This window comes from Microvirga sp. HBU67558 (genome assembly GCF_018069605.1).
GTDB classification, from domain to species: Bacteria; Pseudomonadota; Alphaproteobacteria; order Rhizobiales; family Beijerinckiaceae; genus Microvirga; species Microvirga terrae.
In genome coordinates this window covers 1-53,624 of sequence record NZ_JAGPUP010000545.1, presented here as the reverse complement: position 1 = coordinate 53,624, position 53,624 = coordinate 1, and the positions used below count along the sequence as shown (strand labels likewise).

General features: G+C 66.0%; 61 protein-coding genes and 2 pseudogenes (1 of these 63 running past the window's edge). 38 read left to right on the top strand and 25 right to left on the bottom strand.

The genetic code is table 11. From position 1 onward, the window contains the following. The 4 genes from KBI52_RS22115 to KBI52_RS22100 form a co-directional block, all read left to right on the top strand. Window positions 1–245: the end of a 3-oxoacid CoA-transferase subunit B gene (locus KBI52_RS22115; RefSeq protein ID WP_210811752.1), read on the top strand. The gene continues 457 nt to the left of window position 1, outside the view; 245 of the gene's 702 nt are visible here — the last part of the coding sequence; the start codon falls outside the window, past its left edge; it ends in the stop codon at window positions 243–245. After that, on the top strand, window positions 242–772 hold the full coding sequence (locus KBI52_RS22110) for a hypothetical protein (RefSeq protein WP_210811751.1): 531 nt from the start codon (window positions 242–244) through the stop codon (window positions 770–772). The genes KBI52_RS22115 and KBI52_RS22110 overlap by 4 nt, the downstream gene beginning before the upstream one ends. Window positions 773–775: 3 nt before the next feature. After that, window positions 776–2,011 (top strand): HlyD family secretion protein, encoded by a 1,236-nt coding sequence (locus tag KBI52_RS22105; protein ID WP_210811750.1) that lies wholly within the window; start codon window positions 776–778, stop codon window positions 2,009–2,011. Between the two features lie 88 nt (window positions 2,012–2,099). Beyond that, complete coding sequence (locus KBI52_RS22100) at window positions 2,100–2,441, top strand: phasin family protein (RefSeq protein WP_210811749.1); 342 nt, start codon at window positions 2,100–2,102, stop codon at window positions 2,439–2,441. A 97-nt stretch (window positions 2,442–2,538) separates the two neighbouring features. Here the strand turns inward: KBI52_RS22100 and KBI52_RS22095 are convergent, their stop codons facing one another. Next, on the bottom strand, window positions 2,539–2,865 hold the full coding sequence (locus tag KBI52_RS22095) for a DUF1476 domain-containing protein (RefSeq protein WP_210811748.1): 327 nt from the start codon (window positions 2,863–2,865) through the stop codon (window positions 2,539–2,541). A 516-nt stretch (window positions 2,866–3,381) separates the two neighbouring features. On the opposite strand from KBI52_RS22095, the gene KBI52_RS22090 reads away from it, so the two are divergent. The 4 genes from KBI52_RS22090 to KBI52_RS22075 all read left to right on the top strand — a co-directional run bounded on the left by KBI52_RS22090 (window position 3,382) and on the right by KBI52_RS22075 (window position 5,749). Next, window positions 3,382–3,789 carry a transposase gene (locus tag KBI52_RS22090; protein WP_210811747.1) on the top strand — a complete coding sequence of 136 codons (408 nt, stop codon included), beginning with the start codon at window positions 3,382–3,384 and terminating at the stop codon, window positions 3,787–3,789. Window positions 3,790–4,171: 382 nt separating this feature from the next. Beyond that, window positions 4,172–4,516 (top strand): transposase, encoded by a 345-nt coding sequence (locus KBI52_RS34270; protein ID WP_210811788.1) that lies wholly within the window; start codon window positions 4,172–4,174, stop codon window positions 4,514–4,516. Window positions 4,517–4,811: 295 nt separating this feature from the next. Next, the gene (locus KBI52_RS33685) at window positions 4,812–5,348 is read left to right on the top strand and encodes a hypothetical protein (protein WP_210811746.1); all 537 of its coding nucleotides are present in this window, start codon (window positions 4,812–4,814) and stop codon (window positions 5,346–5,348) included. Between the two features lie 95 nt (window positions 5,349–5,443). Next, window positions 5,444–5,749 (top strand): GlsB/YeaQ/YmgE family stress response membrane protein, encoded by a 306-nt coding sequence (locus KBI52_RS22075; RefSeq protein ID WP_247654566.1) that lies wholly within the window; start codon window positions 5,444–5,446, stop codon window positions 5,747–5,749. Window positions 5,750–5,996: 247 nt separating this feature from the next. Here KBI52_RS22075 and KBI52_RS22070 read toward each other — a convergent pair whose 3' ends face one another. From KBI52_RS22070 to KBI52_RS22055, 4 genes are all read right to left on the bottom strand, one after another. After that, window positions 5,997–6,515 (bottom strand): GNAT family N-acetyltransferase, encoded by a 519-nt coding sequence (locus KBI52_RS22070; protein ID WP_210811745.1) that lies wholly within the window; start codon window positions 6,513–6,515, stop codon window positions 5,997–5,999. A 113-nt stretch (window positions 6,516–6,628) separates the two neighbouring features. Next, window positions 6,629–7,072: a hypothetical protein gene (locus KBI52_RS22065; RefSeq protein WP_210811744.1), complete on the bottom strand. Its 444-nt coding sequence runs from the start codon at window positions 7,070–7,072 to the stop codon at window positions 6,629–6,631. 72 nt (window positions 7,073–7,144) lie between these two features. Beyond that, window positions 7,145–7,603, bottom strand: a complete 459-nt coding sequence (locus tag KBI52_RS22060; RefSeq protein ID WP_210811743.1) for a MaoC family dehydratase — start codon at window positions 7,601–7,603, stop codon at window positions 7,145–7,147. Between the two features lie 171 nt (window positions 7,604–7,774). Further along, window positions 7,775–8,053, bottom strand: coding sequence for a hypothetical protein (locus tag KBI52_RS22055; RefSeq protein ID WP_210811742.1), 279 nt, complete (start codon window positions 8,051–8,053; stop codon window positions 7,775–7,777). Between the two features lie 354 nt (window positions 8,054–8,407). Here KBI52_RS22055 and KBI52_RS22050 point away from each other — a divergent pair, with 354 nt between their 5' ends. Continuing rightward, on the top strand, window positions 8,408–9,007 hold the full coding sequence (locus KBI52_RS22050; protein WP_210811741.1) for a M15 family metallopeptidase: 600 nt from the start codon (window positions 8,408–8,410) through the stop codon (window positions 9,005–9,007). 49 nt (window positions 9,008–9,056) lie between these two features. Here KBI52_RS22050 and KBI52_RS22045 read toward each other — a convergent pair whose 3' ends face one another. Beyond that, a complete protein-coding gene (locus KBI52_RS22045) occupies window positions 9,057–9,557 on the bottom strand; it encodes a hypothetical protein (protein ID WP_210811740.1) in 501 nt (166 codons plus the stop codon). 263 nt (window positions 9,558–9,820) lie between these two features. On the opposite strand from KBI52_RS22045, the gene KBI52_RS22040 reads away from it, so the two are divergent. From KBI52_RS22040 to KBI52_RS22030, 3 genes are all read left to right on the top strand, one after another. Next, window positions 9,821–10,291: a hypothetical protein gene (locus KBI52_RS22040; RefSeq protein WP_210811739.1), complete on the top strand. Its 471-nt coding sequence runs from the start codon at window positions 9,821–9,823 to the stop codon at window positions 10,289–10,291. Further along, entirely contained in the window at window positions 10,282–10,425 is a 144-nt protein-coding gene (locus KBI52_RS22035) for a hypothetical protein (protein ID WP_210811738.1), read from the top strand. Before KBI52_RS22040 ends, KBI52_RS22035 begins: the two co-directional genes overlap by 10 nt. 290 nt (window positions 10,426–10,715) lie before the next feature. Continuing rightward, complete coding sequence (locus KBI52_RS22030) at window positions 10,716–10,982, top strand: hypothetical protein (RefSeq protein WP_210811737.1); 267 nt, start codon at window positions 10,716–10,718, stop codon at window positions 10,980–10,982. Between the two features lie 96 nt (window positions 10,983–11,078). On the opposite strand, the gene KBI52_RS22025 is transcribed toward KBI52_RS22030, so the two are convergent. Beyond that, a complete protein-coding gene (locus KBI52_RS22025; RefSeq protein WP_210811736.1) occupies window positions 11,079–12,215 on the bottom strand; it encodes a DUF3616 domain-containing protein in 1,137 nt (378 codons plus the stop codon). A gap of 513 nt (window positions 12,216–12,728) precedes the next feature. Here KBI52_RS22025 and KBI52_RS22020 point away from each other — a divergent pair. The 3 genes from KBI52_RS22020 (at window position 12,729) to KBI52_RS22010 (ending at window position 13,955) form a co-directional block, all read left to right on the top strand. Further along, the gene (locus KBI52_RS22020; protein WP_210811735.1) at window positions 12,729–13,013 is read left to right on the top strand and encodes a hypothetical protein; all 285 of its coding nucleotides are present in this window, start codon (window positions 12,729–12,731) and stop codon (window positions 13,011–13,013) included. Window positions 13,014–13,200: 187 nt separating this feature from the next. Next, window positions 13,201–13,548, top strand: a complete 348-nt coding sequence (locus KBI52_RS22015; RefSeq protein ID WP_210811734.1) for a DUF2853 family protein — start codon at window positions 13,201–13,203, stop codon at window positions 13,546–13,548. A gap of 80 nt (window positions 13,549–13,628) precedes the next feature. Continuing rightward, window positions 13,629–13,955: an ATPase inhibitor subunit zeta gene (locus KBI52_RS22010; RefSeq protein WP_210811733.1), complete on the top strand. Its 327-nt coding sequence runs from the start codon at window positions 13,629–13,631 to the stop codon at window positions 13,953–13,955. Window positions 13,956–14,452: 497 nt separating this feature from the next. Here KBI52_RS22010 and KBI52_RS22005 read toward each other — a convergent pair whose 3' ends face one another. Then, window positions 14,453–14,806, bottom strand: coding sequence for a LysR substrate-binding domain-containing protein (locus KBI52_RS22005; RefSeq protein ID WP_210811732.1), 354 nt, complete (start codon window positions 14,804–14,806; stop codon window positions 14,453–14,455). Between the two features lie 211 nt (window positions 14,807–15,017). Here KBI52_RS22005 and KBI52_RS22000 point away from each other — a divergent pair, with 211 nt between their 5' ends. Then, entirely contained in the window at window positions 15,018–15,230 is a 213-nt protein-coding gene (locus KBI52_RS22000) for a hypothetical protein (RefSeq protein ID WP_210811731.1), read from the top strand. A gap of 138 nt (window positions 15,231–15,368) precedes the next feature. On the opposite strand, the gene KBI52_RS21995 is transcribed toward KBI52_RS22000, so the two are convergent. Beyond that, entirely contained in the window at window positions 15,369–16,130 is a 762-nt protein-coding gene (locus KBI52_RS21995; RefSeq protein ID WP_210811730.1) for a Crp/Fnr family transcriptional regulator, read from the bottom strand. 416 nt (window positions 16,131–16,546) lie between these two features. Between KBI52_RS21995 and KBI52_RS21990 the strand changes: the two genes are divergently transcribed. The 3 genes from KBI52_RS21990 to KBI52_RS33135 all read left to right on the top strand — a co-directional run bounded on the left by KBI52_RS21990 (window position 16,547) and on the right by KBI52_RS33135 (window position 19,083). Continuing rightward, window positions 16,547–17,131 (top strand): Hsp20/alpha crystallin family protein, encoded by a 585-nt coding sequence (locus tag KBI52_RS21990; protein WP_210811729.1) that lies wholly within the window; start codon window positions 16,547–16,549, stop codon window positions 17,129–17,131. A 243-nt stretch (window positions 17,132–17,374) separates the two neighbouring features. Then, on the top strand, window positions 17,375–17,962 hold the full coding sequence (locus KBI52_RS21985) for a PAS domain-containing protein (protein WP_210811728.1): 588 nt from the start codon (window positions 17,375–17,377) through the stop codon (window positions 17,960–17,962). Between the two features lie 299 nt (window positions 17,963–18,261). Beyond that, the gene (locus tag KBI52_RS33135; protein WP_247654564.1) at window positions 18,262–19,083 is read left to right on the top strand and encodes a response regulator; all 822 of its coding nucleotides are present in this window, start codon (window positions 18,262–18,264) and stop codon (window positions 19,081–19,083) included. 57 nt (window positions 19,084–19,140) lie between these two features. On the opposite strand, the gene KBI52_RS21975 is transcribed toward KBI52_RS33135, so the two are convergent. Together KBI52_RS21975 and KBI52_RS21970 are read right to left on the bottom strand one after the other, a co-directional pair. Then, window positions 19,141–19,920, bottom strand: a complete 780-nt coding sequence (locus KBI52_RS21975; RefSeq protein ID WP_210811727.1) for a Crp/Fnr family transcriptional regulator — start codon at window positions 19,918–19,920, stop codon at window positions 19,141–19,143. A 96-nt stretch (window positions 19,921–20,016) separates the two neighbouring features. Further along, the gene (locus tag KBI52_RS21970; protein WP_210811726.1) at window positions 20,017–20,469 is read right to left on the bottom strand and encodes a hypothetical protein; all 453 of its coding nucleotides are present in this window, start codon (window positions 20,467–20,469) and stop codon (window positions 20,017–20,019) included. A 191-nt stretch (window positions 20,470–20,660) separates the two neighbouring features. Between KBI52_RS21970 and KBI52_RS21965 the strand changes: the two genes are divergently transcribed. Continuing rightward, the gene (locus KBI52_RS21965) at window positions 20,661–20,966 is read left to right on the top strand and encodes a hypothetical protein (RefSeq protein WP_210811725.1); all 306 of its coding nucleotides are present in this window, start codon (window positions 20,661–20,663) and stop codon (window positions 20,964–20,966) included. A 55-nt stretch (window positions 20,967–21,021) separates the two neighbouring features. On the opposite strand, the gene KBI52_RS21960 is transcribed toward KBI52_RS21965, so the two are convergent. Next, a complete protein-coding gene (locus tag KBI52_RS21960) occupies window positions 21,022–22,317 on the bottom strand; it encodes a polyhydroxyalkanoate depolymerase (protein WP_210811724.1) in 1,296 nt (431 codons plus the stop codon). A 786-nt stretch (window positions 22,318–23,103) separates the two neighbouring features. Here KBI52_RS21960 and KBI52_RS21955 point away from each other — a divergent pair. Next, complete coding sequence (locus KBI52_RS21955) at window positions 23,104–24,501, top strand: PAS domain S-box protein (protein WP_210811723.1); 1,398 nt, start codon at window positions 23,104–23,106, stop codon at window positions 24,499–24,501. Window positions 24,502–24,534: 33 nt separating this feature from the next. Here KBI52_RS21955 and KBI52_RS21950 read toward each other — a convergent pair whose 3' ends face one another. Further along, window positions 24,535–26,115, bottom strand: coding sequence for a PAS domain-containing sensor histidine kinase (locus KBI52_RS21950; RefSeq protein WP_210811722.1), 1,581 nt, complete (start codon window positions 26,113–26,115; stop codon window positions 24,535–24,537). A 396-nt stretch (window positions 26,116–26,511) separates the two neighbouring features. Here KBI52_RS21950 and KBI52_RS21945 point away from each other — a divergent pair, with 396 nt between their 5' ends. Beyond that, window positions 26,512–27,585 carry an NAD(P)-dependent alcohol dehydrogenase gene (locus tag KBI52_RS21945; protein ID WP_210811721.1) on the top strand — a complete coding sequence of 358 codons (1,074 nt, stop codon included), beginning with the start codon at window positions 26,512–26,514 and terminating at the stop codon, window positions 27,583–27,585. Between the two features lie 24 nt (window positions 27,586–27,609). Here KBI52_RS21945 and KBI52_RS21940 read toward each other — a convergent pair whose 3' ends face one another. After that, window positions 27,610–29,481 (bottom strand): alpha/beta hydrolase, encoded by a 1,872-nt coding sequence (locus tag KBI52_RS21940; RefSeq protein WP_247654563.1) that lies wholly within the window; start codon window positions 29,479–29,481, stop codon window positions 27,610–27,612. A gap of 174 nt (window positions 29,482–29,655) precedes the next feature. Between KBI52_RS21940 and KBI52_RS21935 the strand changes: the two genes are divergently transcribed. The 3 genes from KBI52_RS21935 (at window position 29,656) to KBI52_RS21925 (ending at window position 35,142) form a co-directional block, all read left to right on the top strand. Further along, a complete protein-coding gene (locus KBI52_RS21935; protein ID WP_210811720.1) occupies window positions 29,656–30,489 on the top strand; it encodes a universal stress protein in 834 nt (277 codons plus the stop codon). Between the two features lie 33 nt (window positions 30,490–30,522). Then, window positions 30,523–33,120, top strand: a complete 2,598-nt coding sequence (locus KBI52_RS21930; RefSeq protein ID WP_247654562.1) for a cation-translocating P-type ATPase — start codon at window positions 30,523–30,525, stop codon at window positions 33,118–33,120. A 93-nt stretch (window positions 33,121–33,213) separates the two neighbouring features. Next, window positions 33,214–35,142 carry a heavy metal translocating P-type ATPase gene (locus KBI52_RS21925; protein ID WP_210811719.1) on the top strand — a complete coding sequence of 643 codons (1,929 nt, stop codon included), beginning with the start codon at window positions 33,214–33,216 and terminating at the stop codon, window positions 35,140–35,142. A 108-nt stretch (window positions 35,143–35,250) separates the two neighbouring features. Here KBI52_RS21925 and KBI52_RS21920 read toward each other — a convergent pair whose 3' ends face one another. Both KBI52_RS21920 and KBI52_RS33505 read right to left on the bottom strand, forming a co-directional pair. Next, window positions 35,251–35,433 carry a hypothetical protein gene (locus tag KBI52_RS21920; RefSeq protein ID WP_210811718.1) on the bottom strand — a complete coding sequence of 61 codons (183 nt, stop codon included), beginning with the start codon at window positions 35,431–35,433 and terminating at the stop codon, window positions 35,251–35,253. Between the two features lie 8 nt (window positions 35,434–35,441). Further along, window positions 35,442–35,576 (bottom strand): hypothetical protein, encoded by a 135-nt coding sequence (locus KBI52_RS33505; protein ID WP_256439508.1) that lies wholly within the window; start codon window positions 35,574–35,576, stop codon window positions 35,442–35,444. 250 nt (window positions 35,577–35,826) lie between these two features. On the opposite strand from KBI52_RS33505, the gene KBI52_RS21915 reads away from it, so the two are divergent. Then, window positions 35,827–36,138, top strand: a complete 312-nt coding sequence (locus tag KBI52_RS21915) for a cytochrome c (RefSeq protein WP_210811717.1) — start codon at window positions 35,827–35,829, stop codon at window positions 36,136–36,138. A 220-nt stretch (window positions 36,139–36,358) separates the two neighbouring features. Here the strand turns inward: KBI52_RS21915 and KBI52_RS21910 are convergent, their stop codons facing one another. From KBI52_RS21910 to KBI52_RS21875, 8 genes and pseudogenes are all read right to left on the bottom strand, one after another. Further along, entirely contained in the window at window positions 36,359–36,622 is a 264-nt protein-coding gene (locus KBI52_RS21910; RefSeq protein ID WP_210811716.1) for a hypothetical protein, read from the bottom strand. A 309-nt stretch (window positions 36,623–36,931) separates the two neighbouring features. Further along, complete coding sequence (locus KBI52_RS21905) at window positions 36,932–38,842, bottom strand: potassium transporter Kup (RefSeq protein ID WP_210811715.1); 1,911 nt, start codon at window positions 38,840–38,842, stop codon at window positions 36,932–36,934. Between the two features lie 334 nt (window positions 38,843–39,176). Beyond that, window positions 39,177–41,111, bottom strand: coding sequence for a DUF3604 domain-containing protein (locus tag KBI52_RS21900; RefSeq protein WP_210811714.1), 1,935 nt, complete (start codon window positions 41,109–41,111; stop codon window positions 39,177–39,179). Window positions 41,112–41,169: 58 nt separating this feature from the next. Continuing rightward, a complete protein-coding gene (locus KBI52_RS21895) occupies window positions 41,170–42,153 on the bottom strand; it encodes a HupE/UreJ family protein (protein WP_210811713.1) in 984 nt (327 codons plus the stop codon). Beyond that, entirely contained in the window at window positions 42,150–43,016 is an 867-nt protein-coding gene (locus KBI52_RS21890) for a peptidyl-prolyl cis-trans isomerase (protein ID WP_210811712.1), read from the bottom strand. Before KBI52_RS21890 ends, KBI52_RS21895 begins: the two co-directional genes overlap by 4 nt. Window positions 43,017–43,276: 260 nt before the next feature. Beyond that, entirely contained in the window at window positions 43,277–43,714 is a 438-nt protein-coding gene (locus KBI52_RS21885) for a universal stress protein (protein WP_210811711.1), read from the bottom strand. 55 nt (window positions 43,715–43,769) lie between these two features. Next, entirely contained in the window at window positions 43,770–44,612 is an 843-nt protein-coding gene (locus tag KBI52_RS21880) for a universal stress protein (protein WP_210811710.1), read from the bottom strand. Window positions 44,613–44,692: 80 nt separating this feature from the next. Then, a pseudogene (locus tag KBI52_RS21875) lies at window positions 44,693–45,673 on the bottom strand (zinc-dependent alcohol dehydrogenase family protein); the annotation flags it as partial. A gap of 336 nt (window positions 45,674–46,009) precedes the next feature. Between KBI52_RS21875 and KBI52_RS21870 the strand changes: the two are divergent. From KBI52_RS21870 to KBI52_RS21845, 6 genes and pseudogenes are all read left to right on the top strand, one after another. Continuing rightward, entirely contained in the window at window positions 46,010–46,558 is a 549-nt protein-coding gene (locus KBI52_RS21870; RefSeq protein WP_210811708.1) for a pyridoxamine 5'-phosphate oxidase family protein, read from the top strand. Between the two features lie 101 nt (window positions 46,559–46,659). Beyond that, window positions 46,660–47,166, top strand: coding sequence for a hypothetical protein (locus KBI52_RS21865; RefSeq protein WP_210811707.1), 507 nt, complete (start codon window positions 46,660–46,662; stop codon window positions 47,164–47,166). A 427-nt stretch (window positions 47,167–47,593) separates the two neighbouring features. Then, window positions 47,594–47,713 (top strand): annotated as a pseudogene (locus KBI52_RS33130) (NAD(P)-dependent alcohol dehydrogenase); the annotation flags it as partial. A 124-nt stretch (window positions 47,714–47,837) separates the two neighbouring features. Continuing rightward, complete coding sequence (locus tag KBI52_RS21855; RefSeq protein WP_210811701.1) at window positions 47,838–48,071, top strand: hypothetical protein; 234 nt, start codon at window positions 47,838–47,840, stop codon at window positions 48,069–48,071. Window positions 48,072–48,167: 96 nt separating this feature from the next. Then, a complete protein-coding gene (locus tag KBI52_RS21850; RefSeq protein WP_210811699.1) occupies window positions 48,168–48,416 on the top strand; it encodes a lipoyl domain-containing protein in 249 nt (82 codons plus the stop codon). 163 nt (window positions 48,417–48,579) lie between these two features. After that, the gene (locus tag KBI52_RS21845; RefSeq protein ID WP_210811781.1) at window positions 48,580–49,089 is read left to right on the top strand and encodes a potassium channel family protein; all 510 of its coding nucleotides are present in this window, start codon (window positions 48,580–48,582) and stop codon (window positions 49,087–49,089) included. 44 nt (window positions 49,090–49,133) lie between these two features. On the opposite strand, the gene KBI52_RS21840 is transcribed toward KBI52_RS21845, so the two are convergent. Continuing rightward, window positions 49,134–49,382, bottom strand: a complete 249-nt coding sequence (locus KBI52_RS21840; RefSeq protein WP_210811697.1) for a hypothetical protein — start codon at window positions 49,380–49,382, stop codon at window positions 49,134–49,136. Window positions 49,383–49,875: 493 nt separating this feature from the next. Between KBI52_RS21840 and KBI52_RS21835 the strand changes: the two genes are divergently transcribed. The 6 genes from KBI52_RS21835 to KBI52_RS21810 all read left to right on the top strand — a co-directional run. Further along, window positions 49,876–50,139, top strand: a complete 264-nt coding sequence (locus tag KBI52_RS21835) for a hypothetical protein (protein WP_210811694.1) — start codon at window positions 49,876–49,878, stop codon at window positions 50,137–50,139. Window positions 50,140–50,240: 101 nt separating this feature from the next. After that, window positions 50,241–50,822, top strand: coding sequence for an NAD(P)H-dependent oxidoreductase (locus KBI52_RS21830; RefSeq protein WP_210811690.1), 582 nt, complete (start codon window positions 50,241–50,243; stop codon window positions 50,820–50,822). Between the two features lie 231 nt (window positions 50,823–51,053). After that, window positions 51,054–51,506 carry a pyridoxamine 5'-phosphate oxidase family protein gene (locus KBI52_RS21825; RefSeq protein WP_247654561.1) on the top strand — a complete coding sequence of 151 codons (453 nt, stop codon included), beginning with the start codon at window positions 51,054–51,056 and terminating at the stop codon, window positions 51,504–51,506. Between the two features lie 181 nt (window positions 51,507–51,687). Continuing rightward, the gene (locus tag KBI52_RS21820; RefSeq protein WP_210811687.1) at window positions 51,688–52,383 is read left to right on the top strand and encodes a phosphoribosyltransferase; all 696 of its coding nucleotides are present in this window, start codon (window positions 51,688–51,690) and stop codon (window positions 52,381–52,383) included. A gap of 114 nt (window positions 52,384–52,497) precedes the next feature. Further along, window positions 52,498–52,959, top strand: coding sequence for a YbhB/YbcL family Raf kinase inhibitor-like protein (locus KBI52_RS21815; protein ID WP_210811683.1), 462 nt, complete (start codon window positions 52,498–52,500; stop codon window positions 52,957–52,959). Between the two features lie 188 nt (window positions 52,960–53,147). After that, a partial coding sequence (locus KBI52_RS21810; RefSeq protein ID WP_210811680.1) for a L,D-transpeptidase family protein occupies window positions 53,148–53,624 on the top strand: 477 nt, incomplete at its 3' end.

Here is a 53,624-nt window from a genome sequence, read left to right as displayed (position 1 = left end):
TCCGGGAGTGCTCGCTGCCGCTCACGTCGGACCGGCCGGTGGACCTCGTCGTCACGGAGCTCGCGGTGATCGGCTTCCCGGGCGGCCGCGCGACTCTTCTGGAGACGCAGGATGGCGTTACGGTCGAGGAGGTCGTCAGCGCCACCGAGGCCGACCTGGTCATTTCCTCTGAACTGTCCAATCCAACACTCTCGAAGGCTGAGTCCAAAGCCACCGCCACACCGTCCATGGGAGAGACCGTATGACCGCATCACTCAACCCGGTCGCCCCCCACCATCTGCCGATCTTCATCACCGCACCCGGCGGGACCGACGTCCTCATGGTGGTCGTGGCGGTGTTTCTGGTGCTCGCGGTGCTGGCGGTGGGGCTCCTGTTCCTGCGGCTGCACACCTTGCCCGAACGCATGGCGCACAAATCCCACAAGCTGCAGTTCGAGATCGTCGCCGTGCTGGGCCTGCTGGCCCTGTTCACTCATATGCACATCTTCTGGGTCGCCGGCCTGCTGCTCGCCCTGATCGACATTCCCGACTTTGGAAGCCCATTGCGAAGGATGGCCGGAGCCCTGGAAAAGATCGCCGGCCTAAGGCCCGGGGAGGGCGCAGCCCAGGAGCCGGACGAGATTGGCGCCCACGGCCCGCCGGCCGAGCGGGCGAGGGAAGCGGCCGACGAAGCGGCCGCTGAAGCAACAATCGATGTGCCGAAGACCATCACCCCCGCCCGGATGCCATCCCGTCCCAAACCGCAGATCTCTCCGGTCAACACAGGGAGCTGATCCATGCTTGAGCTTCTTCTCTGCTCCATGCTGACGATTTTGCCGGATTATCTCTACCGCCGCTATGGCCAGGGCAAACGGATCGGCAAGGAGATCACCCTCTACTCGGTCTGGTTCGAGCTGCGTTGGGGCATCGTCACCTGCCTCATGCTCACCATCGGGCTGATCACGGTGGTCTTCTACAACCACCCGGCGACCACGAACGCCACGGCGTATTTCCGCACCGTCCCGATCCTGCCCGAGACCAACGGGCGCGTCGCGGAAGTCTATGTCGACGGCGTGAGCGGCCCGGTCAAGCAGGGCGCGCCGATCTTCCGCCTCGACAACTCGAAGCAGGAGGCGGCCGCGGAGACCGCCCGCCGTAAGATCGCCGAAACCGATGCCGCCATGGTGGTGGCGCGCACCGACATCCAGGCGGCCGAGGGCAGGATCGTGGAGGCGCGGAGCGCCCACCAGCAGGCGGTGGATGAGCTGGAGACCAAGCAGGAGATCTACCGCCGCAATCCGGGCGCCGTGGCCACGCGGGATATCGAGAAGCTGCAGGTCGCCGTGCAGGGCCGCCAGGGCACCATCGATGCCGCCACCGCCGCCAAGCAGCAGGCCGAGGCGCAGCTCTCCACGCTGCTCCCCGCCCAGAAGGCCAGCGCCGAGGCCGAGTTGGCCCAGGCCGAGGTGGACCTGTCCAAGACCGTCGTCCGGGCCGGCGTGGATGGGCGGGTCGAGCAGTTCACGCTGCGGGTGGGCGATGTCGTCAACCCGCTCATGCGCCCGGCCGGGGTCCTGATTCCCGAGGGTGCAGGACGGGGACGCCTGCAGGCCGGCTTCGGGCAGGTTGAGTCCCAGGCACTGACGGTCGGGATGGTGGCCGAAGCCACCTGCGCGTCGAAGCCGTGGACGATCATTCCGATGGTGGTCACCGGGGTGCAGGACTACATCGCCGCCGGTCAGTTCCGCGGCGGCGAGCAGTTGCTCGAAGCCCAGCAGGTGACGCGGCCCGGAACCGTCATGGCCTTTCTTGAGCCGCTCTACGAGGGCGGCTTCGACGGCGTCACCCCTGGCAGCAGCTGCATCGTCAATGCCTATACCAGCCATCACGACGAAATCATCGCCCCGGAGACCGGCACGATGCGGGGGATCGTTCTCCACGCGGTGGATGCCGTCGGGCTCGTGCATGCCCTGATCCTGCGCATCCAGGCGCTGGTGTACCCGATCCAGACCCTCGTGCTCGGCGGGCACTGAGATCGATAGAAGCGGTCTTTGCCCGCCCGGAGCAGGCGAGGGGGCATCGTTCAGGGTGAAGAAGGATTTTGTTCAAGGAGGACGGTCCATGGCCACCATGCCGAAGAGTTCAGGAACATCGGACACGCTGCGAAGCGGGGCCGTATTTTCCATGTCAGGCGACAGCGGTCGCGCCCTGGCGAACGCCGCGGAAACCTGGTTCACCGCGGCCGCCGAATGCCAGCGCGAAATGATGAGCTTCGTGTCGATGCGCCTGGAGAAGGACGCGGAGACCACCCGCGAGATGATGGGCTGCCGGAACCCCGCGGACGTGACGGCCATCCAGTCGCGCTGGATGGAGGAAACCCTCCACGACTACAATTCCGAGATGACCAAGCTGATGACCATCTGCACCAGGTCCGTGAACGGCGGCGGCGGGACCGGACGCTGACAGCCTCCCGCAAGACGGTGGTCCAAGAGGTGTCAGCTGACTGAGACCAAGCGGTTCGGCACTGGCGGCTCGCGGCAGGCAGATCGCGCTGAAAACCTTACCAGGCGCTTGAGCGGACCTGGGTGACCGCCGCCGCCATCAGCTCCGCCATCTTCTGCCGGATCTGGTCTGCGGACTGGCTGACGCCATGGGCTGCGAAATCGGCCTGGAGCGTCTCGACGACATTCTCGTCGACGACTCGCGCCACCACGCTCCTGGCAATCTCGGCGACGTACTCGTCGGCCTTGGCGCCGGTGAGGCCGAGTTGGGTGGCGGCCCACTGCCCCAGCAGCTTGTTGCGCCGCGCCAGCGCCCTGAAGCGCGCCTCCTCGTCATGCACGAATATCTGCTCGAAGGCTTGCTCGCGGTCCTGGAACAGGGTCATGGGGCACCTCCGGGGCATGGGGCCAGCAGGTTGTCGCCAATGTCATCATACACGAAATCGATGTTCGCCTGACCAGGATCGCTACCTGACGGCATCACATCTGCGGGCGTGGAGGACGGTGACTGCCGGAGAGGGAATGGGAACGGATGCGAGATCATCACGTGGTTCGTACGTCACAAAGTGCCAAGCGCTTGTCCCAGACGATCAAGCATGTCTCCCCAACAGGATCACAATGGACGGTATGACAGCCTGCCTTGTGCCATGCCGTGCACCTGGCGGCGAAAGTTCCTATGAGGCGACGGACAGCGGAACTCGGGTAGGGTTTCGGGGTCCGACATCCGAACCCTGGAGACGCCCCATGGACCTCTCATCCGTTGCTCCGCCGCCCGTCAGCGAGAAGCCTGCCACACTTTTCGTGGCCCTGGAATTGAGCAAGGCGACCTGGCTGGCGCGCTGCACTCGCCTGCGGCTGACAAGGTCAGCCTGCATCGCCTGGCCAGTGGCGACGTGCAGGAGTTGCTCACGCTGATCGCACGCAAGCGCGATCAGGCGCAAACCGCCCTGGCGTGTTCGGTGCGCGTGATGTCCTGTTACGAGGCCGGCTATGATGGGTTCTGGCTGCACCGCCTCTTGTGTGCGTCGGGCATCGACAACCGGGTCTTGGATGCAGCCAGTATCCTGGTCGACCGCCGGTCACGCCGCGCCAAAACAGACCGGCTCGATGCTGCGGCGCTGCTGCGGACGCTGATAGCCCTCGAGCGTGGGGAGCCGCGGGTTTGCCGCGTGGTACGGGTCCCTAGCCCGGAACACGAGGATGAGCGCCGCCGCAGCCGGGAACGGGCCCGGCTCGTCAACGAGCGGGGTCAGCATGCGAGCCGGATCAAGGGATTGCTGATGACCCTGGGTGTGTCAAAACGCGAATAGGTCCGAGCTCGACGAACTATTTGTACAACAGTCGCCCCATAAGCCGTGGAATCTCCGGCCTACGCGGTCTTCCAAGACATAAACTTGCTTCAGCGAGCGACACGTCAGCGTTTTTACACAACCAAGACCCAAGGCATCCGCGACTTTGCGCCCGCGCGGCGCGATTGGCGCGAGCGGCTGGCCGAACTGCGAACGGCCGACGGGCGGGCTCTCACGCCCTGCCTGACAGCCGAGATCGAGCGGGAGTGCCGTCGCCTGTGGCAAGTGATCGCCATGATTGCGGAGGTTGAGGCCGAACAGGTTCAAGCCGCTGAGACAGCGGCCACCGGTGCCACCCAGCTGAGCCGGCTGCGCGGCATCGGCCTGACCAGCGCCAGCATTCCTGGCCGACGAGGTCTTCTTTCGCCGCTTTCAGAACCGGCGCGAGATCGCCGGCTATCTCGGCCTGGCCTCCAGCCTCTGGAACAGTGGCTCGGTCAGCCGCGATCAAGGCCTTCAGCGATCGGGCAACCCCCGTGCCCGCCGCACCGCGATTGAGCTGGCCTGGCTGTGGCTGCGGCACCAACCGGAGAGCGGTCTGGCGCGCTGGTTTCAAGAGCGCGTCGACGCCGGCAAGGGGCGCATCCGCCGCACGATGATCGTGGCGCTCGCCCGTAAGTTGATGGTCACCCTGTGGCGCTATGTGACCCAGGGGCTGGTGCCGGAGGGAGCGGTCATCAAGAGTTAGCCCAGAGTTCGACGCGAAGCGGCTCCTGCCGCTTGCGACGAAGCAGGATGGATGTGGACCGTATGCCCCCCAGGGCTGTGATGCCGTCCAAAAGATGGGTTCCATCCCTCCTGGCCTCGTAGACTGACCCGTGCATGCGGGATATGGGTGCAGGCTCCTGGCGAGCCGACCGGATATGAGGTGATGTGGACTTGTTCCGCAGCTGACCGCGAGGCCGATCCTGACATCGTCTGCAAGCGATCCAGTCGCTGCGCACCACTCTTGACACCACACGCCTCATATGAGGGGGATGGCGATGAAAAGGCTTCTCCTGGCTCTCGGCGCTCTCGCAGCGAGCGCTCTTCTGATTCCGGATGTGGCCGAGGCCCAACGCGGCGGCCGTGGCGGCGGTGGCGCCCGCATCGGCGGGGGCGGATTCGGCGGAGGCGCAGGCCTCCGGGGCGGCGGCTTTGGTGGAGGCTCCAGGATGTACATCCCACGCGGTGGCGTGGGTGGCTCCCGAGGGCGGGCGGTTGCCGCCAGGCCCGGCTTTCGTCGGGCTGCGATCAACACTTCAGGTGGCCGCTCCGGCTACCGCACGGCTGGCTATTACGGCGGGCGCACTCCGTGCTACCGCGGCTACTATGGCGGACGCTATCCCTACTATGGCCGGTATCCGTATTACAATTATCCGTACTCCGCCTATCAAACGCCGGTCGCGTCGGCCGCTGGTGGATACTGTGCCACCTCGGTTCTGACCTGCGCCCTGACCAATGCGGCGCCGGTTGGAGCCGGATGCTCGTGCCGCACGCCGGGGGGATGGGCGCGTAGCACCGTGGTGGAGAGCTACTGAATAATCCCGCTCCGGGGCGAGGAACCGTCGGCCCAGGTCACCGGCGTCACGCCGCCGGCGCCGGCCGAGTGAGAGGCCATTCCGAGGAGGGATCCATGATGCCGTCCCTTGCGCAGGTCATCGTCTGGATGATCGTGGGACTGATCGGCGGAAGCATCGCCGGGCTCATCGTCACGTGGAAGCGCCGGGGCTTCGGCTTCTTGCAGAACCTCGGCATGGGGCTGGTCGGGGCTTTCGTCGGCCGTCTCCTCTTCCGCCTTTTGGGCCTCTTCCCAGAGCTCGATGCGGTCACGATCTCGCTGCGGGACATCGTCGCCGCCTGTGCGGGAACATTGCTGATCCTGGTGGTGCTCTGGATCGCGCGCTGGTCCCGGGCTGGTGGCGCTGCCCCCGCCGAATAAGACGCCAAACCACCGGCTCGTCAGCGTCGGCCGACGTTGGGCACTCGGGCCGCCATGGTTCATGGGGATGCCGGGGTGGATTCCCGACGCCCGCGACCCCGACACTGGGTGTACCACGGCACGGCGGGCCGCCAACCTACGGCCCACATCGACAGCGCACTTGATGGCTTGGGACAAGCGTTTGCCACTTTGGGGACGGCCACCATGGGGGCCAAGGACGATGGGCGCCGCAATGGGCCGGTCCGGGTCACGCCAGTTGAAGCACGACATGGGTGGCGTCCGGCTCCCGCCGCGTCCCGATCCCGAGCCCGCTGGTCTCGAACACCTTCAGCATCGCGGTGTTCTCCGGCAGGACTTCGGCGACCAGCTCCGTGAGCCCGGCGTCACGGGCAAGGGTCGCGAGGTGACGCATGAGGGCTGTGCCAATGCCCTTGCCCTGGTGGGCATCATCCACGGCGAAGGCCACCTCGGCCTGGCCCGGTTGCGCCACGACGTAGCGGCTCCCGCCGACGATCACCGGCTGGCCGTCCTCCTCCAGCAGCGCGACCAGGGCGACGTGGCCCACGAAGTCGACATTGAGGTAGAAGTCGATCTCCTGATCCGTGAAGCCGCGTTTGAATCCGAAGAAGCGGCGGTAGAGGGACTGGTCGCTGGTCCGGCCGACGGCGGCGAGCAGGCCGGCCCGGTCCTCCGGCCTGAGGGCGCGGATTTCGACCGTGCGTCCGTCGCGCAGCGTCTCGGTAGCCCAGTAGTCCCTTGCCCGCACTGCCGTCTCCTCATCTCCTGGCGCGAACTCACGAGGCAGCTGTCCCCCCTCCTGGAAACTCCGGGGGAGCGATGTCACGCTCGTGCGCTCCCGGGCGCGGCATGTCCTCACCCTTACCGACGGTACGCCACGCGTGGCCCGAAGTAACGCGGGCCGTAGTAGCCCCGGTATCCACCATAGTAGCGGGGCCCATAGTAACGAGGACCGTAATAGATCCGGCGTGGGTAGTAGCGCGGACCATAGTAGACGGGACGCGGATAGTAGTAGGCGGGGCGGGGGTAATAGTAGCCCGGCCAGGGGCCGTAGGCAGGATAACCATACCCATAGGCCGGATAGCCGTAACCATACCCGTAGGCGGGAGCTGTTGCGGCTGCGGTGATCAGGCCTCCGAGGATCGCCCCGCCAATCAGCCCGGCCGCGACAGCGCCACCGCCACCCCATCCGCCGTGGCGGTAGTATCCGCCGTAATAGCCACCACGCCAGTACTGTGCGTTTGCCGTCCCGACACTGCCGGTCAGGATCAACGCGGCCGCGGCGAGTGTTGCGAGTTTCTTCATGGCAGCCTCCAAAGGCTTGAAGGGTTCGCCCCTCTGCGGCGTTTGCGCCCCTCCAGATCCATGGCGCTTCGGTTACCGGTAGTGCACGGCAATGAGCTCAGCCATGCAGGCCGGGCGTTCGCGGTTTTCGATCTCAATGGTCACACCGTAGGTGACGCGCAGGCCATCGCGCGGCGCGTCCTGCGCGGCCGCGATGCTGACGCGCCCCCGCAACCGCGAGCCCGCCGGCACCGGCGCCAGGTACCGGATGCGGTTCGCCCCATAGTTGAGGGTGTTCGTCACCCCTTCCAGGTGCATGACGGAACGAACAAACACCGGTGCGAAGCTGAGGGTGAGCAGGCCATGGGCAATCGTGGTGCCGACAGGCAATTCATGCCGTGCCCGGTCAACATCGACATGGATCCACTGATCGTCGCCGGTGGCCCGGGCGAACTGGTCGATCCGCTCCTGGGTGACGTCAATCCAGTCGCTCACCCCGACCTCCGTTCCGACCGCCGCTTTGATCTCGTCAAAGTCCCTGAAGATCCGCATTGTGCACCATGAGCATCGAGGCTACCGTTTCAGCCGCGACTTCTGCACTGTCCCCCCATCGGCGGCGCTGTCCCCGGGAACGGTGTTGAGGCACAGCCTGACCTGATTGTCGTCGGTGTCGCGCATGGTCAGGCAGACCTCGGCCTCCTCCAGGCAGTCGCTTGGATTGCCCTAGCGGGCGCAGAGCTCCTCGCTCTGGGTTCGGATCTGGTTGATGAGCCCGTAGACCAAATTGCCGGCCCCGTCGGACTTTCCCGTCGGCTTCCATGCCGGTGCCTTGGCGGATCTGGACTGCTTGGATGTGCTCCCGGCCGACTTCGAACCGGTTTCCTGAGCCTGCACCGGCGTGGGATCGTTCGCCAAGGCTGCATTGACCGACGGGGACAGGCCGAGCAAAGCCACCGCGAAGAGGGTCTGCCGGCTTCCGGGCGCCTTCAAGAGTGCCACCATCGTTTTCGCCTCGCGGTTCTCCGGGTGATGGTTCGTGTGAGTGGGCCTAGCCCGACCGAGACGGGCCTGCGAACGGGGCTGGCAATGATGTCGCCCCCGCGCAGCAAGCCGAACATCTTATGAGACCAAAGTACCTCAGCCGGGCGGTCATGCTTGATTGCTTGGGACAGAGCCTTGACAGTTTGAGCCATCGACCCGCTCATGCCCGGCGTCCAAGTTCCCGATGCGGAAAACCCTGGACGAGGTGGGCGGGTGGCAGGACTCAGCCCTGCTCCAATCACATTCTGCCACGCCGTCGAAACTGAATGGCCCCGCCTTCCTTTGGCGCCGTTGAACTGCGACGGTTCGGGCCGCATGGCTCGAATTGTCCCCTCCCTCCGCCTCTGGGCGCTCGGCATCGCGCTTCTCGCATGCGGCTTGGATGCCGGCGCCCGGCCCGAACCTCGCGCTGCATCACCAGCATCCGCGGAGGTCTCCGGCGATCTGCACCACGGGCCGGGCGGCGTTTACGCAAGGATCCCCGCCAGGGATGAATACGGGCGGGATCAGCTCGCGATGTTCCGCGTCTGGAACCCGAACCCGGTGGGCAATCATGAGGCCCGCCTCCGGACCCTGAACCCAACGCTCGCCAGGGCGGTGCGGAAGGTGCAGGCGGATAATCCGGGGCTGCGCTTCGTGATCGGTTCGGGCCGGCGCAACGACCGGCTGCAACGGATGGCGGTGGCCTGGGGCTGGTCCAGGACGCAGGACAGCCCGCACCAGTCGGGAAACGCAGTGGATCTGTGGCCGCTCGACCACGAAGGTCGGGTCTTCTTTGATCCGCAGACGCAGAACAGGATCGCTGCCGCGCTGGGGAAGGCCGCCGCGGAACTGGGCGTGCCGATCCGCTGGGGCGGCCGGTTCCACGGCTTCAAGGACATGGACCGCTCGCATTTTGAGCTCGTGTTGCCATAACCGGCATGGGTGCCTTGCGACTGCTAGATGTCGGCCTCTTGCCGTTCGTTCAACGCCGCAGCAGGGTCAGGTCGGTTGTGGCGCGGACAGGGCCGTTCGCTCCAATGCGGTCCGTGACCACAATGCGAAAGCGATCCTGGCCGAGGCTCGCAACCCTCATCTGGGCCGTCGTGTCGCCGTAGAGGGGTTTCGGCCACTCAATCGTCAGGTCAAAGTCCATCCCCGCCTGCCGGCCAGAGAGGCGCGCTGTTCCGACCCGTGCGCCCGTATAGGTGCCGGTGACCCGACGGGACCGGGGATCCCAGGTGAGATCGGCGCTGATGGAGCGTGAGATGATCAGATAGGCCTGGCACGTGCCCTGAAGGGAGAGACCCGTTGCGCCCTGCTGCATAATGGTGAAGCGGCAGCGGACATGATGAGAGTCCGCCTTCGGTCCTTCCACGATGGTTCCAGACCCTGAGAAGGTGCCGGCGTAGCGCTCAAGGAGGGCAGGGTTGGCGTCCGCGTCCCCAGCCAGGAGGCTGAGCAGCGGGATGACGCTCCAAGGCAAGCGGCGGGAACGGCACTCCATTGGTCCACCCGTTTGCGCATCGGCCGGCTGACCCGACCGGGCCGACTTTGATTATGCCCGTCGGCAGTCGACCTGAGAACGCCTCCTGAACCCGTCAAGCCACAGGAGGTAGGGGCGCCGGCCCAGGCAAGCCCGCTGCGGACGGTGCCTACGCACCAAGCGCGACGATGCCCCTTCACCGAGCGCTCATGCTGACGGTACCATCGGGTGCATGGGTCTGGGCTCACGCGAGGAGGGCGGCGATGCCTCAGGACGATACCGGCATGTACTCGCATCTGCGGACACCACGGGCGGCCGCCGTAGCCGGTATCGTCTTTTCCATCCTGTTGGTCATCATGTTCTGGGTCTTCCGGAACGCGGTTCCGGCCGATCCACTGGACCCCGGCACCTGGCTGGCCGACGGCTCCCGATCCGTGGCATTGGCGCTGAACCTCATTCCGTTTGCAGGCATCGCCTTCCTGTGGTTCATCGGCGTGCTGCGCGACCGCCTCGGTCAGAAGGAGGATCGCTTCTTCGCAACCGTGTTTCTGGGAAGCGGCCTGCTGTTCCTGGCCACCCTGTTCATGGCGGCCACGATTGTCGGCGCCTTACTGCTCATTGCACCTTCCGTCGAGATGACCGGGACAGGTCCGGCCCCACGTTCCGCTTCGGACGCGCGGTCGCCTACATCTTTTCCAACGTCTATGCGATCAAGATGGCCGGCGTGTTCATGATCTCGACGTCCACGGTCGTAATCTACACCGGGATCGCGCCGCGGTGGATGGCCGGGATCGGCTATGCGCTGGCTGCGCTGGTCCTTCTCAACAGCTTCTATCTCAGTTCGAGCATCATGGTCCGTCCCATCTGAGTGCTGCTGATCAGCGTGCATATCCTGATCGACAACCTGCGCGGGCGGGACAGCAGCCCCGGGGGACAATAGGGACCGGCTTAATGCACCATTGGTGCGGAGAACCGAGCCCACTGTCCCCACGAACCGTCAGGGATCGACCCGAAACATGCGGCCTCGGAGACTACCGCCACTGGAGGCTGACCCGTGCGGCAACCATGCCAGCACTGCTACGTTAACAAGGTGACCCTTCGCCGGTGATCACAGCTCGCGGTGAGGTCGGACACCAGCATCCAGAAGAGGAGCGGCAGATGTTCAAGCTCGCTTTAGCTCTGTGTGCGTGCGTAGCCATTTCAGCCTGTTCACCCACGACCACTGGAACCGCGGCCGGAGTTGCCACGGGGGCGCTCGTCGGCGGTCCGGTCGGGGCGGTGGTCGGCGGCGTCGGCGGCGCGGCCGTGGGTACGGCTGCAGGTGCCCGGACGGCCCAGGCGTCCCCGGGTTACTGCTACATGTACGACCAGAACGGCCGCATGATGATGGATGCCTCGGGCCAGCCGCGGCTCCGGCGCTGCTAGCGCGTCGTGCGGGCAAGTGGGCCCGGTGCACCAGGCCGAATGCCGCCCGCCTGACGGGCCGAAGGCCATCCTGTGTAACGCATTTCGGTCCGAATGCTAGGAAGCCAATGCCGCCACCCGCTTAGCCCGTGACCTAGCTTTCGGCCGGCGCAGGTCGATCAGGTCGGCGCGCATCGTGAAGGCCTCCGGGTCCGTCCGCTCCGGGGCCGGGGCGTCATAGATCACGAGCAGGCCCCCGGGACCCGCCTCCGGCCAGAGATCGATGCCCTCGGGGTGATCGGCGTGCAACCGATACGGTAATTCGGCGACCGTCTCGATACGGTCCGGGGCTATGACGCCGGGGGCGTCGTCATGGACCGCGTCGCGCCAGCGCAGCACGAATGCCGGACCCTCCAGAGACATCGTGGGTCCGACCAGCAGAAGCAGATCGTCGCCGTCGAACCGCATGTCGCGGATGCCGAGGCCGCGCGTGTCAAGCAGGTGCTTGCGGTAGCGCCGCTCGCCGTCGATGCGACGGGCCTTGAGTCGGTCCGGGGCCTTCTCGGCGAACTCCAGGTCGAGCACCACCGCGTGGCCCCGCAGCACCGGCCCGCGCAGGCCGAGCCAGATCCGATCCCCGCGCACCGCCAGTCCCTCCACGTCGAACCCGTTCTCCTTGGCCGGGATCGTCAGGAAGGGGCCGAGATGCGGATCATCGGCGAGCCAACGGGTGAGGGCGCTGCTCCTCTTGCCGAACCTAGCCCAGGCGGCCTGCCGCCTGCCGTCCGAGCGGGCCGGCATGAACAAACCTGGTGCCTCCTCGACGAGTGGGATCCGGCCCAGGAAATGACGGTTCGGCTCACGGTCGACCCGCTCCATTCGGTGCAGGGCGTCATCGGCGTCACTCTCGTCGCGCTTGGGCTTGCTGCGCTTGAGCGCATGCGAGCCGACGATCCAGAGAAAGCCGTCCGTGGCGCACAAGCCCTCGATGTCCATCTCGCCATCGGCGCCGGCCGGCAGGTCGACGAACTCATCGAGGGCGAAATGCCGATGGTCGCCGAACCGGACGTCCCCGACGCGCCGCAGCCGCTCGACACTCGCGGTCTCGTCGCAGGCGAGAAAAAGGCTGTCGCCGACGCGCGCAACGGCGGACAGATCCTTGTGGAGCGGGTCCTCCACATGGCGTAGCGGCCGCCAGTCGGAAAAGGTGAGATCGACCTGTCCGAGAGGGCCTGCATGGCTGTCATTTGGCATGGTCGTTCCCTCCGCTGGTGCTGACAAACTGACCGCCCACGCGGTCCGACGGGAACCTGGCGAAGAATACCCTGACAACGGTTCGGCCGCGAGGGGCCCTCACCGTCAAGGAACGAAGGCGAAACCGTGTGCTGGTCTTTGCGTCGGTCAATGCACTTGACAGGACCACCATGGTTCATCGGGGCACCGATCAGGAACGGCAGGCCGGCGGCTAAAACTGTCAAGGAATTGTCCCAGCCAATCAAGCGGGTGTTCTCGCCCGGACTAAGATGAAACATCGGACGGCGACGCCATGACGGCCATCCTGGCGTCTGTTGCCATTGCGGGAAGAGCGACCGTCCGTGATGGGGAAGATGATGGGTTCCGGTTCCATCCCGTCGGCTGAAGGGGGCGGTCCGGGTCAGGCGCGAGCTTGATGGGAGAGTTTTAGCCTCAGGGCTCGCGGTTGGTGGGGACCAAGGCCAAGCCCGTGCTTTAGGTGACACGAGGTTCAACGCTCAATGGGAGGTGCGAATGGAACAGATCCTCATCAATCTGATCGCCGGCGCCGCGGGAGGTGGAGCGGTGGGGAAAGCATCTCCCCAGTTTGATCTGGGCACGGCCGGAAATCTGATCGCGGGCGCTGTTGGCGGCGGAGTTCTTGGACAGATCGTAACCCTTGCCATGCCCGCCATTGGTGCGTCCCTCGCGAGCGGCGATTTCAGTGTTGGGGGAGTCATCGCCAACCTCATCAGCGGCGGTGCCGGCGGTGCGATTTTGACCGTCATCATCGGTGCGCTCAAGAACAGGGCCGCTTGAGGAGCACCCTGCTCAAGGGGGCGACTACGGGGTTCTCTTGTGCCCTCCGCCAAAGGGCTCCTGCCCGCGGGATCATTCGGATCGGAACACCTGCGGCAGACTGTGGCGGCTTGGGCATGTCAGTCTGGCAGGAAGTGCCATCGCGGAAATCATCTGGGTGTAAGTGCGTCAACGCATGGAGGAGATGATGGCGGAAAACTGGGCGGCAGACGTACAGAAATATTCCTCGAACGCGGACCCAAGCGCCATTGCCGGCATCGCCCGCTACTGTGGCATAGCCCTGCAGAAGAGAGACTCGTCCCTGGTCGCGCTCGCCGACAAGGAGGAGCTCGCCCGCGTGCGGGAGAACTTCCTGAAGAAGAAGCTTGGTCTGACTGATGCTGACGCCGATCTCGACAAGGCGATCATCAGCGTCGGCGAGACGATGAAAGGCGACAGGACGAAGAACAGGGTCACCGTCTACTATCTGTTGGCCGAGCGGTTTGGGAAACTGTCTCTGTTCAGTGGCCCAAATCCGCCTTCAGAGAAAAGTTGAGCCCTGGGCGGCATTCCACCTCGGCCACGGAGTCGCTGACGGGAAGAGGCGTTCAACGGCCGGCAACCGGAGGGGTTCGCATGACTAGCTCTGACGACGCGGTGAAGACGATCCTCCGCAACAAGCTCCTCGGCCGGTGGGCCGCCGAGAAGTTGGGTCTCAGGGGCGGCGAAGCGGAGGCCTATTCGGAGGCCCTTGCCAGGGGGGAGGGCGACCCTGAGCGCAACGACGTGTTCAGCAAGATCCGCAAGGACTTCGATGCCGCGGGCGTAAATGAATCGGACGAGCGGATCCTCAACGTCATGACCGAGCTCATGCTCAAGGCCGGGAACCTGCTGCCGACCGCACGGGGGGCTTCTACCGATGCCGCGGCGGTGACGCTCGCACGCAAACTCATGTCGCCATGAGACCACCGGTTGGTTTTCCGTTGGCGATGCCGGGTGCCAATGGGATGATGCAATGAATGAAATGGTGTCTTGCTGCCGGACCGCGACTGTTTATGGCACCGGGCTGCCATTATCGGGATTTCGGCCTCAGCGGTGTGAGCGGACCTTCATTGCGGAAAACATGGAGATAATCGCGATTGCGGCGCGGGAGCGAAGCTATCGGTGTGTGGGAGGCCCGTGCGAAGGCATGCTCCGCACCTTGGGTGAGGAGAGGCGGGTCCGCCTGTCGCCGCAGCAGGATATGGCTGCAATGTCTCCCCCCAACTGGGCCTCAGCCCTATCGAACGAAGCATCCTCTGCCGACGACGACGTGCGACGACTGCCGGACAAACCATGGGGTGCCGGACACCAGCAGAAGAGAAGGTTCGCGAACACCCCACATCCACTGACTGCTCACATCCGCGTCGGGAACTGTGTCGACCTATAGAAAACATCTTCGCTCAGCCACGACCTCCTCTTCATTCTTGGTCCGCATCAGAGACCGGAGACACCTGCAGGAATTCCGTGAGAGAGGCTCTCACATGATCCATGGCGATGCGGGCAGAGGGCGTCATCCGCTTATGTTGCGGGACCAGAATGCCAAGGCCACTTCCAGCCAGTTGAGGTTCCGCCAAGGGCACATGAACGAGTTCACCCCGTCTGATCTCGTCCAGAAATCCGATGGGACTGAAGAACCCGATGCCGAGATTTCTCAGAATGACCTGCCGCATGAACTCGATCAAGTTCGAGACGATGCAAGGCTCGAGCCTTGCTCCGGACTGGGCAAACTGCGTCGTCATGATAGCGTCGAGCAGCCAGCGGTCGTGCAGCATGACCACAGAGTGTGTGAATCAGCATCGAACGCTGACCCTTGAGCCGACTGCCATCAAGCACATGATTTCACTGGAGGATTTATCGCGTCGGCGGGGTTATCATCGGCGCCGATCCTGACCCCACCGAATTTCCATTTTGTGTCGCTAAGCCAAGGCATTGCGCTTCCCTCACGACGGACCAACCGTCGGTGCCGATTCACAGACGTGGTGCTTGGAGGATAATGATGACGATCAGCGGCTGAGGATTGAGTGGACGGAGACGGGCGTTCCCGTCGTCTCGCTTGCGCCCCGGCGCAGCGGCTTCGGGACCGAGCTGCTGACGCAGACCTTGCCCTATCATCTCAGGGGCACCACGACGTTGACGTTCCAGCCCGGCGGGCTGCAATGCATCATGGATCTCCCGACCAAGGCGGTGTTGCAGTAGCAAGAGCCGGTGGATCGGTGCATGGGGCGCACCGGTGAAAGAGTCCTCTTGCTGTCTCCGTCGGAAATGCGCGAACTCCAACTCATCCAGGGTTGGTGGTGAGATGTAGGGCCTATGACAGATCCAGGGGAGGGATTGCTAAGCAGGGCTCTCATCACGAGGCCGGTCGATCCACTTCCTCGATCCGTTCCCCTCATGCTCCAGGTGCAGGTAACTCGGATTGAACAGTGACAGGCTCACGAGCCGATCCAAGTCAAGGATGGTCAGGCGGTGCCCCTTCAGGGTGATCAGCCCTTCGGCCCGAAGCGCCTGGAGCATGCGGTTGGTGTGAACCGTCGTCAGCCCGGTCGTGTCCGCCACCTCGCCTTGGGTGACCGGGAAGTCGAAGCTCAGACCCTCCGTCAGGCCGACGGCGCGGACGCGCACGAACATCTCGCAGATCAGGTGCCCCACGCGCTCGAAGGCATCGCGTTGGCCGACATTGACCACCCACTCGCGCGTGATCGCCTCGTCCACCATCGTGCTCCACCACAGCGCCCGCGCGATGCGGGGATAGCGGTCCGTGAGCTCGATTATGGTCTCCGCCGCGATGATCGCCACGGTGGCCGGCGTGATGGTGCCGATGCAATGGTCCATGCGCTTGAGGATGAAGATGCGCTGGTCGCACAGATCCCCGGGAACGAAGTAGGCCATGATCTGCCGCTGCCCGTCGGGCAGCATCTTGTAGCGGCAGGCCCACCCGCTGAGGATGAGGTACACGCCGGCGGTCGGGTCGCCTTCGCGAACAAGGTCGGTGTGGGCGGCGACGACCTTGGGCTTCTGCACCAGAGCGTCCAGCGCCGTCCGGTCGTCCTCCGGCAGGTCGACATAGTTGCTCAGCTTGCGAACCAGCGGATTCATCACGGTTGCTCCTGAGGACTGGTCATGATCGAGGATAGCCGAAACCCACGCTCATGGTGATGTTTTCCGCGTCCCGCTTGCGGATTTCCCGCCGATCCATGGATGTGGAACCAGCCGCCAGCAATCTGTCCGGTCCCGCAACGGGCCGGGAGGCGGAGGCATGCGGCGCTGCCCGCAGGAGGGCGGGGGCGGCTCCTCCAGTTCAGCATGAAGGCCGCAGGCGAGGTGCCATGCAGACCTAATCTCCATTCCGAGGTGGGCGAAGGAGGATTATGATTGGTGCCGGATCGAGCGCGTCCGCTCTGGCTCCCCCATGGCGGAGATGCCGGATCCGACAACATCCAGTCGAGTTGTGTTGCCCTTCCGGGGCGGGACGCCCCCGCCGCGGAACTCAGGTTGATGAGGAGGAATGCACAATGGCCCGCAATCCGATGACCCCCTACCGCCCCGGTAGCGGAATGTTCCCCGGTGACCCCTTTCTTTCGCTTCATCGCGAGATGAACCGCCTGTTCGACGACGTCTTCCGCGGCGCCAACCTGCCCGCTGCATCGGGCAGCCAGGGCCAGGGCGATGTCGGCGCCTTCGTCAATGCCAGCATGAACGTGTCCGAGACGGACAAGGAGATCCGTATCACCGCGGAGCTGCCCGGCGTCACCGAGCAGGACATCGACGTCAGCCTCGATGACGACGTACTCACCATCCGGGGTGAGAAAAAGTTGGAACGCAAGGACGACAAGGAGAACTTCCACTTCGTTGAGCGTTCCTACGGCACCTTCCAGCGTTCGTTGCGGCTGCCGTATGCCGTCGAGTCCGAGCAGATCCAAGCCAGCTTCGAGAACGGGGTCCTAACCGTGACCGTGCCGAAGACCGGGCGGCAGGAGCGCTCCCGCCGCATCCAGGTGCAGGGCAGCGGCTCGACGAGTCAGGGCTCCGCCGGCGGAAGGGAGCCACAGGAGGCCACCGCCCCATCGGATCGTTCTGCTGACACGCGATCCGGCTGACGGCAGGCCCATGTCCTGGCGCACGCGTTCGTCGTCCACGACGAGAGGAACAACTTCGCGAGCCTTGGCCCGGTGGGGCGGCATATTGCCTGTGATGAAGACGGCGGTCCCATTCTCGGTCGCGACAATGCGGCGGATGGAGCGAAGGCACGGCAGGGTTGTAAACTGCCTGGAAGCTGCCGGGCCAAGCGAAATGCTGTTGGCAGCGGGTGTCACGACTGAGTGCGGGCCATGACCGACGCGATGAACCAACCCAGCTTCCGCACCGCGGCCACGCAGGTGCGGCTGGCCGAGGCGATCTACCGCGGCATGTTTGAGGGCGCGCCTCACCCTTACCTCATCCTCGCGCCGACCCTGCGGATCGCCGGGGTCAACGACGCCTACATGGCGGCGACCCTGCGCCGGCGCGACGCGCTGGTCGGTTGCGACATGTTCGAGGCCTTCCCCGACAACCCGCTCGACGACCAGGCCACCGGCGTCCGCAATCTCGGCGCCTCGTTCGAACGCGCCCTCGCGCACATCCGACGCGATGTCATGCCGCTCCAGCGCTACGACATCAGGCGTCCGGATGGCGTGTGGGAGGTCCGCTACTGGAGCCCGGTCAACTGGCCGATTGTCGATGAGGCCGGTTCGGTGATCGCCATCGTCCACCACGTGACCGACGTGACCGAGCACATCCTTGCGCCCAAGCCACAGCCTGGGCAGGAGAGCCTGCTCTTTCGGGCCGAGCGTGCGTGCCTGGAGGCGCGGGAGCTTGTCAGGCAGTCGCAGACGAACCTCGGCCTGGCTCGCGCTTCCGCACAGTCATCGGCACGTGGCTCCCGGGACTGACGCCGTCAGACACCTTTCGCCGGAAGACTCTGCGAGAAGACAATCCTCTCACGCGCCAGGATGATGCGCTCGGCATCAGAAGCTGAACGACGCTGACACCGCACCTGGTTTCATCGACTTTCTGTTGTGCCGCGGCGAGCATCGTGCGGGATGCCGCGATGGCAGGCGTGGGCCTGGTTCCGGGTCTAATGGATCGCTTGCCCCGAGGCGGACGTCGCGCCTCACGATTCTGGTTGTGCGGGCGCCTTTGCTAATCCAGGTGAATGCGCGTGGTGGCTGAGGAGATATGCTCTCCGATTATGGGCATGACCTACCAGCGGGTGCGTGTTGAGACCGGCAGCGCCGACGAGGAGGGCCTGCTCGTGTTGCGCGACAACAAGCTGGTCGCGGTTCTGGTCCAAGTCTCCGACGAAATCGACGATCCCAAGCTCCGCAACGGGTGGCTGGTGGAGGCCGGTTTCGGACCGTGCTCGGCGCGAGGGTCTGGCCGTGGGGTGTTCCGCAGCCTCGCGGCGGCGGCAGCCTGGGTCCAGCAGGCCGTTGCCGAGGCTGATGCCAGACAACATGCCTGGGCCCGACGCCAGGCGGAGCTGCGGGGGCGACGAAGACCAAAAGCCCTAGGAGGCCGCACAATGTCGTCTTCTCCCCTTGATACCAAGACCATCCTCCTGGTGGAGGACGAGCCGCTGGTGCGCATGTTCATGGTCGATCTGCTCCAGGAGGAGGGCTACCGGGTCCTGGAGGCGGCCCATGCCGATGAGGCCTTGGCGCTGCTGGGCGCCCGCCCGGACGTGCTGGCGGTGGTGACCGACGTGCGCATGCCGGGCATGAGCGGCTTCGAGCTCGCCCGCGCCGTTTCGGCGAAGAGTCCGAAGCTGAGTGTCATCATCATGTCGGGGGTGACCGGGCCGGAGGAGGACCTGCCCGGCAACGCCGTGTTCGTGGCCAAGCCGACCACGCCGGCGATGATCATCGATGCCGTCAATGAGGCGGTGATCGGCACGTTCACGGCCCGCGCCAGCCTGGCGCCCCCGGAGACCGTCGCCAGGGAAGGCGGCCTGGACGACCGTCCGAGCCCCGAACCGATGGACCCAATGTCCGGCAAGGCCTCGCGCCGCTGAGAAGGGCCTCGGACCCGCGCCAGAGCCCTGCGGCAACGATTCCGCCATCTCCAGCCGTCAGGGCAGCGGGCTCGCCGCCCCGCCCGGAGCATCCGGCCGGCGATGGTTGGCGTTGAGCTCCTCGCCCTCGTGCTCCAGGTGCAGGTAGTTGGGGTTGAACAGCGCCAGCCGCTGCAGGCCGTCGAGGTCGCGCAGGGTCAGGGTCTTGCCCCGGAGATCGACCAACCCGTCGCGCCGCAGCTCCTGCAGCGTGCGGTTGACGTGGACGGTCGTCAGCCCGAGCGTGTCGGCGAGCTCGCCCTGGGTCACCGGCAGCTCGCAGGTGTTGCCCCGCGTCAGCCCCACCGCCTGAAGCCGAATGAACAGCTCGCACAGGAGATGGGCGAGCCGCTCATCGGCGCTGCGCTGGCCGAGGTTGACCACCCATTCCCGCAGCACCGCTTCGTCCACCAGGGTCGACCACCACAGGGCCTGCGTGATGCGCGGATGCTGCTCCATCAAGGCGAGCATGGTGTCACGCGGAATGGTGGCGACGGTGGCTGGCGAAAGGGTCATGATGGAATGATCCATCTGGCGCAGGATGAACACGCGCACGTCGCACAGGTCACCCGGCACGAAGAAGGCCATGATTTGCCGCCGCCCGTCCTCCAGCTGCTTGCAGCGGCAGGCCCAGCCATCGAGCAGCAGCTTGACCGACTCTGGTTGGTCGCCCTCGTGGATGACATCCTCGCGGGGGCGGTACGCCCTGACCTGACGGGTCGCGGTCTCCAGCGCCCGCCGGTCGTCATCGGAGAGCCAGGCGAAGTTCTCCAGCTTGCGGACGAGTGGGTTCAGCATGGCGGCATCCTCCGCTGGATCGACGATACCCCTCCGCCGGATGGCCGGCCTGTGGCGCAGGCATCAACAAGCCCCCTTCGGGCGGAGCCCGTCGCACTAAGGATCACGGCCCGGCATCCAGTTGGGTTCGCTGGGAGGCCCGAGACTGGGTTGGTCCGGGGCCGAGGCTCGCAACAAGTCCCGTGACAGGCGCAGGCTCTCGCGCGCCTGCCTGACCTGCTCGTCCACGGCGGCGGCCAGATGCCGCGTCCGGTCGGCAAGCTCCTGGGCCGTTCGGGCGGCGCGGGGCAGGCTTTGGCGGGCGGTGCGGCCCCTGGCGCGGTCGAGAACCTCGGCGAAAGGCAGCGTCTGAACCACCTGGCCGAACCGGTCCGCGATTTCGAACGTGTACCGGATCGGGTCTTCCCGTCGCCTCAGCAGGTCCGGCCACATCTCCTGTGCCGTCGTGAACGCCTCCAGATAGGCGGTTTCCACATCCGGCAGGTCAAGGCCCAGCTCGTCGGGGCTCAGCCCCTGCGCCGTCCTGAGATGGAAGTAGTAACGGGTCATGGCTGGTGGCTCGTTGGCAGCACCCTGGCAAAGTCAACGCGCCGTGCCTCCATGAGGTTCGACCAGCCGCCAGGGCCGATGGCGGCGGACCGATCCGAAAGCACGCCCGCGGGGCGCGGCCAAAGATCAGCCTTTCGGATTATTCCAAGGGTGCTATCCTCTGCGCCTTCCCAGAAAGGGAGGAGCATACCATGCCGCGTAGCTCCAACACGTCACGACCTTCCACCCCTGCAGCGCAGGATCCCTGTTATCCCGACGATCTTCTGCCCGAGCTCCAGGCCACGCTGGCGGCGTTGGCGGACGTAGAGGTCCGGTACGAGGGGGCCCGGGAGCATCTCCAGGCATGGGAGGGGCCGGAGGCCATCAGGCAGCACCTCCTGGCCCAGCTCGAAGAACGGCACCAGCGGGAGCGCGAGCCCCACGTCGGACGGCTTGCCGATCTTCAATACCGGATAATGAGGCTCATGGCCTTTGAGGACATCTGCGCGACCGCCTGAGGCTATCCGCGATACGGCCTCCGGCAGGGCAGGATCAATGGCAACTGTCCCGGGCTCAACCTGCCGGAATACAACCCGCCGCGTCCCGAGCAGATGATGTTGGCGTTGCGGAGGCCTGGAACACCCCTGGAGCGTGTCTTCGCGCTTGCCGCAGGGGCAGCGCTTTGGTGATCGCTTGTCGTGCGATGAACGCCTTGATGCGCGGGGTGATCTCCGTCCGGAAGCGCGCGCCATTGAAGACGCCGTAGTGCCCGACACTGGCCTGGAGGTACGCGTCCTTTTTCGCTGCCGGCAGGCCGGGCGTGAGATCGAGGGTCGCAATGGTCTGGCCACGCCCGACGATGTCGTCGTTCTCACCCTCGACCGCCATCAGGGCGCAGCGGCGGATCGCCGCCAGGTCCACGGGTCGGCCGCGGTGCCGCATCCGGCCTGTCGGCAGGAGATGGTCGAGGAACACCGTCTCCAGGGTCTGGAGGTAGAACTCGGCGGTGAGGTCCATCACGGCGAGGTACTCGTCGTAGAACGCGCGGTGCCTGTCGGCCGAGTCGCCGTCGCCCTCGACGAGATGGTTGAACATCTCCCAATGGGCTGAGAGATGCCGGTCCGGGTTCATGGCCATGAACCCGGACAGCTGCAGGAAACCCGGATAGACCAGCCGCCCCCGGCCCTTGTAGCGGTCCGGAACCGGATGAATGCAGTGGCGCCGGAACCAGGCGATGTCGCGCTCCTGGGCAAAGGCATTCACGGCCGTCGGAGCCCGGCGGGTGTCGACCGGTCCGCCCAGCAGGGTCGCCGAGCGGGGCGCCAGCGGATGATCCTCGGCCTCCATCAGGGCGATGGCGGCCAGCACCGGCACGGCGGGCTGGCAGACGGCCATCACGTGCAGGTCCGGCCCGAGCGCCTCGAACATGGCCAGACAGTAATCGACGTAGTCGGAGAGGTCGAACACGCCGTCCGCGACGGGCACCTCCTTGGCGTCGCTCCAGTCGGTGACGAACACCTGATGGGTGTCGAGGAACGCCGCCACCGTGCCCCGCAGCAGTGTGGCATGGTGGCCGGACATCGGGGCGACGATCAACAGCTTCGGTCGGTCGGTTGGCTCGCCGAAGGCGATCACCCGGCCAAAGGGCCTCTGCCAGACGACCCGTCCCGGGGCGGGGAGATTGAAGGCCGGCTTGGGATAGGGGCGGGTGGTGCGCTCGAACAGCTCGACGGAGGCGGCAAGCGCACGCCCGCCTGGGGTGTAGGCCAGCGGGCTGAAGGGGTTTTCGCAGGCTGCCCGCGTGAGGTCCGCCACCGTCCGGGCGGGGGCCAGCATCAACTGCGACGCATCGTGCAACAGGTACAACATGAGATCGGCCTCTATGGTCCGTCTGCGCCCCGAACCCGGGCCGAGCCTGCAGCCTTCGCAGCGGCTGGAGACCCGTTGTGCAGGTTTCGGTTTGAGCTCCGACGAAGATGCCGCGCGAAGGCTTGACCTTGCCTGGTGTGACTGGATGCCCCTGGCTAAAACTGCGTTCCGCACAAGGCCGTTGGAGATCTGTAGCATAAACGCCGGACTGGGCGGCGGGTTTCTTGGTTTTTACAAAAGGCTTGCAGATATAATTCGCCTATACGAGGAGAATTACAGAACGCTCAAGTCGATAACGTAGGTTATATTCAGGGTAATGATCATCAGAAAAGCAACAATGACTTGAACAATATTGATTTGTGAGGGTTCATGTGTTCGCAAGCGCGCAGGAATGGGCATTCCGGCGAATTGCATCTTCCTCCCGACTTGCAGGGGGCCGGCAAACGGTCTCCTGCCTTTTGGGCGAGTTGGCTGCCGCCGACGAGGGGCATTGTGTGCAGATCCCGGCAAAAGCCTCACGGCCGACGCATACCTGGCACCGCGGGTGGCCGTGACGGTGGCGGGGCAGGGCAGGAGCTTCATTCCGGCCAAAGCCGCTAACCTGAGTTAATGCCCCCTCAGCGGCTGCGATGTACTGTGTTTTTGCCGAGCTTCATCGGAGGAGACAGGCACGATCCTCAGAACAATCCACAGCGGCCTTCCCAAGCCGACGCGGCTCGCAACTCTTCCTCACCTGACACTGGATGCCTCCGCGAGGCGGAGACGCGATGCACCGGCGAGGTCGACATGCTGATGGACATCCTTGATCGCAAGACGGCCGAGGAGATCCTGCAGGAAAGCGAATTGCGCTTTCGTGCCCTGGCCAACGTGGTGCCGACCATCGTCTGGACCGCGGCCCCGGACGGCACGATCACCTTTGCCAACGATCAGTGGTTCCGCTTCTGCGGCATCACGTCGGAACAGAATGCCCAAGGCTGGCCGGAACTGGTGCTTCATCCCGACGATCAGACTCGTTGCCTGGAGGCGTGGACGGAGGCGCTCCGGAGCGGACATGACTACGAGATCGAGGTCCGCAACCGCCGCTTCGACGGCGCGTACCGCTGGTTCCTCACCCGGGCCGTCCCAGTTCGGGATCACCAGGGTACCATCACCGCGTGGTTCGGCACGACGACCGACATTCATGACCGCAAGCTCACAGAGGATGCCCTGCGCACGAGCGAAGCGCGCTTCCGCACCATCGTCGAGACCGCCAACGAGGGCATCTGGCTGATCGGTATCGACGCATGCACGCAGTTCGTGAACGCCCGCATGGCGGCCATGTTGGGCTGCACCCCGGACGAGATGATCGGCCGCTCGGTGCTGGAGTTCACTTTCCCTGAAGACGAGCCCAACCACCGTGAGCGGATCGGGCGCAACCTTGCGGGCGAGTTCGAGCAGTTCGAAACCCGCTTTCGGCGCCGAGACGGCACGGCCATTCCCGTCCTGGCGGCCACCAGCGCTGTGCGCGATGAGTGCAGACAGGCCTCCGGTGCATTGGGCATGTTCTGCGACATGAGCGAGAAGAAGGCCCTAGAGGAGCAGCAGGCCCTGCTCATGCGCGAGCTCCACCACCGGGTGAAGAACACCCTGACCACGGTGCAGGCGGTCGTGAACTCCACCGCCCGCAACGCAACCTCGGTCCATCACTTCAAGGACGCGGTGACACAGAGGATCACCTCCCTGGCGAAGACCCACACGCTGCTGTTCGACAACGAGATGGCCGGCGTGCAGCTGCGGGAGATCCTGCGCAGCGAGCTTGAACCCTATGACGATCAATCCGGCTCGCGGATCCTTCTGGACGGGCCCGACCTGTATCTGCCTCCGGATCTTGCGTTGGCGTTTGGCATGGCGGCGCACGAGCTGACGACCAATGCCGCGAAGTACGGAGCCCTCTCCCATCCGCGTGGATGCGTTCACGCGTCATGGAGGTTTTGCAACAGGGACGGCACGGAGACCAGGATCCGGTTCGAGTGGACGGAGCAAGGCGGCCCGCCCGTGGCCGAGCCAGACCACAAGGGCTTCGGTACATTGCTGCTGGATCGGGTGCTCGGCCGTCAGCTGGGTGGGGAGGTCGAGGTGGCCTTCGCACCGGAGGGGCTGCGGGTGCAGGTTGAGGCGATCCTACCGGGTCTGGCATGGGACTGAGCCCATCGGCGAAAAGGCCTTGGCTAGGCCAGCTCAGGAGGTGGGTCGTTCGAGCGGGACGACGTTGCTGTCTCCGGGCGGCCGCTCTCGGGACACGGCCGCGCGGTGCACCGCCTGCCGCAGGGCATCCGGCTGATAGGGCTTCGAGATGAGCGGGAAGCCATCCCGAGCGGCCTTGGACGCGGCGTCGCTGTAGCCGGTCGCCAGCAGGATCGGCAGCGCCGGCCAGCGGCTTTGGATGCTCTCGGCGAGCTCCAGGCCATCCATGCCGCCCGGCATCACGAGATCGGAGAACACCAGATCGAACGGCTGGCCGGACGCGAGCACATCCAGAGCCTCCTGGGCTGTGCCGACATGCACGGCCTCGTGTCCCTGCTCGTTCAGCAGCAGCAGCGCAACGGATGCGACCGCGGCATTGTCCTCCACGAGCAGGATGCGCAGGTTGCGCATCTCCTCTGCGATGTCCGGCTCCGCCGTCACCTTCGGTGCCTCCTCCTGGGCGCGCGGCAGGAAGATCGCCACGGTGGTGCCGCGGCCCACCTCGCTGCTGATCTCCACCGAGCCTCCCGACTGCTCGGCAAAGCCGTAGACCTGCGCCAGGCCCAGACCGGTGCCCTGTCCCAGCGTCTTGGTGGTGAAGAACGGCTCGAAGACGTGCACGAGCGCCTCGCGGGGAATGCCGGCCCCGGTGTCAGAGACCGAGACGGCGACGCCCTCGATGACCCCGCCATCGCGGGAGGCCTTGTTCCCCGTCCGGATCCGCAGGGTGCCGCCGTTCGGCATGGCGTCGCGGGCATTCGAGGCCAGGTTGATGAGCGCGATCTCAAGCTGCGATGGATCGACGTCCACCGGCCAGACCTGGTCCGCCAGATCCAGCTCAAGCCTGATGTCGCCGCGGAGCGACTGGGCCAGCATGGCGTCCATGCCGAGGATCAGCCGATTCAGGTCCAGCACCTTGGGCGACAGCGCCTGGCGGCGGCTGAAGGACAGTAGTTGCTGTGTTGTCCTGCGGGCCTGATCGACGGCCTGAAGCGCCTGGTCGATCAGGCGAATGCGGCGCTCCTCCGGGGCGCGGCGCAGCATATCCAGGTTGCCCATGATGACGGTCAGGATGTTGTTGAAGTCGTGCGCGATGCCGCCCGTGAGCTGGGCGACCGCTTCCATCTTGTGGGCCTGGAACAGGGCCGCGCGGGCCTGCTCGACCGCCTCCTGGGCCTTGCGGGGCTCGGTGATGTCGCGGGTGATCTTGGCAAAGCCGAGCAGCGCCCCGTGCTTGTCCCGGATCGGATCGATGACGGTGCTGGCCCAGAAGCGGGAGCCGTCCTTGCGCACGCGCCAGCCCTCGGCCTCGTGGCGCCCGTCCCGGGCCGCGGCCTCAAGCGCCCGCGCCGGCTCGCCCGCGGCCCGATCCTCCTCGGTGTAGAACTTCGCGTAGGGCTGGCCGAGAATTTCCAATTCCGTGTAGCCCTTGCAGCGCTGGGCGCCGGAGTTCCAGCTGACCACGTGCCCCTGCGGGTCCAGCAGGTAGATGGCATAGTCGGAGAGCGCATTGACGAGAAGCTGGAAGCGTCTCTCGCCGGTCAGGAAGTCGGATGATTGTTGGCCGCCGCTCATCGGCAAGTCTCCGCCCCCACGCGGCGTGGTTTTCACAGACGTTCGGGAGCATGGCCCGTCAACGACGGCATGGTACTGATGTTCCGCGCCAGCCCGTTCCAGGACAGGCCCACAGCCGCCGCAACTGAGCTCTTGCCCCGGGGAACCGGCAGGCCTTGTTCGAGCCGGCGAACGTAGCCGTAGCCCGACCGGCGGAGCCGCCTCGACGAAGCCCGGGCCGGGCCGGTCGAAAGCCAACTGCCCCGGCCGATCCTCAAACCGGACCCGGTGGGGGCCTTCCCCCTGACGGGAGGTTTCCGGAAATCCGAGCAACACGCCCGGTCCCCGAATTGGCGGATCCCCGGTTCCGTTCGCCCGTGGTATGCTGAACAGCGACGAGCCTTGGGAGGAATGACCATGCCCAAGATGAAAGTCGCCATGTTCGTCGAGCCAAACCGCATCGTGCTCGACGAGAAGCCGATCCCGGATGTCGGACCGCTCGATGCCCTGATCCGGATCACCACCACGACGATCTGCGGAACGGACATCCACATCCTCAAGGGCGAGTACCCCGTAGCCCGGGGGCTCACCATCGGCCATGAGCCGGTCGGCGTGATCGAGAAGCTCGGCTCGGCCGTGCAGGGCTACCGCGAGGGCCAGCGGGTCATCGCCGGTGCGATCACCCCGAGCGGGCACAGTGCCGCCTGCCTGTGCGGTTGCCATTCCCAGGACGGGGCCGGCACCAAGCACGGCTGGAAGCCGCTCGGCGGTTGGCGCTTCGGCAACACCATTGACGGCTGCCAGGCCGAATACGTGCTCGTTCCCGACGCCATGGCGAACCTTGCCCCGGTCCCCGACGGGCTCACCGACGAGCAGGTGCTGATGTGCCCGGACATCATGTCGACCGGCTTCTCGGGAGCGGAGAGCGGACGCATCCGCATCGGCGACACGGTGGCCGTGTTCGCGCAAGGTCCCATCGGCCTGTGCGCCACGGCCGGCGCCCGCCTGATGGGCGCGACCACGATCATTGCGGTCGAGAGCGTGCCCGAGCGCATGGAGATGGCGCGCCGCATGGGCGCGGACCACGTGGTCGACTTCACGAAGGCGGATCCGGTGGAGGAGATCAGGCGCCTCACCGACGGACGCGGCGTTGACGTTTCCATCGAGGCGCTTGGACGCCAGCAGACCTTTGAGGCGTCGCTGCGCGTGCTCCGGCCCGGCGGCACTCTGTCGTCTCTCGGGGTCTATTCGGGCGATCTCAAGATCCCGCTCGACGGTTTTCTGGCCGGGCTCGGCGACCACACCATCCGGACGACACTCTGCCCGGGCGGCAAGGAACGCATGCGGCGGCTCATGACTGCCATTGCGTCCGGCCGCGTCGACACGCGTCCTCTCGTGACGCACCGCTTCAAGCTCGATCAGATCGAGGAGGCCTATGACCTGTTCGGCCATCAGCGTGATGGCGTGCTCAAGGTCGCCATTACGCCATGACCGCACCGGCAGTGTCGGCAGGGGTCAGGTCTGCAGGACATAGGTGCCTGGGGCGTCGCACAGCACGGGGTAGCCGCGGGACGGCGCCCCGAGCGCAGGAGGGTCCGTTGGTCTGCCGGAATGCGAGGTGAGCCAGCGCGTCCATTCCGGCCACCACGAGCCCTCGTGCCAAGGAGCGATCCTGGTCCAGGTGTCCGGATCCAGGTAGTAGTCCGTGGCGGACTTGGTCAGAACCTGGAAGCGCCCTCCCGGCCGGTCTGGATCCGCCACGATGCCGGCGTTGTGACCACCTTTCGTGAGGAGGAACGTCACATCGGTGTCGGCCAACAGGTGGATCTTGAAGGCCGAGCGCCACGGCGCCACGTGGTCGCGCTCAGTGCCGACGGCGAAGATCGGCACGCGGATGTCACTGACGGCGATCGGGCGGGCGTTGACCCGGAAACGGCCCTCGGCGAGGTCGTTGTCGAGAAAGAGTTGCTCCAGGTAATCGGCGTGCATGCGGTAGGGCATACGGGTGGCGTCAGCATTCCACGCCATGAGATCGTTCAGCGGCGTGCGCTCGCCCATCAGGTAATGCCGGACGAGCCTCGACCAGATGAGGTCGTTCGAGCGCAGGAGCTGGAAGGCGCCGGCCATCTGGCGGGTGTCCAAATAGCCCTGGCTGCGCATCAGGTCCTCCAGGAAGTGGACCTGGCTTTCGTTGATGAACAGCGTCAGCTCCCCGGCCTCCCGGAAGTCCGCTTGAGCCGCCAGTAGCGAAACAGTCTGCAGGCGTTCGTCCCTGTCACGTGCCATGGCGGCCGCGGCAATCGACAGGAGCGTGCCGCCGAGGCAGTAGCCGACGGCGTGAACTTTCCGTTCTGGCTCGATGGCATTGACCGCGGCGAGGGCCTCCATCACCCCGAGCCTCCGGAAATCATCCATCCCGAGATCCCGGTCCTCCGCGGTCGGGTTCTTCCAGGAGATGATGAACACCGTGAAGCCCTGGTCCGTCAGGTACCGGACAAGGGAGTTCTCCGGGGACAGGTCGAGGATGTAGTACTTCATGATCCAGGCCGGCACGATCAGGATGGGCTCCGGCCTGACCTTGTCGGTCGCTGGGGCGTACTGGATCAGCTCGATCAAGCGGTTGCGGTACACCACCTTGCCAGGTGTGACGGCGACATCGCGGCCCACCTGAAACGCCTCCGTGCCGGCGGCCGGCTTGGAACGGACGATCCGCTCCCAGTCCTCCAGGAAGTTGCGGAAGCCCTGCGCGAGGCTCTGGCCACCCGTCTCCAGGATGCGCCGCTGCACCACCGGATTGGTCGCCACGAAGTTCGAAGGGGATGCCATGTCGAGGATCTGGCGCGAGATGAACTCGACCACGGCCTCATGCTGTTGGGTGACGCCGTCGATGTCGGTCGTGGCGTTGTGCCACCACTGCTGCTGCAGCAAAAAGGCCTGATGGATGATGTTGAAGGGCCATTGCTGCCACTCGCTTCCGGCGAAGCGCCGGTCCTGGGGCAGTGGCGTGATGCAGGGCTCGCAAGCTCCACCGTCCATGGCGCACCGGGAGGAAAAGTGCGCCAGCCGGGTCCATTTGCGGGCCGCCTTTACCGCGAGCTCGACCTGCTTGCCGGGTGAAATGGCAAGATGGACAGCCCAGTCCATGGAGGCGGCCATGAGCGCCGCCGGCGACAGGCCGCCCGTGAGGCGTGCCAGGCCAGCATGGGCGGCATGATCGAGGGTGTCCCGCAGCTGGTGGAGTTCGGCGTCATCCGACAGATTGACCGAGAGGACGGGCGAGGGCGCCATGGGGGAGGGGGCCGGATCGGGCATCCTCGCAGGCAGCGGGATGACGGATGCCTCGGGCGCGCGACCACCTGCGAGAGCACCGGATGAACGGGACGGCATTGCGGCCTCCATGGTTTTCCCTATGTGCCGGGGCCATCGGATCGTTTGATGCTAGCCTCGGACGTTCTCAGGCGAGTTGCTTCAAATCAAAGTATCCACCCCGGTTTCGACCACATGATGGTCGATAGTGGCTCGGGCACGACAGGTGCGTGCGGGCCCACAGAGGAGAGGGCAATGATCAAGGACATCATGGTGCATCTCGACGGAAGCCCCGAGGACGAAATCAGATTGGAGCACGGGCAAGCCATCGCGTCCGCGGGACGGGCCCACCTGATTGGGATATTCACCAACCTGCTGCCCGATCTCACCGTCGCCATGCCGATGGATGGCGGCGCAGCGGCGATGCAGGTGCTGACCGAGTTGGACAACAAGGCACGCCAGGACGGCGACATCACGGCCAAGCGCCTGACCGAGCGGCTGGCCAGCCTGCAGGTGCCGAGCGAACTGCGCCGGCTCGACGAGATTTACGGCACCCTCTCGGCGAAGGTGGTGGAGCAGGCCCGCTGCGCCGACCTGTTCATTGCCACCCGGCCCAATGGCGGGACCGAAACACCGGACTGGACGGACCTCGTCGAGGCGGTGCTCTTCGGCAGCGGGCGTGCGCTCCTGCTCGTGCCGCCCGGCCGGCACCGGCAGGGGCCGATCCAGACCGTGCTGGTCGCCTGGAACGGCAGCCGCGAGGCGGCCCGCGCCCTGCGTGAAGGTTTGCCCTTCATCGAGCAGGCGGCACGCACCGTCGTGCTCGTCGTGGATCCCCCGCCGGACACCACGCCCTGGGTTGAGGTGGAGGGTCACCTCGCCCGGCACGGCGTCGTTGCGGAGGTCGCTTCAGCAGAGTGCCAGGACCGCCGCATCGCCGACGTCATCCTCGACGAGGCACGCAGCGTATCCGCGGATCTCATCATCATGGGAGGTTACGGCCATACGCGCCTCAGGGAGCATGTGTTCGGGGGTGCGACGCGGGACATGCTCTCGGCCGCGGACAGCCCGCTGCTGGTGGCTCATTGAGGCGGGCCGTGCCAATCGCCGGGAGAGCAGGACATGCCGGTGCAGGCGCGGGTCGCATCGAACGGCAATGAGGCGGACACCACGGCCGGCATGGCTGCGAGCCTGACAGGTCTTGACGAGGCCGAGGCGCAACGCCGCCTGGCGCAGCATGGACCGAACGCCGTCCAGGAGAAGCGCTCGCGCGGCATCCTCGACATCGTCCGTGGGATCCTGCGCGAGCCCATGTTCCTGCTCCTCCTTGCCGCGGCAGGGCTATACCTGGTGCTCGGCGACATTGGCGAGGGCCTGTTCATGATGGCCGGTGCCCTCGTGACCATCGGTCTCGTGGTGTTGCAGGAAGTCCGGAGCGAGCGGGCCCTGGCGGCTCTGCGGGAGCTCGCGGAGCCCTTCGCCCTGGTGATCCGCGGCGGGACCGAGCGGCGCATCCCAGCCCGCGACCTCGTGCCGGGCGATCTGATCCTGGTCGGGGAAGGGGAGCGGCTGCCCGCCGATGGCCTCCTGATCGCGGGCGACGCGCTGACGGTCGACGAGTCCGCCCTCACAGGCGAGTCGGTGCCGGTCTCAAAGCGTCCATCAATTGATCAGATCGCGGATGCAGGCGACCCTGAACCGGGAGGAGACGACACGCCCTACCTGTTCGCGGGGACCCTGAACGTGCGCGGGCAGGGCATGGTCGTGGTCGTGCGCACCGGTCCCGCGACCCGGCTGGGGCGCATCGGCGCCTCGCTGGCCGCTATCGAGGACGAGCCGACGCTGCTGCAGAAGACGACCGGCGCCCTGATCGCCAAACTCGGTGCCCTCGCGCTCGGGTTCTGCGCCATCGTCGCCGTGGCCTATGGCGTGCTGCGGGGCGACTGGATCGGGGGCGCGCTGTCCGGCATCACGCTGGCCATCGCGCTCCTGCCGGAAGAGTTTCCGATGGTGCTGGCGATCTTCATGGCCCTCGGGGCCTTCCGGCTCGCCCGGCACAAGGTGCTGGTGCGCCGCGCCGCCGTGATCGAGACGCTCGGGGCGGCTACCTTCCTGTGCGTCGACAAGACCGGCACGCTGACGGAAAACCGGATGGTGCTCACAACGGTTTGGCGTGATGGCGAGGTTCAGGATCTCCGCGGCAGCGGCGGGCTTTCCGGCGCTACCATGGAGGCGATCCGGATGGCCGTGCTCGCGTCCGCCGTCCGCCCCGTCGATCCCATGGACAAGGCCGTCCATGAATTGGGTGTGCAACCTCCGTCAGAGGCGGATGGAGCCGGGGCCCCGCTGCGCACCTACCCGCTCCGTCCCGAACTTCTGGCCTTCATCCAGGTCTGGGCGGATCCGCGGGGCGGCGTCCTGTATGCGGCGAAGGGCGCTCCGGAGGCGATTTTTCGGCTCTGCCGCATGAGCGATGACGAACGGGCAACCGTGGACAGGGTCGTCGCCCGCTTGGCGGGCCGCGGCTTGCGGGTGCTGGGGGTGGCATCCGTTCGCGACACCCAGGGCAGCGCACCCGCTCCCGAGGATCTGGCCTTCACCTTCGAGGGCCTGATCGGCTTCGCGGACCCGGTGCGGTCCGATGTTCCACAGGCTGTCGCCGAGGCGAAGCGGGCCGGGATCACCGTTGCGATGATCACGGGCGACTATCCGGCCACGGCCCTGGAGATCGCCCGCCAGGCCGGGATCGACACAACCGCCGGCGTGCTCACCGGACGGGAGATCGCCGACCTGGATCCGGAGGGACTGCGCGAGCGCGTGCGGCGGGTCCGGGTCTTCGCCCGCATCATGCCGGAGCAGAAGCTCGCGCTGGTCGAGGCCTTGAAGGCCGATGGCGAGGTTGTCTCCATGACAGGGGACGGCGTCAACGATGCGCCGGCGCTTGAGGCCGCCCACATCGGCATTGCCATGGGCCAGCGTGGCACCGACGTGGCGCGGGAGGCCGCGGACCTCGTGCTGCTCGACGACCGTTTCGTCTCGATCATCGGCGGCGTGCGGCTCGGTCGGCGCATCTTCGCCAATCTGCGCAAGGCGCTGACCTACGTGACGGCAATCCACGTACCCATCGCCGGACTGGCCCTGCTGCCCATCGTAATGGGCCTGCCGCCGATCCTGTATCCGATGCACGTGATCCTGCTCGAACTGGTGATTGATCCAGTCTGCTCGCTCGTCTTCGAGGGGGAACCCAGCGAGCGGCGTGCAATGGAGAAGCCGCCGCGTCCCGCGACCGAGCCGCTCTTCGGCAGCTCTCAGATCGTGCTCGGGTTCATCCAGGGGGGCATCGTTCTCGCAGCAGTCTTCGGCCTCTATGTGTGGGCGCTGAATGCCGACGTCGCCGAGATGCAGGCGCGGGCTGTGGCGTTCGTCGCCCTGGTGCTCGGCAACCTGGTCCTGGCTTTCGCCGACGCGGCGGAGCCGGGGACGTCTTTCCTTGATAGGAGAAGGCTCGCCTTCTGGGCGATTGGCGCCGGTGCCGCCGTTATCGTCTCGGTGGTCCTCTATGTTCCCCCGCTGGCCGCCATCCTCCGTGTGTCACCCCCGAGCCTGTCGTGGTGGGCGACAACCCTGGTCGTTGCCGTCCTCGCCGGCGGCTGGTTCGGGTTCGCCAGGCTGATCAGGGGCGTGTGGAAACTCAGCAGCGAGCAGCGGACGCCGACATGACGCGCATTGTCGTCATCCCAGGTTATCCTGGCTCAGGCGGCGGGCACCTCTGCCACACGCTGGCTGAGGCCTCCAATCAATGGCGAATTGCCAATGTCTGGCCCTGATAAATCCAGTCTGTCAGCCTCTCCGGGGCTCCGGTTTCCCCATGCGCTGGCGCTCCCTTCGCTGCGGGACCTCCACAGACTCACCCGCCCCATCCTGGTCATCCTGCCCGCGCTGGGCCTGCTCCTGGGCTTCGGAGTGCGCGTTGTCGGCAGCGGGCAATGGTCCGGGATGATCTGGGCTGTGGCAACGGTTCCGGTGCTCGGCACCCTGCTCATCGAGATCGTTGCGAGCCTTCGGCGCGGAGATGTCGGCCTCGACATCGTGGCAGCGCTGTCCATGACCGCAGCCCTTGTGTTCGGGGAGCACCTCGCCGCCGTCGTGGTGGCGTTGATGTACGCCGGCGGGCAGTACCTGGAGAACTTTGCCGAGCGCCGCGCCAGCCGCGAGATGACGGCGCTTCTCGCCCGGGTGCCGCGGACGGCTATCCGCCATCGGGACGGCCGGCTTGAGGAGATCAGTCTCGACGCCATCCAGGTTCAGGATCGCCTGCTGGTGCGCCAGGGCGATGTCGTCCCTGTGGATGGGCTCGTCGCATCGGGGACGGCTGTCCTGGACCAGGCGGCGCTGACGGGCGAGTCGGTGCCTGCCCAGAAGGGCGTCGGCGAGCCGGTCATGAGCGGCGTGACGAACGTGGGCGAGGCCTTCGACCTTTCGGCCACGCACCGCGCCGCCGAGAGCACCTATGCCGGCATCGTCCGCCTGATCGAAGCCGCCCAGCGTTCGAAGGCGCCCATGGCGCGGCTCGCGGACCGGTTCGCCATGGCGTTCCTGGCGCTGACCGTCCTGCTCGCCGGCGGCGCCTGGCTGTGGAGCGGCGATCCGATCCGGGCCTTGGCCGTGCTCGTCGTCGCAACCCCATGTCCCCTCATCCTTGCCGTGCCGGTCGCCATCGTCTCGGGGGTGTCACGCGCCGCGAAGGCCGGGGTGTTGGTGAAGGGTGGGAGGGCGCTGGAGACTCTCGCCCGGGTGACGGCGCTGGTGATCGACAAGACCGGCACGCTCACGCACGGGCAGGCGCGGATCGTCGAGATCCGCCCGGTGGCAGCGCTATCGCCCGAAAGGCTCCTGCAGCTTGCGGCGTCCCTCGACCAGGCGTCGAAGCACGTCATTGCGCGGGCTCTCGTTTCGGAGGCGCAGGCCAGGGGGCTCGATCTCCAACCTCCTGTGGAAGTCGAGGAGATCCCGGGCGAGGGGCTGGAAGGAATCGTCGATGGACGGCGCGTCGTCGTCGGTGGGGTCCGGTTCATCTCGCACCGTGTTCCAATGGCCGCCGGGGCGGTGGCCGACGGCCACTATCCCGTGGGCTCGGTCGTGGTGGCCGTGGCGGTCGATGGCGAGCCCGCTGGGATCCTGATCCTGGCGGACAGATTGCGGTCGGAGGCGGCGAAGGTGATCGAGACCCTTCGCCGGTTGGGGATTATCCGGATCGTCCTGGCAACAGGGGACCGCCGCGACGTGGCGGAGACCGTGACCGTCGGATTGCACCTCGACGCGGTCCACGCCGAACTCACGCCGGACCGGAAGATCGCCATCGTGCGGGAGGAGAAGCGGCACGGGCCCGTCATGATGATCGGTGACGGCGTCAACGATGCCCCGGCCCTTGCGGCCGCCGACCTCGGCATCGCCATGGGCGCGAAGGGGGCCGCCGCATCCGCCGAAGCCGCCGAAGCCGCCGACGTGGTCCTCCTGGTCGACCGGCTGGACAAGATCCCTGTAGCCGTTCAAGCGGCGCGGCGGTCGAGGCGCATCGCGCTCCAGAGCGTCTATGCCGGGATCGGGCTTTCGGTCGTCGGGATGATCGCGGCCGCGTTGGGCCATCTGACGCCGGTGCAGGGAGCCCTCATCCAGGAAGCCATCGACGTCGCCGTGATCCTGAACGCACTGCGGGCGCTCTGGGGGGCCGAGCCGCCATGACGATCCTTCAGGCAAAGCGGGGAGAGATTCTCCATCGGGTGCGTCAGGCGGGCCCTGAGTGAGGACACTGTTCCAGCGAGCCGAGCTTGCTCTTCAGCCGGACGGCGTTCAAGGACGGTTCCGCAGGCTCGTGATGTAGGCCGTCACGTCCCGGAGGTCCTTCGGCTCCAGCATGATGTTGGGCATCGTCTCGTGGGAGGTCCGCAAAGCGACCGTCAGCGCGGTGGTCGTCATGCCCGGCACCTGCGCGATCCGCTCGAACGGTGGCGCCTGTCGCCGGGGTGAGTCCATCTCTCCCTTCAACACCGCATGGCAGGCGGCGCAGACCTCGCGGGCCAGCCGCTGACCGGCCTGCGGATCCCAACCTCCTGGGCGTGCAGGGGGAGCGTTTCCATCAGGAGAAGAAGGATCAGCATGCCTGTGAGACGGGCCATGGGCTCCTCCGCGGCCATGTTCCGGCGGACGAACCACAATGGAAGGACAATCCGCCAGGATCGTCAACGCCCTGGATGGAGGACCATGACGCGGAGCGCACAATGGGCTCCGAGCCGGAAAGGTCGTTATTGCTGGGCATCTCCCGCGACCGGGCAACTGAAGGAACGGGGATGGATCCAAGGGCGTTTGCGACGGTGAGGCTCCAACTTGCCTGTCTACGCTCTGTTGGCCGGTCATCAGGGGTGATCGATGAGAGGCGTTCCGGTTTTCGCAAGTGCCGTGGTGCTGGCGCTCATCTCCGGGCCGGCTTGGTCAGCCGGCAATCCGGAACAGGGCCGGCAACTGGCTGATCGATGGTGCGCCTCATGCCACCTGGTCGGCCCCGAGCAGCGCGAGGCCTTGGCCGATGCACCCACCTTTGCTTCCATCGCAAGACGCGACGATCTATCGGAGGCGCTCCTGGCGGCATTTTTGACGACCCCTCATCCCCCGATGCCGAACATGAGTCTTTCACGCCAGGAGATCGCGGACGTGCTGGCGTACATCAGGAGCCTACGTTAGCCGGATCTGTGGGTTTGCACGGCGGGTTGAGGACATAGTGAGCCAAGCCATGACCATTCTCAACACCTCAAGATTATACGGCCAGACCAGAGGCAGCTCGACTGTCCACCCAGCGCCAAAGCCCAGACGCCCCATGGGTTGGCGTGATGAGTGATGGAAGATCGCAAAACCTCTTCCGTGGATTCTCGTTCGCGGGTTCGACGGTATGGAGCCAAACGCCTCACGCGCACGGGGGCGGTTCGACCCGATGGATCTCCAGCGACACCGTCACGGTCAGGACCCGCTGGCGGTGCTCGTTCCGCACCTCGACCCGGACGTCCTGGGCGTTATCGTGGACCAAGCGATCCCGCCCGATCTCGGCCGCCGCCTCGGCCCCTGCCTCGGCGGCTACTCGTTGAGCGGCCTCCAGGCTGTCGAGCTCGACGCCCGCATCATCGGGCGTGAACTTCGCCCCATCCCGCACGTCGAAATAAAAGCGGGGCATGGCGACCTCCATCTGGTGTGCGGGGTCAACACCGCAGCAAGGACCGTGTTCAGTGTGTCGGCCTCTGTTCCAGAGCCGGCCTTCTGCGAAATTCCGACGCCCGCTCATGTATGCTGAACGTCCTCTGATGGCACCGGGTTGACGTCATCCCGAGGTCTCCGGAGGTCTGTGGTCGCGCTGAGCAGCGGACCTGCATTCAATCCACTCGACGTTACACTTTGACATCACTCGGACATTCCGCGGATACGCTTTGGGCCCCGACGGGCGATCTCTGGAGCTGCACAAGGAAAGCTGTCCTCGTTGGATCGATCAGATCGTGATGCGTGCTCCCACTTCAACGGCTTGATCCTCCGGGATGCAGAACTGGTCCGAGACATCGCTCGCCGACCGGGCCATCGGAATGAAGATGTAGTCCTGCCAGAGTGGCAATCCGGCCTGGGCCGAGGGTTGCAGCGCCCGCCGCGACAGGAAGAACGAGGCATTTCCCAGATCGAAGTTCGCGGACTCCAGTGCCTTCGGCACGTTCGGGTGCTCCATGAACCCGAACCGCACGATCACCCGCGAGAACCGGTCCGAGAGCTTCTCAGTCGTGACGCGGCCCTCGTCCCGCAGGCGCGGCACCTCCTCGGTGATCACGGTCAGGATGATGTTGTGGTCATGCAGCACCTTGTTGTGCTTCAGGTTGTGCAGCAGGGCCGCGGGCACATCTTGGGAACTTCCAGTCAGAAAGATCGCCGTCCCGGGCACCCGCGGTACCGGGCTGGTCTCGGCCATGCGCATGAACTCGGCCAGCGGCGGGCGGCCCCGGTGCGAGATCTCGGCCAGCAGGCGTGTGCCCTTGCGCCAGGTCCGCATCAGGATGAACAGACCTGTGCCGACCAGCAGCGGGAACCAGCCGCCGTGCGGGATCTTGAGCGCATTCGCGCCAAGGAAGACGAGCTCAATGGCGAGGAACGGGGTTATCACCAGCGCGACTACGGCCGGCGACCAGCGCCAGAATTTCCAGGCCACGATGAACAGCAGGCACGAGGTGATGACCATGTCGCCGGTCACGGCCAGGCCGTAAGCCGCCGCCAGGGCGCTCGACGACTCGAACAGGACGACGATCAGGATGACCGCCGCGAGCAGGAGCCAGTTGATGGTCGGGATGTAGATCTGGCCCTTCTCGGTCTCGGAGGTGCGCATGACGCGGAAGCGGGGCAGGACGCCCAGATGCATCGCCTGCTCTGAGATCGAGAACGCGCCGGTGATCACCGCCTGGCTGGCGATGATGGTGGCGACCGTGGCCAGGATGACCATCGGCAGCAGGGCCCAAGTCGGGTAGAGCAGGAAGAACGGGTTCTCCAGCCCCTCAGGATGCGCCAGCAGCATGGCGCCTTGGCCGAAATAGTTGAGAGCGAGCGCTGGCAGGACGAGGCCAAGCCAGGCGGTGCGGATCGGCGCGCGACCGAAATGGCCCATGTCGGCATAGAGCGCCTCGGCCCCCGTCACCGACAGGAACACCGCACCGAGCGCGAGCAGCCCGGCGGTGCCGTGATTGAGCAGGAAGCTGAGGCCGTGGACCGGATTGATCGCAGCCAGGATGCTGAGATCATCCCGGATGTGCATCAGGCCGCCCACGGCCATGACCAGGAACCAGAAGGCGGTGATCGGCCCAAAGAACGCCGCCACGCTCGCGGTGCCGTGACGCTGCACGGCAAAGAGGCCGATCAGGATCACCAGGCTGAGCGGCACCACATAAGGGTCGAAGGCCGGCGTGACCAGCTTGAGGCCTTCAACCGCGGAGAGGACGGAGATCGCCGGCGTGATGATGACGTCGCCATAGAACAGCGACGCGCCGACCATGCCGAGGATGATGGTGGCGCCGGTGCTGTGCCCGAGGGCGCGCTGGGCCAGGGTCACGAGCGAGAGGGTGCCGCCCTCGCCGTTGTTGTCGGCCCGCAGCACGATGACCACGTACTTGATCGTCACGATGACGATCAGCGTCCACAGGATCAGGGAGACCACCCCGAGCACCATCTCGCGGGTCAGGGCGCCCGAGCCGGCATGCCCGGTCGCGGCGGCGAGGCTCTCTTTCAGCGCGTAGAGCGGGCTGGTGCCGATGTCGCCGTACACCACCCCGATGGTGCCAAGGGTCAGGGCCCAGAAGGACGTCGGGGCGGCATGCCCGTAGTCTGGTGCCCCTGCGGCTGCGCTCCCGCTGGTCCCTGCCGTGGCCATGACTGCCTCCCTCTCGTACTCCTGGGGATTTGGCTTCCCTACGGCCAACGTGGCCGTGCGGCGCTAAGTTTCACTTTGGGCGGGCCCCGTGGGGTGCAGCTTCCGGCGGCACTGAATGCCGCGGCTGGGCGCTGATTGGTCTACGCGCCCCCTGCGGAAAGCTGCCCGTTACCGGATGTTTGCTCTCTGGGTGCCGCGACACGTTTGAGTTTGAGTTCTTGTCTGATCGCTCGGACTGTTATCGGCCCGAAGCCTTCGAACCGCTCAAGCTGGCCAGTGACAGCCCTGGGTTGAGGCCCCCGAGGGCGCCCCACCAAATGGCCCCGAACCCTGATCACCCCGGCGTGTACCAGATGGGCGAGGTGTAGGCGCGCTCCGTGATGGTCATCGGAGTACCGGGCAGAGGCGTGGTTCCGAACCGCTTCGCATCGTAGGCCGTCCAGCGCGGCGTCGGGATCTCGATCACCCGGCCATAGTAGAAGGCAGGCTGGCCCGGGTCGAAGTCCGGGTCCGTCCAGACCGTCGCCAGCTCGGGCGAGCCAATCGTGTCCGCCCAGGTGGCGTTCGCCACGTCGACGGTGTCGCCGACCGGCGGCAGCTTGCCGTCCGGGCCGGGCTTGCGCCGCTCGGCATCGGCCCAGGCAACGTCATAGACCTTCTCTTCGAGCCTGCCGTCCTTGGTCAGCCAGCCCTTGACGATCTGGTAGCGGTCGAGGTTGGCGCCGAGCGGATCCTTCAGGGCGGCCACCAGGAACGAGGGCGACTTGCCCTGTGGTGCTGCCCGCAGTTCGCCGCCCATCGGCACACCCTTGGTGTAGCCGATCTGGGCAGGAAGGCGGTTGTTCGCATCCTGCGGGACGAAGTCCCAGCCGCCGAAGAACCGCACGATCATCCGCGGCCCGGTCGTGCCGTAGGTCTCCCGCCGCTGCATGGCATCCCACAACGACGCTCGGCTGTTCTCCCGAGCCCACACGGCGGCATAGCCGGAGGAGGAAACTTGCCAGTCCATCACCTTGATGCCCGTCCTGGGGTTGTCGACGAAGGTGGCGCGCATGCGCTCCGGGCTCGGCTCCTGCGGCGTGGTCTTGCCGAAGAAGTTGTCCTCCTCCATCGCGGTGAGGCCCGTATGCGCATCACTGCTGCCGACGAGGCCGAACGTGTAGGGATTGACCCCGAGCGTCTGCCCGAGCTTGAGCCCGTTCTTCAGCGCCGAGCGGGCGTATTCGAATTCCAGCATCTCCTTCGTCTTCGGGGCGCTCGCATCGAGATTGCCAAAGTCCCAGCGTTCGAAATTGGCGAACTCGTCGTTCGGCGACAGGAACGGATGCGTCTCGCAGTCGCCCTTGGTCTGCGTGGCCTCGTAGAGCCTCTCCCATCGCGCCCGTGTTTCTGCATAGTCGCGGTCGAGCCTCTTGCCGAAAGCCTCGACGGTGGGAAACATCAGGCCGTTGCTGAGATTGCCGTTATGGGCAATGGCCAGGATGCTGCCCCCGGTCTTCTGTTCGTAGTTCTGCATCCACTTCCAAAGCTCCGCCGGATTGTCGCTGCCGGGAGGATACACGGTGAACGGCTCGACCTGGCTCGCCCGGTCGCCGTTGTCGCGGAAGACGACGTTGCGGTGCAGGTTGTTGCCGCCGGTGTTCGAGGTCCACTCGTAGCCGATGAAGGCCGTGAAGCGATTTGGTTCGTTGTACTGCTCGGCGGCGTCGATGGTCTCCTGCCACGCGCCGCGATAGGCCCGCGTTCCGGGGGTGTACATGAGATCCTTGGGGAACGTCCCCTGCGAGAACGCGCCGATGATGCCAAGGGCGGCCTCGGCGCCCTGGCCGGACTGGATCATGTCGTACCAGCGCCGGCCCGTCGGGTCGGCCAGCACCTCGGGCTTGCCCGCGAACAGGTCGGGGAAGAATCCCATGTTGTCGGAATGGTCGGCGACCACGAGGAAGTCGAGCGGGCGGGAGAGCTTCACCGGCTGGCCGGAGGAGGCCGTCACCTGCTCTCCGCGGGCGAAGCGATAGGCATCCCGCGGCGACAGCCGTGCGCCAAAAGCTCCGGCATCCATCGAGAACGACGTGTGCAGATGCGTGTCGCCGAAGTACGGGCGGGTGGGGAAGTCGCGATTGGCATAGGGGGAATAAGGCGGCTTCGGCAACGCCTTCTCGATCTGCTCCCGGGACGGAGTGCCGACGTCCTGGGCTCCAGCCGACGCGATCAGGCCAAGCGTCATCAGGATCGTCAGAAGCGAATGTTCGAACTTCACCCTCGCCATGTTGTCCTCCCGTCGTTCAACTGATGTGACCCGACCTCTCGCATCAGCGCGCAACCGGTCAGAAGGCAGAGACGCGCTGGATCACCCAGAACGTCGCCACGCTGCCGATGGCGTAGGGCGGCACCAGCTCCGCCCAGCGCGGCCATGCCATGCGGATACGCCGCGCCCCGGCCAGGACGGCCAGCACGCCGGCGATGAACAGCAACTGGCCCACCTCGACCCCGAGGTTGAAGAACAGCAGCGCCACCGGGATCTGCCCCTCGGGCAGGCCGACCTCGCTCAGCGCCCCGGCGAAGCCGAAGCCGTGCAACAGGCCGAAGGTGAAGGCGACGATCCACGGCAGGCGGGCCGCCAACCCTGCCTGTCCCCGGCGCGTGTTCAGGATCTCGGCTGCCACGAACACGATGCTGAGCGCGATCACCGCCTCGACGGGTTTAGGGGGCACGTGGACGATGCCCAGCGTCGCCAGCCCGAGGGTGATGCTGTGGGCGACCGTGAACGCCGTCACGGTCTTTACGAGACGCCAGGTGCCCGTTGTGAGGAGAAGCAGGGCCAGCACGAACAACAGGTGGTCGATGCCCATGAGGATGTGCTCAACCCCGAGGACGGAGTACGTTCCCGCCACGTTCCAGGCACTCGGCCGGGCCGGGATGACAGAGCCGGGATGCTGCGGTGTGAGCCGCTCGACCCAGATGCTGCCGTCCGCAAAGGCAACGCGGACCAGCACGTCCGTGAGGGTGGTCTCCAGGCCCTCCATGCGCAGGGTCTGGCCGCGGAGATCGTCGGCCCGCAGGCGCCACGTCTGCACGGCGGCATCGCCGGTCCGGCGGGCCGCGACCGGCGTCAGGGCCTCGACCGGGCCGGAGAAGGTGGGGTTCAGCGCCAGGCGCATCTCGCCCACCATCGGCGTCTTCCACAGCACACTGAACTCCCCGGGCCGATCCTCGCTCAGATCGAGATAAGCGGGCCGGACCTCGTGGGCACGACAGGGCACTGACAGCAGCAGCGCCAGTACATGGAAGAGGATTAAGGCCCACCTCATGGCCGGACCTCCACCTGGTCGGCGAGGCAGCCGAGATACGGTCTCACGGCGAGGTCAACAGCCACTTGGTGCTTCCGGATCAGGCCCTGGAGGAGCTGGGTCTGGGCCGCCTCCTGCCGCTCGCGGCGCCATTCCTCCGCGAGCCGTTCGCGAATCTCGGCGAAGGGGCGCGCTTCGCGTGGCGACACCGCCGTGACCTTCACCAGGTGCAGTCCGTAACTGGACTCGACCGGCCCCGACCAATGACCGACCGGAAGGTCAAGGATGGTCCGCGCGAACGAAGGGCCGAACAGGTTGGTGAGCGCGTGTTCATCCTGATCCGTGAAGGCGTCGCCGAGCAGGAGGCTGTCTCCCTGCTCCTCCGGAGCCGCGGAACTGTTGGACAGGGCGGCGAGAGTGGCGCGGGCGCGACCGTCGCCCTGTTCGCGGCGGAAGAACACCTGCGTGAAGGACACGCGTGGCGGGGTGAGGACAAGGTCCGGGCGCCTCTCGTAGAGGGCCCGCAACTCAGCCTCGGGCGGCTCGGCAACGCGGATGGTGTCGTCGAGGAGGAAGGCCATCTTCTGCGCCAGCCGGCGGCGGATGACGGTGTCGCCGACATCAAGCCCCAGCGCCTTCGCCTCGCGCGCGAGCACCTCCTCCGTGACAAGGTCCTTGACTAGGCGGGTGAGTTCCTCGTTGGTTGGCGGGCGGCGCCACTGGCGCGCCCACATTTCCCGCAGCCAGTCGGCCTCCGCGACGGTGATCCGGACGGCTGGCGCCGTCGGGGCGGCCTCCCGGCCCGAACCGAAGGTGGCATGCACGGCGAACAGCAGGCCGCCGATGGCCAGAAAATGCAGCAGGGGCTCCTTCAGCAGCCTCATGGCTCCCTCTCCGCTGCGCCTAGTATTGGCTTGGATTGGGACGTTTGCTTGACCGTTGGTGTCTGGGCCTTGGCAATTCGGGACAGCTTCGGGAGCGGGGCCGCTCGCGTGGGGCATCAATCGGCGGTCGATCATCGCGACGGCAAACGTCTCATGTTGGCACGAGGGTGCCCCGCCGTGGAACGTCCGCTTTCAGTTCGCCTTCGGCCATTCAGGTCAACAGCGACGTTGACCGATGCTGTCCAACGCGCCCCGAGCGCTCAGCGGACGACGAGAACCGGGATCTTGGAATGGGAGAGCACCTTCATCGTTTCGCTGCCCAGCAGGAGGGCTGAGACCCCGCCTCGCCCATGGGACGCCATGACGATGAGATCGCACCGCTGGCTTTCCGCCGTGCGGATGATGGCCTGATAAGGCGCATCATCCTCCAGATGAAGCGTGGTGGCGTCGACACCGATCCTTGCGGCGATCTCCGCGGCCTCGGCCAGCGCGCGTTCGGCCTGTTTCTGCATGTGCTCCCTGAACGAGGCCGGCGTTTCCTCCAGTTGGTCGGCGTCGACCGCGAAGAGATGAAAGCGCTCGGTGACGGTCAGGAGCAGGACCGTCACCCCTAGGGACTTTGCGAGGTTGGCTCCGTGTTCGACAGCGCGGGCGGACAGGGACGAGCCGTCTGTGGCAATCAGGATGTTCTTGTACATGCAGGCCTCCCTTCAATGGGGATTGAAGCTCCCAGTCGCCGTGCCTTCTTTATGTTCAATAGGAGAGGAACAGGGGCACCGGGCAGCTCTTGAGCAGCGACTGCGTCGTGCCGCCGAGCACCATCTGGCGCAGGCGCGAGTGCACGAAGGCGCCCATGACGATCATGTCGGCGCGGGTCAGGGTGGCATGGTTGCGCAGCGTCTCGGCCACGTCGCCATCCACGACCGGCAGATCCAGGACGGTCGCATGGACGCCATGGCGCGCCAGGTGAGGGGCGATCTCGGCGCCCGGAACGGTGTTCTCCAGTTCCTTCTCGCCGGTGACGCTGGCCAGTTCGACCTGCTCGGCCTCCCGCAGGAAGGGCAGGGCGTCGTTGAGGGCCCGCGCTGCCTTGGCGCTGCCGTCCCACGCCACCACGATGCGGGTCCCTGCAAACGCCTCCCGGCCGGGCGGAACGACGATCAGGGGACGCCCGCTGTCGGTCAGGACCGCCTCGATGAGACCCCGGTCGACCGCGAGCGCGACGGGCTCCGCGTCCAGCACCGTCAGGTCGTGCCTCCTGGCGAGGGCAGCGAAGTTCCTCACCAGATCCGGATAGGCCAGCTGCGGCGCTTCCGTGGTGCAGGCGAGCCCCGAGGTCGTAGCCTCCTGCCGGGCGGTGTCGGCGACGGCGTGCGCGAGGGCATCGAGCCGGCGGTTCTCAGCGGCCACAAGTCCCGCGGCGATCCTGCTGACGAAGGCATGCGTGAGGACGAGTTTCAACGAGGCGGCCTGAACGGTCACATGGGCCTCAGCCTCCCGGGCCAGCGAAAGGCCGTAGGCCAGCGCGGAGGAGGCTTCCTCGGGGTCGCTCTCCTCGGTCAGGCCGATCAGAATGCTATGGATGTTCTGGAGCATGGGGTCCTCCTCTAAGGACTGAAGCAAGCTTGAGCCTGCGCACGGTTCCGCTCCGGCGCGTCTTTCATCATTGGGCGGTCCGGAACCAGAACCGCCGCGCCCTGGAGCCTTCCGGCCCGCAGGTCCGCCAAGGCCTCATTGGCCGCCTCCAGCGGGTAGGTCACGGTTTCCGTTCGCACCGGGATCTTGGGCGCGATGGACAGGAACTCGCGGGCATCCTGCCGGGTGAGGTTCGCCACCGACAGGATCTGCCGCTCCTCCCACAGAAACCGGTAGGGGAATTGCGGGATGTCGCTCATGTGGATGCCGCCGCAGACAACCCGGCCGCCCTTGTCCACGGCTTGGAGGGCGGTGGGCACGAGTTCCCCGACGGGTGCAAAGATGATCGCCGCATCGAGCCGCTCGGGCGGGCTTTCGTCAGAGCCGCCGGTCCAGGCGGCCCCGAGTGAGCGGGCGAAGTCCTGTGCCGCGTCATCGCCCGGACGCGTGAAGGCGAAGACGCGGCGGCCCTGCCAGGTGCACACCTGGGTGATGATGTGCGCGGCCGCCCCGAAGCCGTAGATGCCGATTGTCCTGGCGGATCCTGCTGCCACGAGAGACCGCCAGCCGATCAGGCCGGCGCAGAGCAGGGGCGCCTGCGCGACCGGATCAGCGCCGTCCGGCAGCGGGAAGGCGTAGGCCACGTCGGCGACCACATGGGACGCGAAGCCGCCGTCCCGGGTGTAGCCGGTGAACAGCGGCTCGTCGCAGAGGTTCTCACGGCCCGAGGCGCAGTAGGGGCAATGGCCGCAGGTGTGGCCGAGCCAGGGCACGCCGACACGCTCGCCGATGTGAACGCCTGTCACGCCATCGCCGAGCGCCTCGATGCGCCCGACGATCTCGTGGCCGGGGATGATGGGCAGCTTGGGGTTGGGAAGATCGCCATCGACCACGTGAAGGTCGGTGCGGCACACGGCGCAGGCCTCCACCGTCAGGCGAACCTCGCCCGGGGCGGGAGAGGGCAGAGGCCGCTCCTCAAGAACCAGGGGCGTGCGCACCTCGTGGAGGACCATCGCCTTCATGGGGCAGACCTCTTGTTGCCGACCGCTGCAGCGGTTGCCGTAAGCATACCAGGAACGGTGCAGAAAGGCTGGGATGCTTTGCCCGCGTCGGCATTGATCGTGATCAAACCAACCGGACGAAACCCTGCTATACTGGGTGCAAGGCCATGGGATGCGCACCCTGCGGGCCAGCGGATGCTGCTCACGCTCACCGTGGCTATGTTGGTGCTGTGGCCCCGCGCCGGACGATCCGGCTCAATTGCCTGCAGAGGTCCCGGTCGCGGACGTCCTTCACGAGCCTGCGCCTGGCATCCGCACGTGGGGCAGCCCTGAAGCCATGTGACCGGAGGTTGTGCCATGAACCCCGCCCTTCGCACCGAAATCCTCGCCATCCTGGATGGCGCGAACGACATGACCCTCGCCACCATCCGCAGCGACGGCTACCCGCAGGCGACAACGGTCAGCTACGCCCATGATGGCCTGACGCTGTACTTCGGGTGCGCGGGCGACTCCCAGAAGGCCCGAAACCTGGCGCGCCACGACAAGGTCTCACTCACGATCAACCTGCCCTATGCGAACTGGGGTGAGATCCGCGGCCTGTCGATGGGCGGCCGGGCGACACTCGTCCGCGATCCGCGCGAGGCTGAACAGGCCGGACGGCGCCTGCTGCGGAAGTTCCCGGAGGGCATCGCCGAGTATGCGCCTGACGGCATGGAGGGCGTGGCGCTGTTCCGGATCACGCCGGAGGTGATTTCCGTCCTCGATTACCGCAAGGGCTTCGGCCATATCGATCTCGTCGGTGATCCCGGTGCCCTGGAGGAGGCTCCCGATATTGTGGAGGAGGCGGATGAGGAGTCCTTCCCGGCCAGCGATCCGCCAGCATGGACGCGGACCATCACCCGGTAAGGTCATCGGCCCGCGTCCAAGGTGGCGCGGTGCCGGATTGACAGCCATCAGGCCCGGGGATCACCATCCGAGGGTGGGGGCACGCCACGAGGATGGCCACCATGGACACCTTCGACCACATCTTGAACTGGAAGCTGAAACAGGGCTCGCACACGTTCCCGGGCAAGGACGGCGGCACCTGCATCAACGAGGCCGCCATTGTCGCGGCCGGCTTTGCGTACCGGCCCGTCCGCTCCGTGCAGGACATGCCCGGCTGCTTCTCGCGCCCGATCTGCGCGCTGGCGATGCAGCTGAACGACGAGGCCACCGACGAGGAGCGTCAGCTTCTGCTGCCCTTCGTGGCCCGCCTGGCTTGCGCCGACACGCCGGAGGTGGAGAGCGCGCGGGAAATCTACATCACCACACGCCTGAGGTGGCGCCAGTCGTTCCGGGAGCGTCTTGCGACGCTTGAGGGCGCGTTGGCTATCGGGCGCCAGGCCGACGTGCCGGCGCCGGAGGAGGTGAGGACACGCCTGGAGGACGTGCAGCAGCGGGCGGCATCGCCGACGTCGAGGGGCGAGCATCCGCTGTTCACCACGCTTCAGGGCTGGCTTGCCGGAGTTTTCTAGCACTTCCACGGGATGGCGGCCCGCAAAAAACTCGGGATGCGGCGCTTGTCTCGTCCGAAGACGGGCAACGAGCCGGCGCAGTGCGGCCACGGCTTCGAGCCCCGTCGCCGAGTTCGCGCAGCGCCCCGCTGGCGAACTGCCGCACACGCTCGTCGTCCTCGACGAGCAGGACGAGGTCGCGCCCCTCCGCCGCCGGCACGGTGGCCGTCTCCCCGACCCCGGCTGCCTCGTCCGTTCCCTGGTAACGAGGCAGGTAGAGCTTGACCATCGTACCCAGGCCCACCTCGGAGGCGATCTTCACGTGTCCGCCCGACTGCCTGACGAAGCCGTACACCTGCGACAGGCCGAGGCCCGTGGTATGCTCGACAAAGACGAACCTTTGGAGGAATGATCGTGCCCAAGACCGAAGTCGCCGTCGTCGTTGAGCCCGGACGTCGGGCCGCTGGGTGCGCTCGTGCGCAGCACCACCACCGCGATCTGCGGCACCGACGTGCCCATCCTCAAGGGCGAGGATCCCGTCGCCCGTGGCTTGACCATCGCACATGAGCGCCTTCCCGCCGAACAATCCGGCTCGACCGCCTGCCGAGGTCCCGACAGCCGACATCATGCACGTGTTCGCCGACGGAACCGAGCGTGGGGCCGCCCTGAAACCACATCTTTGGAGGCTTGCCATGAACACGCTGGTGTGGAGCGCCGGACCTCATCGCTACGACGTGACGGCGGGCGCAAAGACTATCGTCGGCCATATCTGGATCCGCATGGATGAGGTGACCATCGAGCCCATTCCCCACATGGTTCTGGAAGGCCTTTCCGCCGGACCCTATGCCTCACTCGATGACGCCATGGCTGCCATCGCGGAGCATACCACGGGCACCTGCGCGCCGGGACGGGCCAACGACCAATGAACAAAACGATCTCATCGGAGATCCCAATCGCCCCTCTCGCTCCAGGGACGTGGTAGAATGAGCGCGTTTGGCAGGGGGCTCGCAACGGAGCTGAGCATGCTGGACCTGAAAGTGCCCGACAACCTTTGGGCCTCGACCATTCTGCCGGAGGGCGTGCTGGAACGGTGGCTGGTGTCCGATGGCGCGGCCGTCCGCAAAGGCGACCCCATCGCGACCATCAGGATCGAAGAGGCGCTCCATGAGGTCACGGCCCCGGCGCAGGGACGTCTCTCGATCACCATTGGTGAAAACGATGTCATCGAACCGGGGACGTTGCTCGCGCGCCTGGAACCGGAAACAAAGTAGCCCTTCCCAGCGCCCGGCTGGCCGATGTGGCGCAGGGTCAGGTTCTCTTCATCGACCCATTGATCCACCTCAATGAGATCGGCTGATGGCGGGAGTATATAGGCCTGCAACATGACGCCCTCCAAACCGGAGAGGATCCGATCAGGGGAGGTGGTTGGCCGCCATGATTGCAGCGATGGCAACGAGCGTGGTGCTCGTGGTGACCACGATCCTGATCGTTTACGAGACGCTACGGCTGACCTCGAACCACCTGGCCGATCTGCCGGTGCCGCCGCGGATGCGGATCATCGCGGTCGTGCTCGCCGCCTTTGTCGGCCACACGGCAGCAGTATGGGCATACGCGCTTGGATACTGGGTTCTCAGCTTAAAGCTTCAGGTTGGCAGTTTTGCCGGCTTGCCGGTCGAGAGCTTCCAGGACTGCCTGTATTTCTCGGTCGTGACGTACACCTCGCTCGGATTCGGGGACCAGATTCCGGTTGCGCACGCCCGGCTCATCGCCGGGGTGGAGGCGTTGAACGGCCTGCTGCTGATCGGCTGGACCGCCTCGTTCACCTATCTCGCCATGGAGCGGTACTGGCCCCTTCATGCCCGGACAGCACCCCGGAAAAAGGTGGAGACACGCAGGCCCATCCCGCGCAGCGCCGCCACGGGAATACGCCGCACGTTGCCCTGAACCCAACCAGGCGCATGGGTGGCTCGCCAAGGGTTCCAGTGGTGTCACGTCTCCGGGCGCGCAATGGCGACATCGATCCTGCTGCGGATTGCGTGGAGGACCCTGCACAGGGCCTTGAACGTCTGCGCAGACATCTCGACACCTTCGGCATGGGCATCTGTCGCCGTGGCGCAATCAGACAGTGTGTTGGACATGAAGACCAAGGTGTCCTCGTTATCGGGACCCTTCTCGATCTGGTCCGCGGCGTCATCCAGCATCCTCCGGGTGAGCTCGTCATATTGCTGATCGATCATCTCTAGCCCCTCTCATGTTAGGACCGACTATGCAGGCACTCCGCCTCTGAGACGGACGACGCTGCGAGATCACGCTCACGGTGTCGATTGTAGGTCAGGGGAGGCTCCTGTCGATCCGGCCGCTCCGGGCGCGGACCTTTGCCGCGGAATGCCGAGTGCGCATGGAAGGGTCCAAGCGCGGGGGCGTGTTCCGGATCAACCGGGGAGATGATCGTGGGACTCGGCCGTCGGGGCTCCGGCCACAGCGGACCAGTGCGTGATCCCGGCAGTCCCGAGGATGGGTTCGGGGTCGTCAAGAATGCCAATGAGGCATCCTTCCCGGTTGTTGATCCGCCCTCGTCGATCCGGACCACCGGATGAGCCAACTCGCTTGGACGATGGCGCTCCATCGGCCACGCCTCCGTAGAAATGCGGGCTTTCGCTTGGCTCCAAATCCAGGATGCTACCCGACGAGGCATTCCCATCAGCAGGTCTCCAAGCCATGGAGGAAGCCGTGTCCGCCAATGCCAGCCGTCAAGCTCGGATGTGCTCCCCGAGCCTCGATGTGACGATGCAGGAAGTCATGCACACGCTCCGCATCATCGACCGCGAGCACGAGATCGAACTGGACAGGGTCGAGAAGAGCGCGATTGCCGAAGAGCTCAAGCAGGACATCGTGGAAAAGCTCAGATCCGCACATCGCGAGCGACGCCAGCCCTATGTCGACCTTTTGAAGAGGCTTTGGATGCAGCAGCGCGGCCAGTCCTTCGTGGCCTGATTCCGAGCGGGCTGCAGGCTTGGCCTGTGCGGGTGCAGAAGGTCCCTATCCGATGCTGCGGCGGCATCGCACCGGTGCAGCCGCCTTCACGGAGCAGGTGATTGACCAGGCGCATCGTGATCATCCAGGGGCATCCCGATCCAGCGGGTCATCATCTGCTCCACGCGTTCGCCGACGCCTACGCCGAAGGCGCCGCCGCGGCAGGGCACGAGGTGCGCCGCATCGAGGTGGCGAAGCTGGACTTTCCCTTGTTGCGCACGCAGGCGGAATTTGAGACCGGCGCCGTGCCGCCGGCCCTCGCGCAAGCGCGTGAGGACATGCGCTGGGCCGAACACTGGGTGTTCCTGTTCCCACTCTGGCACGGAACCATGCCGGCCCTGTTCAAGGGGTTTCTCGAACACATCTTCCGGCCCGGCTTTGCCATGGAATACCGGAAGGACAGTTTCCCGAAACGGCTGCTTGCCGGCCGCTCGGCTCGCATCGTCGTCACCATGGGGATGCCGGTGCTGCTCTACCGCTGGTATTTCGGTGCCTTCGGGTTGCGCGGTTTCGAGCGCAGCATGTTGCGCTTCGCGGGCATCAAACCGATCCGCGAAAGCCTTTACGGGCTGACCTTCACCGACGACCGGAAACGCGCGCGTTGGATCGAGGGCATGCGCAGGCATGGAGGGCAGGGCAACTGAACACTCCGACTCCGTCCGCATCATCCTAGCCTTGCTTATGGGGCGACGAGGGGACAGGCAGAGGAATGTCGCAAATCGAACCAACGGATTCCTTCTCGGACAGCATTGGACGAACCCGTCACCATGCCCTGTAGCTGGAGTTTCACGTCCCGCCCAGAGCGGACAAGCCGATCCGGCGGGCGTATAATTGCCGATGCCGCAGCGGATTGCGCATCCTCATGGAGGCGGCAGATGGACGAGGAAATCAGACGGAAGATCCTGACGCTGCTGGATCAGCACCGGATCATGACGGTAGCCACCCTCAGGCCGGACGGCTGGCCGCAGGCGACCACCGTCGGCTACGCCAACGAGGGCCTGACCCTCTACTTCCTGTGCGGCCTGGACAGCCAGAAGGCGGTGAACCTGGCGCAGGATGATCGGGTGTCGCTGGCGATTGACCACGACACGTCGGACATCATGGCGATCTCCGGCCTGTCCATGGCGGGGTACGCGCAGGCGGTGACCGACCTGGCTGAGGCGGGTAGAGTGATGCAGATGTTGGTGCGGAAATATCGAGCAGACCTCCCTGCCGGGGCCGATGCCGAGCCCGGAAGAGGTCCGCATCTTCCGCGTGACGCCGACCGTGATCTCCGTGCTCGACTACTCCAAGGGATTCGGGCACACCGATCTGGTCCGCATTCCTGACAGTCTGGAAGACGCTCCCGATACCGTCGAGGAAGCCGATCTGGAGTCGTTCCCAGCCAGCGATCCGCCCGCGTGGACACGAACCACGTCGCGATAGATCGAGGCCCGTCAGGGAATCCCTTCGGATCATCGCTGGCCGTCACGGCGGGTCAGAACTCTTGGAAACCGTAGAGGAAGGTCCATGCATCCCGAGGATCTGAGCTTTCGCAACCGGGCCGACGGCGGGCGTCAGCTTGTCCCTCGTTTGATGCCCTATGCTGCGCAGCACCCGGTCGTGCTGGCGCTTCCCCGCGGTGGTGTGCCGGTGGCGTTTGAGGTCGCCAAAGCCTTGCGGGCGCCGCTCGACCTCATCTTCGTGCGCAAGATCGGGGCCCCCGGACATGCCGAGTTCGGTTTAGGAGCGGTCGTGGATGGCGCCCATCCGCAGGTCGTCCTCAACGAGGACGCTCTGGGCCGCGTTGTCGTGCCGCCCGGCTACATCGAGGAGGAAACCCAGCAGCAGCTGCAGGAGATCGAGCGTCGGCGCCGGCATTATCTTGCGGGCCGGCGGCCGGTCGATGTGGAGGGCCGCGTCGCCATCGTGGTCGATGATGGCATCGCTACGGGCGGAACGGTGCGGGCGGCGTTGAAGGGGCTGTCGCACGCCCGACCCAGCCGGCTCGTCCTGGCGGTTCCAGTTGCGCCCGCAGATACCATCGCGCAGCTGAGGGCAGAGGCGGACGAGGTGATCTGCCTGATGACCCCTGAGCCGTTCTACGCTGTTGGCGAGCACTATGACGATTTCCGCCAAACCTCGGACCGGGAGGTGACCACGCTTCTGGACAAGGCCCAACGTTGGGCAGAGAGGTTACCCGATGAACGGCAACGGCTTTCGTGACCTGTGCCTCGCAGAGCTGCAGGACATCCGCAGCGTCGAGCGCCGGCTGATCGAAACCCTGCCGAGCGCATGATCAGTTCGGATACTGCAACCTGACGCTGAAGGAGAGGAGCCATGCCACTCACCATCACCAGTCCGGCCTTTCGGAACGGCGAGGTCATCCCGGTCCGCCACACCCGGGACGGCGAAAACCTCTCGCCGCCGCTGGAGTGGCGGGATGCGCCTCCCGAAACCAAGAGCTACGTGCTGATCGTCGAGGATCCTGACTCGCCATCCGGCACGTTCCGGCATTGGGCGATGTACAATGTCCCCGCCAGCGAGGCCGGCCTGCCCGAGGGAGCGTCCGCCCAGGGGCTGCGTGGGGCAGGGGAGGGTGTGAACGGATTCCGGAATCCCCGCTATGATGGTCCCCAGCCACCGAAGGGGCATGGCCCGCATCACTACCATTTCCGGCTGGCCGCCCTCGATGTGCCGCAGCTCGAAATCCACGCTTCGGCGAAGGTGGAGGAGATCTGGACGAGGGCGCAGCCCCACATCATTGCCGAGGCGGAGGTTGTCGGCGTCTACGAGCGGTGAGGTCGATCCGGCAGGTGTGGATCACGGGGAATGAGCGCCGCATGCCTCAATCCTGCCGGACTTGGCCGCAAGCTTTGGTTTGACTTGGCCGGGGCTGCAGCTAGCAGGCTCGAAGCCGAACAATTAACAGAAATCGGGGACTGTCCGGTCTCACCATCCGGACAGATCAAAAACGCGGTGTCCCCTTCATGAAGCGTATCGCATTGGCTGCGAGCCTTGTGCTCGCGCTCGCCGCCTGCCAGGGCGACCCCCGATCCACGCGCCATCTTGCGCCCATCCCCCAGGCCACCCTGTCGCTGATGGACAGCAAGGGCATGTCCAAAAGCGATCCCATCCTGATCCGGGCCTTCAAAAAGGAGTCGGAGATGGAGGTCTGGAAGCGGGGCTCCAACGGCAAGTACGCCCTGCTCAAGACCTATCCCATCTGCCGCTGGTCAGGCCAGCTCGGCCCCAAGGTCCAGACGGGCGACCGTCAGGCCCCGGAAGGCTTCTATACGATCACGCCCGGGCAGATGAACCCGAACTCGAACTACTATTTGTCCTTCGATACGGGCTTCCCGAATGCCTATGACCAGCAGATGGGCCGCACGGGCAGCCTGCTCATGGTGCATGGCGCTTGCTCGTCGCGCGGCTGCTTCGCCATGACGGACCAGAACATCGCCGAG

What these genes read in the sequence shown, in the direction of transcription:
- KBI52_RS22110 (WP_210811751.1), top strand. Translation starts at nt 242, where the DNA reads ATGACCGCATCACTCAACCCGGTCGCCCCCCACCATCTGCCGATCTTC.
- KBI52_RS22105 (WP_210811750.1), top strand. Translation starts at nt 776, where the DNA reads ATGCTTGAGCTTCTTCTCTGCTCCATGCTGACGATTTTGCCGGATTAT.
- KBI52_RS22100 (WP_210811749.1), top strand. Translation starts at nt 2,100, where the DNA reads ATGGCCACCATGCCGAAGAGTTCAGGAACATCGGACACGCTGCGAAGC.
- KBI52_RS22095 (WP_210811748.1), bottom strand. Translation starts at nt 2,865, where the DNA reads ATGACCCTGTTCCAGGACCGCGAGCAAGCCTTCGAGCAGATATTCGTG.
- KBI52_RS33685 (WP_210811746.1), top strand. Translation starts at nt 4,812, where the DNA reads ATGAAAAGGCTTCTCCTGGCTCTCGGCGCTCTCGCAGCGAGCGCTCTT.
- KBI52_RS22075 (WP_247654566.1), top strand. Translation starts at nt 5,444, where the DNA reads ATGATGCCGTCCCTTGCGCAGGTCATCGTCTGGATGATCGTGGGACTG.
- KBI52_RS22065 (WP_210811744.1), bottom strand. Translation starts at nt 7,072, where the DNA reads ATGAAGAAACTCGCAACACTCGCCGCGGCCGCGTTGATCCTGACCGGC.
- KBI52_RS22060 (WP_210811743.1), bottom strand. Translation starts at nt 7,603, where the DNA reads ATGCGGATCTTCAGGGACTTTGACGAGATCAAAGCGGCGGTCGGAACG.
- KBI52_RS22055 (WP_210811742.1), bottom strand. Translation starts at nt 8,053, where the DNA reads ATGGTGGCACTCTTGAAGGCGCCCGGAAGCCGGCAGACCCTCTTCGCG.
- KBI52_RS22050 (WP_210811741.1), top strand. Translation starts at nt 8,408, where the DNA reads ATGGCTCGAATTGTCCCCTCCCTCCGCCTCTGGGCGCTCGGCATCGCG.
- KBI52_RS22040 (WP_210811739.1), top strand. Translation starts at nt 9,821, where the DNA reads ATGCCTCAGGACGATACCGGCATGTACTCGCATCTGCGGACACCACGG.
- KBI52_RS22030 (WP_210811737.1), top strand. Translation starts at nt 10,716, where the DNA reads ATGTTCAAGCTCGCTTTAGCTCTGTGTGCGTGCGTAGCCATTTCAGCC.
- KBI52_RS22025 (WP_210811736.1), bottom strand. Translation starts at nt 12,215, where the DNA reads ATGCCAAATGACAGCCATGCAGGCCCTCTCGGACAGGTCGATCTCACC.
- KBI52_RS22020 (WP_210811735.1), top strand. Translation starts at nt 12,729, where the DNA reads ATGGAACAGATCCTCATCAATCTGATCGCCGGCGCCGCGGGAGGTGGA.
- KBI52_RS22015 (WP_210811734.1), top strand. Translation starts at nt 13,201, where the DNA reads ATGGCGGAAAACTGGGCGGCAGACGTACAGAAATATTCCTCGAACGCG.
- KBI52_RS22010 (WP_210811733.1), top strand. Translation starts at nt 13,629, where the DNA reads ATGACTAGCTCTGACGACGCGGTGAAGACGATCCTCCGCAACAAGCTC.
- KBI52_RS22005 (WP_210811732.1), bottom strand. Translation starts at nt 14,806, where the DNA reads ATGCTGCACGACCGCTGGCTGCTCGACGCTATCATGACGACGCAGTTT.
- KBI52_RS21995 (WP_210811730.1), bottom strand. Translation starts at nt 16,130, where the DNA reads ATGAATCCGCTGGTTCGCAAGCTGAGCAACTATGTCGACCTGCCGGAG.
- KBI52_RS21990 (WP_210811729.1), top strand. Translation starts at nt 16,547, where the DNA reads ATGGCCCGCAATCCGATGACCCCCTACCGCCCCGGTAGCGGAATGTTC.
- KBI52_RS21985 (WP_210811728.1), top strand. Translation starts at nt 17,375, where the DNA reads ATGAACCAACCCAGCTTCCGCACCGCGGCCACGCAGGTGCGGCTGGCC.
- KBI52_RS33135 (WP_247654564.1), top strand. Translation starts at nt 18,262, where the DNA reads ATGGGCATGACCTACCAGCGGGTGCGTGTTGAGACCGGCAGCGCCGAC.
- KBI52_RS21975 (WP_210811727.1), bottom strand. Translation starts at nt 19,920, where the DNA reads ATGCTGAACCCACTCGTCCGCAAGCTGGAGAACTTCGCCTGGCTCTCC.
- KBI52_RS21970 (WP_210811726.1), bottom strand. Translation starts at nt 20,469, where the DNA reads ATGACCCGTTACTACTTCCATCTCAGGACGGCGCAGGGGCTGAGCCCC.
- KBI52_RS21965 (WP_210811725.1), top strand. Translation starts at nt 20,661, where the DNA reads ATGCCGCGTAGCTCCAACACGTCACGACCTTCCACCCCTGCAGCGCAG.
- KBI52_RS21960 (WP_210811724.1), bottom strand. Translation starts at nt 22,317, where the DNA reads ATGTTGTACCTGTTGCACGATGCGTCGCAGTTGATGCTGGCCCCCGCC.
- KBI52_RS21955 (WP_210811723.1), top strand. Translation starts at nt 23,104, where the DNA reads ATGCTGATGGACATCCTTGATCGCAAGACGGCCGAGGAGATCCTGCAG.
- KBI52_RS21950 (WP_210811722.1), bottom strand. Translation starts at nt 26,115, where the DNA reads ATGAGCGGCGGCCAACAATCATCCGACTTCCTGACCGGCGAGAGACGC.
- KBI52_RS21945 (WP_210811721.1), top strand. Translation starts at nt 26,512, where the DNA reads ATGCCCAAGATGAAAGTCGCCATGTTCGTCGAGCCAAACCGCATCGTG.
- KBI52_RS21940 (WP_247654563.1), bottom strand. Translation starts at nt 29,481, where the DNA reads ATGCCGTCCCGTTCATCCGGTGCTCTCGCAGGTGGTCGCGCGCCCGAG.
- KBI52_RS21935 (WP_210811720.1), top strand. Translation starts at nt 29,656, where the DNA reads ATGATCAAGGACATCATGGTGCATCTCGACGGAAGCCCCGAGGACGAA.
- KBI52_RS21930 (WP_247654562.1), top strand. Translation starts at nt 30,523, where the DNA reads ATGCCGGTGCAGGCGCGGGTCGCATCGAACGGCAATGAGGCGGACACC.
- KBI52_RS21925 (WP_210811719.1), top strand. Translation starts at nt 33,214, where the DNA reads ATGTCTGGCCCTGATAAATCCAGTCTGTCAGCCTCTCCGGGGCTCCGG.
- KBI52_RS21920 (WP_210811718.1), bottom strand. Translation starts at nt 35,433, where the DNA reads ATGGACTCACCCCGGCGACAGGCGCCACCGTTCGAGCGGATCGCGCAG.
- KBI52_RS33505 (WP_256439508.1), bottom strand. Translation starts at nt 35,576, where the DNA reads ATGGCCCGTCTCACAGGCATGCTGATCCTTCTTCTCCTGATGGAAACG.
- KBI52_RS21915 (WP_210811717.1), top strand. Translation starts at nt 35,827, where the DNA reads ATGAGAGGCGTTCCGGTTTTCGCAAGTGCCGTGGTGCTGGCGCTCATC.
- KBI52_RS21910 (WP_210811716.1), bottom strand. Translation starts at nt 36,622, where the DNA reads ATGCCCCGCTTTTATTTCGACGTGCGGGATGGGGCGAAGTTCACGCCC.
- KBI52_RS21905 (WP_210811715.1), bottom strand. Translation starts at nt 38,842, where the DNA reads ATGGCCACGGCAGGGACCAGCGGGAGCGCAGCCGCAGGGGCACCAGAC.
- KBI52_RS21900 (WP_210811714.1), bottom strand. Translation starts at nt 41,111, where the DNA reads ATGGCGAGGGTGAAGTTCGAACATTCGCTTCTGACGATCCTGATGACG.
- KBI52_RS21895 (WP_210811713.1), bottom strand. Translation starts at nt 42,153, where the DNA reads ATGAGGTGGGCCTTAATCCTCTTCCATGTACTGGCGCTGCTGCTGTCA.
- KBI52_RS21890 (WP_210811712.1), bottom strand. Translation starts at nt 43,016, where the DNA reads ATGAGGCTGCTGAAGGAGCCCCTGCTGCATTTTCTGGCCATCGGCGGC.
- KBI52_RS21885 (WP_210811711.1), bottom strand. Translation starts at nt 43,714, where the DNA reads ATGTACAAGAACATCCTGATTGCCACAGACGGCTCGTCCCTGTCCGCC.
- KBI52_RS21880 (WP_210811710.1), bottom strand. Translation starts at nt 44,612, where the DNA reads ATGCTCCAGAACATCCATAGCATTCTGATCGGCCTGACCGAGGAGAGC.
- KBI52_RS21870 (WP_210811708.1), top strand. Translation starts at nt 46,010, where the DNA reads ATGAACCCCGCCCTTCGCACCGAAATCCTCGCCATCCTGGATGGCGCG.
- KBI52_RS21865 (WP_210811707.1), top strand. Translation starts at nt 46,660, where the DNA reads ATGGACACCTTCGACCACATCTTGAACTGGAAGCTGAAACAGGGCTCG.
- KBI52_RS21855 (WP_210811701.1), top strand. Translation starts at nt 47,838, where the DNA reads ATGAACACGCTGGTGTGGAGCGCCGGACCTCATCGCTACGACGTGACG.
- KBI52_RS21850 (WP_210811699.1), top strand. Translation starts at nt 48,168, where the DNA reads ATGCTGGACCTGAAAGTGCCCGACAACCTTTGGGCCTCGACCATTCTG.
- KBI52_RS21845 (WP_210811781.1), top strand. Translation starts at nt 48,580, where the DNA reads ATGATTGCAGCGATGGCAACGAGCGTGGTGCTCGTGGTGACCACGATC.
- KBI52_RS21840 (WP_210811697.1), bottom strand. Translation starts at nt 49,382, where the DNA reads ATGATCGATCAGCAATATGACGAGCTCACCCGGAGGATGCTGGATGAC.
- KBI52_RS21825 (WP_247654561.1), top strand. Translation starts at nt 51,054, where the DNA reads ATGGACGAGGAAATCAGACGGAAGATCCTGACGCTGCTGGATCAGCAC.
- KBI52_RS21820 (WP_210811687.1), top strand. Translation starts at nt 51,688, where the DNA reads ATGCATCCCGAGGATCTGAGCTTTCGCAACCGGGCCGACGGCGGGCGT.
- KBI52_RS21815 (WP_210811683.1), top strand. Translation starts at nt 52,498, where the DNA reads ATGCCACTCACCATCACCAGTCCGGCCTTTCGGAACGGCGAGGTCATC.